General features: G+C 67.3%; 48 protein-coding genes (1 of these 48 cut by a window edge). 30 read left to right on the plus strand and 18 right to left on the minus strand.

All coding sequences use genetic code 11. The annotated features are described in order from the left end of the window. Positions 1–312 precede the first annotated feature (312 nt). Together ACFWF1_RS33005 and ACFWF1_RS33010 are read right to left on the minus strand one after the other, a co-directional pair. Positions 313–1,434, minus strand: coding sequence for an epoxide hydrolase family protein (locus ACFWF1_RS33005; RefSeq protein WP_379290637.1), 1,122 nt, complete (start codon positions 1,432–1,434; stop codon positions 313–315). A 283-nt stretch (positions 1,435–1,717) separates the two neighbouring features. Beyond that, complete coding sequence (locus tag ACFWF1_RS33010) at positions 1,718–2,383, minus strand: class I SAM-dependent methyltransferase (RefSeq protein ID WP_379290635.1); 666 nt, start codon at positions 2,381–2,383, stop codon at positions 1,718–1,720. A gap of 60 nt (positions 2,384–2,443) precedes the next feature. Here ACFWF1_RS33010 and ACFWF1_RS33015 point away from each other — a divergent pair, with 60 nt between their 5' ends. The 8 genes from ACFWF1_RS33015 to ACFWF1_RS33050 all read left to right on the plus strand — a co-directional run bounded on the left by ACFWF1_RS33015 (position 2,444) and on the right by ACFWF1_RS33050 (position 12,920). Beyond that, positions 2,444–3,232, plus strand: coding sequence for a glutamate racemase (locus tag ACFWF1_RS33015; RefSeq protein WP_379290633.1), 789 nt, complete (start codon positions 2,444–2,446; stop codon positions 3,230–3,232). A 63-nt stretch (positions 3,233–3,295) separates the two neighbouring features. After that, on the plus strand, positions 3,296–4,243 hold the full coding sequence (locus ACFWF1_RS33020; RefSeq protein WP_379290631.1) for a winged helix-turn-helix transcriptional regulator: 948 nt from the start codon (positions 3,296–3,298) through the stop codon (positions 4,241–4,243). An 80-nt stretch (positions 4,244–4,323) separates the two neighbouring features. Beyond that, positions 4,324–5,784, plus strand: a complete 1,461-nt coding sequence (locus ACFWF1_RS33025; RefSeq protein ID WP_379290629.1) for a carotenoid oxygenase family protein — start codon at positions 4,324–4,326, stop codon at positions 5,782–5,784. Next, entirely contained in the window at positions 5,781–6,770 is a 990-nt protein-coding gene (locus ACFWF1_RS33030) for an LLM class F420-dependent oxidoreductase (protein WP_379290627.1), read from the plus strand. Before ACFWF1_RS33025 ends, ACFWF1_RS33030 begins: the two co-directional genes overlap by 4 nt. Next, positions 6,763–7,959 (plus strand): thiolase family protein, encoded by a 1,197-nt coding sequence (locus ACFWF1_RS33035; RefSeq protein WP_379290625.1) that lies wholly within the window; start codon positions 6,763–6,765, stop codon positions 7,957–7,959. The genes ACFWF1_RS33030 and ACFWF1_RS33035 overlap by 8 nt, the downstream gene beginning before the upstream one ends. Positions 7,960–7,968: 9 nt before the next feature. Beyond that, entirely contained in the window at positions 7,969–9,708 is a 1,740-nt protein-coding gene (locus ACFWF1_RS33040; protein ID WP_379290623.1) for a class I adenylate-forming enzyme family protein, read from the plus strand. 32 nt (positions 9,709–9,740) lie between these two features. Then, a complete protein-coding gene (locus ACFWF1_RS33045) occupies positions 9,741–10,979 on the plus strand; it encodes an acetyl-CoA acetyltransferase (protein WP_379290621.1) in 1,239 nt (412 codons plus the stop codon). A gap of 297 nt (positions 10,980–11,276) precedes the next feature. After that, positions 11,277–12,920, plus strand: coding sequence for a hypothetical protein (locus tag ACFWF1_RS33050; RefSeq protein ID WP_379290619.1), 1,644 nt, complete (start codon positions 11,277–11,279; stop codon positions 12,918–12,920). Between the two features lie 70 nt (positions 12,921–12,990). Here the strand turns inward: ACFWF1_RS33050 and ACFWF1_RS33055 are convergent, their stop codons facing one another. Then, complete coding sequence (locus ACFWF1_RS33055) at positions 12,991–13,905, minus strand: MerR family transcriptional regulator (protein WP_379290617.1); 915 nt, start codon at positions 13,903–13,905, stop codon at positions 12,991–12,993. 67 nt (positions 13,906–13,972) lie between these two features. On the opposite strand from ACFWF1_RS33055, the gene ACFWF1_RS33060 reads away from it, so the two are divergent. Then, positions 13,973–14,638 (plus strand): maleylpyruvate isomerase family mycothiol-dependent enzyme, encoded by a 666-nt coding sequence (locus ACFWF1_RS33060; RefSeq protein ID WP_379290615.1) that lies wholly within the window; start codon positions 13,973–13,975, stop codon positions 14,636–14,638. A 51-nt stretch (positions 14,639–14,689) separates the two neighbouring features. Here ACFWF1_RS33060 and ACFWF1_RS33065 read toward each other — a convergent pair whose 3' ends face one another. The 3 genes from ACFWF1_RS33065 to ACFWF1_RS33075 all read right to left on the minus strand — a co-directional run bounded on the left by ACFWF1_RS33065 (position 14,690) and on the right by ACFWF1_RS33075 (position 17,030). Beyond that, a complete protein-coding gene (locus ACFWF1_RS33065; RefSeq protein WP_379290613.1) occupies positions 14,690–15,583 on the minus strand; it encodes a class I SAM-dependent methyltransferase in 894 nt (297 codons plus the stop codon). Positions 15,584–15,757: 174 nt separating this feature from the next. Further along, positions 15,758–16,228 (minus strand): GAF domain-containing protein, encoded by a 471-nt coding sequence (locus tag ACFWF1_RS33070; protein ID WP_379290611.1) that lies wholly within the window; start codon positions 16,226–16,228, stop codon positions 15,758–15,760. Positions 16,229–16,322: 94 nt separating this feature from the next. Then, positions 16,323–17,030, minus strand: coding sequence for a GntR family transcriptional regulator (locus ACFWF1_RS33075; protein WP_379290609.1), 708 nt, complete (start codon positions 17,028–17,030; stop codon positions 16,323–16,325). Positions 17,031–17,188: 158 nt separating this feature from the next. Here ACFWF1_RS33075 and ACFWF1_RS33080 point away from each other — a divergent pair, with 158 nt between their 5' ends. From ACFWF1_RS33080 to ACFWF1_RS33095, 4 genes are all read left to right on the plus strand, one after another. Continuing rightward, on the plus strand, positions 17,189–18,466 hold the full coding sequence (locus tag ACFWF1_RS33080) for an MFS transporter (protein ID WP_379290608.1): 1,278 nt from the start codon (positions 17,189–17,191) through the stop codon (positions 18,464–18,466). Between the two features lie 10 nt (positions 18,467–18,476). Next, positions 18,477–19,127, plus strand: coding sequence for an allophanate hydrolase subunit 1 (locus ACFWF1_RS33085; RefSeq protein WP_379290606.1), 651 nt, complete (start codon positions 18,477–18,479; stop codon positions 19,125–19,127). After that, entirely contained in the window at positions 19,124–20,011 is an 888-nt protein-coding gene (locus tag ACFWF1_RS33090) for a biotin-dependent carboxyltransferase family protein (RefSeq protein ID WP_379290605.1), read from the plus strand. Before ACFWF1_RS33085 ends, ACFWF1_RS33090 begins: the two co-directional genes overlap by 4 nt. A 290-nt stretch (positions 20,012–20,301) precedes the next feature. Beyond that, entirely contained in the window at positions 20,302–21,567 is a 1,266-nt protein-coding gene (locus tag ACFWF1_RS33095) for a lipase family protein (protein WP_379290603.1), read from the plus strand. Here ACFWF1_RS33095 and ACFWF1_RS33100 read toward each other — a convergent pair. The 4 genes from ACFWF1_RS33100 to ACFWF1_RS33115 form a co-directional block, all read right to left on the minus strand. Beyond that, entirely contained in the window at positions 21,514–27,780 is a 6,267-nt protein-coding gene (locus tag ACFWF1_RS33100) for an amino acid adenylation domain-containing protein (RefSeq protein ID WP_379290601.1), read from the minus strand. The two genes, ACFWF1_RS33095 and ACFWF1_RS33100, sit on opposite strands and share 54 nt — an antisense overlap. Before the next feature lie 131 nt (positions 27,781–27,911). Then, on the minus strand, positions 27,912–28,784 hold the full coding sequence (locus tag ACFWF1_RS33105) for a PaaX family transcriptional regulator C-terminal domain-containing protein (RefSeq protein ID WP_379290599.1): 873 nt from the start codon (positions 28,782–28,784) through the stop codon (positions 27,912–27,914). Beyond that, positions 28,765–30,000 (minus strand): kynureninase, encoded by a 1,236-nt coding sequence (locus ACFWF1_RS33110; RefSeq protein ID WP_379290598.1) that lies wholly within the window; start codon positions 29,998–30,000, stop codon positions 28,765–28,767. Before ACFWF1_RS33110 ends, ACFWF1_RS33105 begins: the two co-directional genes overlap by 20 nt. A gap of 4 nt (positions 30,001–30,004) precedes the next feature. Further along, entirely contained in the window at positions 30,005–30,859 is an 855-nt protein-coding gene (locus tag ACFWF1_RS33115; protein WP_379290596.1) for a tryptophan 2,3-dioxygenase, read from the minus strand. Positions 30,860–31,055: 196 nt separating this feature from the next. Between ACFWF1_RS33115 and ACFWF1_RS33120 the strand changes: the two genes are divergently transcribed. Continuing rightward, the gene (locus ACFWF1_RS33120) at positions 31,056–31,370 is read left to right on the plus strand and encodes a hypothetical protein (RefSeq protein ID WP_379290594.1); all 315 of its coding nucleotides are present in this window, start codon (positions 31,056–31,058) and stop codon (positions 31,368–31,370) included. A 4-nt stretch (positions 31,371–31,374) separates the two neighbouring features. Here ACFWF1_RS33120 and ACFWF1_RS33125 read toward each other — a convergent pair whose 3' ends face one another. Continuing rightward, the gene (locus ACFWF1_RS33125; RefSeq protein WP_379290592.1) at positions 31,375–31,800 is read right to left on the minus strand and encodes a nitroreductase family deazaflavin-dependent oxidoreductase; all 426 of its coding nucleotides are present in this window, start codon (positions 31,798–31,800) and stop codon (positions 31,375–31,377) included. Between the two features lie 125 nt (positions 31,801–31,925). On the opposite strand from ACFWF1_RS33125, the gene ACFWF1_RS33130 reads away from it, so the two are divergent. The 14 genes from ACFWF1_RS33130 (at position 31,926) to ACFWF1_RS33195 (ending at position 47,361) form a co-directional block, all read left to right on the plus strand. Next, positions 31,926–33,548 (plus strand): acyl-CoA synthetase, encoded by a 1,623-nt coding sequence (locus ACFWF1_RS33130; protein WP_379290590.1) that lies wholly within the window; start codon positions 31,926–31,928, stop codon positions 33,546–33,548. 142 nt (positions 33,549–33,690) lie between these two features. Next, a complete protein-coding gene (locus ACFWF1_RS33135; RefSeq protein ID WP_379290588.1) occupies positions 33,691–34,803 on the plus strand; it encodes a TerD family protein in 1,113 nt (370 codons plus the stop codon). Positions 34,804–34,947: 144 nt separating this feature from the next. Next, positions 34,948–36,225 carry a transcriptional regulator gene (locus ACFWF1_RS33140; RefSeq protein ID WP_379290586.1) on the plus strand — a complete coding sequence of 426 codons (1,278 nt, stop codon included), beginning with the start codon at positions 34,948–34,950 and terminating at the stop codon, positions 36,223–36,225. Between the two features lie 81 nt (positions 36,226–36,306). After that, positions 36,307–37,830: an aldehyde dehydrogenase gene (gene adh, locus ACFWF1_RS33145; RefSeq protein WP_379290585.1), complete on the plus strand. Its 1,524-nt coding sequence runs from the start codon at positions 36,307–36,309 to the stop codon at positions 37,828–37,830. Positions 37,831–37,867: 37 nt separating this feature from the next. After that, positions 37,868–38,407 (plus strand): DUF779 domain-containing protein, encoded by a 540-nt coding sequence (locus tag ACFWF1_RS33150; protein WP_379290584.1) that lies wholly within the window; start codon positions 37,868–37,870, stop codon positions 38,405–38,407. Between the two features lie 257 nt (positions 38,408–38,664). After that, positions 38,665–39,900 carry an alkane 1-monooxygenase gene (locus ACFWF1_RS33155; protein ID WP_379290583.1) on the plus strand — a complete coding sequence of 412 codons (1,236 nt, stop codon included), beginning with the start codon at positions 38,665–38,667 and terminating at the stop codon, positions 39,898–39,900. Between the two features lie 183 nt (positions 39,901–40,083). After that, positions 40,084–41,220, plus strand: a complete 1,137-nt coding sequence (locus ACFWF1_RS33160; RefSeq protein ID WP_379290581.1) for a diguanylate cyclase domain-containing protein — start codon at positions 40,084–40,086, stop codon at positions 41,218–41,220. A 77-nt stretch (positions 41,221–41,297) separates the two neighbouring features. Beyond that, positions 41,298–41,927, plus strand: coding sequence for a TetR/AcrR family transcriptional regulator (locus ACFWF1_RS33165; RefSeq protein WP_379290579.1), 630 nt, complete (start codon positions 41,298–41,300; stop codon positions 41,925–41,927). Between the two features lie 17 nt (positions 41,928–41,944). After that, the gene (locus ACFWF1_RS33170) at positions 41,945–42,610 is read left to right on the plus strand and encodes a VC0807 family protein (protein ID WP_379290577.1); all 666 of its coding nucleotides are present in this window, start codon (positions 41,945–41,947) and stop codon (positions 42,608–42,610) included. A gap of 175 nt (positions 42,611–42,785) precedes the next feature. Then, positions 42,786–44,414 (plus strand): hypothetical protein, encoded by a 1,629-nt coding sequence (locus ACFWF1_RS33175; RefSeq protein ID WP_379290575.1) that lies wholly within the window; start codon positions 42,786–42,788, stop codon positions 44,412–44,414. Further along, the gene (locus ACFWF1_RS33180; protein WP_379290573.1) at positions 44,411–44,836 is read left to right on the plus strand and encodes a FixH family protein; all 426 of its coding nucleotides are present in this window, start codon (positions 44,411–44,413) and stop codon (positions 44,834–44,836) included. Before ACFWF1_RS33175 ends, ACFWF1_RS33180 begins: the two co-directional genes overlap by 4 nt. A 53-nt stretch (positions 44,837–44,889) precedes the next feature. Next, positions 44,890–46,032 carry a hypothetical protein gene (locus tag ACFWF1_RS33185; protein WP_379290571.1) on the plus strand — a complete coding sequence of 381 codons (1,143 nt, stop codon included), beginning with the start codon at positions 44,890–44,892 and terminating at the stop codon, positions 46,030–46,032. Continuing rightward, positions 46,029–46,574, plus strand: coding sequence for a hypothetical protein (locus tag ACFWF1_RS33190; RefSeq protein ID WP_379290569.1), 546 nt, complete (start codon positions 46,029–46,031; stop codon positions 46,572–46,574). The genes ACFWF1_RS33185 and ACFWF1_RS33190 overlap by 4 nt, the downstream gene beginning before the upstream one ends. A 28-nt stretch (positions 46,575–46,602) precedes the next feature. After that, entirely contained in the window at positions 46,603–47,361 is a 759-nt protein-coding gene (locus ACFWF1_RS33195; protein ID WP_379290567.1) for a type 1 glutamine amidotransferase domain-containing protein, read from the plus strand. Positions 47,362–47,392: 31 nt separating this feature from the next. Here ACFWF1_RS33195 and ACFWF1_RS33200 read toward each other — a convergent pair whose 3' ends face one another. The 5 genes from ACFWF1_RS33200 to ACFWF1_RS33220 form a co-directional block, all read right to left on the minus strand. Then, on the minus strand, positions 47,393–48,127 hold the full coding sequence (locus tag ACFWF1_RS33200) for a class I SAM-dependent methyltransferase (protein WP_379290565.1): 735 nt from the start codon (positions 48,125–48,127) through the stop codon (positions 47,393–47,395). A gap of 258 nt (positions 48,128–48,385) precedes the next feature. Continuing rightward, on the minus strand, positions 48,386–49,030 hold the full coding sequence (locus ACFWF1_RS33205) for a class I SAM-dependent methyltransferase (protein ID WP_379290564.1): 645 nt from the start codon (positions 49,028–49,030) through the stop codon (positions 48,386–48,388). A gap of 198 nt (positions 49,031–49,228) precedes the next feature. After that, positions 49,229–50,320 carry a hypothetical protein gene (locus ACFWF1_RS33210; protein ID WP_379290562.1) on the minus strand — a complete coding sequence of 364 codons (1,092 nt, stop codon included), beginning with the start codon at positions 50,318–50,320 and terminating at the stop codon, positions 49,229–49,231. Next, positions 50,310–51,557: a sensor histidine kinase gene (locus tag ACFWF1_RS33215; RefSeq protein ID WP_379290560.1), complete on the minus strand. Its 1,248-nt coding sequence runs from the start codon at positions 51,555–51,557 to the stop codon at positions 50,310–50,312. Before ACFWF1_RS33215 ends, ACFWF1_RS33210 begins: the two co-directional genes overlap by 11 nt. Further along, complete coding sequence (locus tag ACFWF1_RS33220; protein ID WP_379290558.1) at positions 51,554–52,942, minus strand: cytochrome P450; 1,389 nt, start codon at positions 52,940–52,942, stop codon at positions 51,554–51,556. Before ACFWF1_RS33220 ends, ACFWF1_RS33215 begins: the two co-directional genes overlap by 4 nt. Positions 52,943–53,253: 311 nt before the next feature. Here ACFWF1_RS33220 and ACFWF1_RS33225 point away from each other — a divergent pair, with 311 nt between their 5' ends. Then, complete coding sequence (locus tag ACFWF1_RS33225) at positions 53,254–54,696, plus strand: glycosyltransferase 87 family protein (protein ID WP_379290556.1); 1,443 nt, start codon at positions 53,254–53,256, stop codon at positions 54,694–54,696. A gap of 97 nt (positions 54,697–54,793) precedes the next feature. Beyond that, positions 54,794–55,936 (plus strand): alpha/beta hydrolase family protein, encoded by a 1,143-nt coding sequence (locus tag ACFWF1_RS33230; RefSeq protein ID WP_379290554.1) that lies wholly within the window; start codon positions 54,794–54,796, stop codon positions 55,934–55,936. 12 nt (positions 55,937–55,948) lie between these two features. On the opposite strand, the gene ACFWF1_RS33235 is transcribed toward ACFWF1_RS33230, so the two are convergent. Together ACFWF1_RS33235 and ACFWF1_RS33240 are read right to left on the minus strand one after the other, a co-directional pair. Continuing rightward, a complete protein-coding gene (locus tag ACFWF1_RS33235) occupies positions 55,949–56,899 on the minus strand; it encodes an alpha/beta hydrolase fold domain-containing protein (RefSeq protein WP_379290552.1) in 951 nt (316 codons plus the stop codon). A gap of 95 nt (positions 56,900–56,994) precedes the next feature. Then, on the minus strand, positions 56,995–57,671 hold the 3' portion of the coding sequence (locus ACFWF1_RS33240; protein ID WP_379290550.1) for a LysR family transcriptional regulator. Its footprint extends 226 nt past the window's final position; only the last 677 of its 903 coding nucleotides appear in the window; its start codon lies off the right edge, out of view — the gene reads right to left on this strand; its stop codon occupies positions 56,995–56,997.

A 57,671-nucleotide genomic window follows, 5' to 3' on the forward strand; every position in this document is an offset into this window, starting at 1 on the left:
TCAGTCGGCGATTTCGTGCGCGGCGGTGTGGGACGTGCGCGCGGGCAGGAGATGGGGGCCGGGCGGAGTCAACCGTGGGCTGGCATCGCGCGCTGCGCACAGTTCCGCCGGCCGCGCACGATTCAGTCGGCGATTTCGTGCGCGGCGGTGTGGGACGTGCGCGCGGGCAGGAGATGGGGGCCGGGCGGAGTCAGCCGTGAGCTAGCATCGCGCGCTCCGCGTGGTTTCGTCGACCGCGCCGATCCAGTGAGCGATTTCGAGGGACGGACGGGACCGTCCCCAGGGCGCGGGGTTCCCAGGGGGCACGGGCGGTCAGCGGAACAGGCGGAAGAACCCGCGCACCTGCTCGACCAGCGACTTCGGCTGCTCGAGTGCGGCGAAGTGGCCGCCATGCGGCATTTCCTCGAACCAGCGCAGGTCGGTGAACCGCAGCTCGGCCTCCCGCCGCGATGGGCGGGTGATGTCGCGCGGGTAGACCGACAGCCCTGATGGTGCGGACACCTTGTCCCGGAAGTTGGCGAAGCTCTCCCAGTACAGGCGCGCCGAGGAGGTGGCCGATGCGGTGAGCCAGTAGACCGAGATCTCGTCGAGGATCTGCTGCCGCGACACCGCGTCCTCGGGGTGGCCGTCGTTGTCGGTCCACGCCCAGAACTTCTCGGCGATCCAGGCGGCCTGACCCGCCGGGGAATCGGTGAGGCCGTAACCGAGGGTTTGTGGCCGGGTCGCCTGCAGCGCCGAGTACCCCCGGCCGGTGCGCTGGAACTCCTTCTCGGCCTGGAGGTTTGCCAGCTCGGCCGGCGTCGGGTCGTCGAATCTGCCCGCCGCCACGGATCCCAGGTTCAGGTGCACACCGGCGACCCGCTCGGGCGCCACCTCACCCAGCGCGCCGGACACCGCCGAACCCCAGTCCCCGCCCTGCGCGCCGTACCGTTCGTAACCCAGCGAGACCATCAACGTGTCCCAGGCGCGCGCGGTGCGAGTGACGCCCCACCCGGTCGTCGACGGCTTGTCACTCCAGCCGTACCCGGGCAACGACGGCGCGACCACGTCGAACGCGTCCGCCGGGTCCCCGCCGTGCGCGCGCGGATCGGTCAGCGGGCCCAAGATTTCCAGGAACTCGAGCACCGAACCCGGCCAGCCGTGCGTGAGCACCAGCGGGAACGCGTCCGGCTCGGGCGAGCGGACGTGCAGGAAGTGGATGCCCAGCCCATCGATCGTGTCGCGGTACTGCGGGAACACGTTGAGCCGCTCGGCAAATCCGAAGTCGTAGTCCTCGGCCCAACTGCGGCAAAGCTCCTGCGCATACGCTAACGGCAACCCCTGTGACCAGTCGTCCACCGGCTCGCGCTCGGGCCACCGTGTCCGTCGCAACCGTTCCCGCAGATCCGCGATCTCGGCTTCGGTGATGCTGACCTCGAATGGCTCGGCGGCCATAGCTGACTCTCTTCCTCGATAAGGCGTTTATCGGATCGGATGTGGGTCACGGTGACCCGCTCGGAGGTGTGGACCGTCACCGCTGGCGACCACGCGTGTGGTCAGGTTCGCCGTCTGGGCGCCGGGTCAGGCTGAGGACGAGTCCGGCCAGGGAGAACGCCGCGAGCACAGCGAGGGCCACTGGCACCGAGGCTATGCAGGCCCGCGACAGCAGCCGGACTGATCCCGCCAAGCGCCGGCACCCGCCAGACCGATTCCGGGGTTTCGTCCGAGCGAAACCTGTTCAGCCGCGCTGGAACACCGCCCGCCACCGCGTGAAGCCCGGCCGTCCCGCGGGGGACACCTGCTCGACGCGGATCGGCTGGAGGTCGTCGAGCGCGAACGCGTCGATTTCGGATCGGGTGAGTGGCCAGGGTGGTCCATCCACCTCGGCACCTTCCTCGCGAATACCCGCGATGACCACCAGCTCGCCACCGGGTGCGACCATCCGCGCGACGTTCGCAGTCGCCTTGGCACGCAACGAGATCGGCAGTGACTGCACGGTGATCGACTCGACGACCACATCGAACGCACCCGTCCAGTCGGCGGGTGGCTCGAGCAGATCGGCTACGACGTAGTTCACCGGGGAGTCCGGGAAACGTTCGCGGGCGGTCCGTATCGCGGTTTCGGAGACGTCGAACGCGGTCGTCGCGAAGCCCAACTTGCCGAGGTGTTCGGCGTCGCGCCCCAACCCGCAGCCGACCACGATCGCCCGCATGCCACCGTTGGCCCGCTCATGCCGCTCGAGCCAGTCGACCAGCAGCTCGTTCGGTTCGCCCGCGTCCCACGGCACCACTGCCGTGCCGTCGGCGGCCGCCACGTACAGCCGCTCGAACCAGCCTGTTGGATCACCTTGCTTCAGCGAGTCGGTTGCCAGCCGGGTCGCATCCGCATCACGAGAATCGGTCACCCGCCGAGTCTGTCAGGCGCCCTCGGCGACCGCACGACGGCCACCGGGCATGATCACCGGGTGACCTCTTTGCGGCAGCCGATCGCGGTCTTCGACGCGGGCCTCGGCAGTTATTCGGCGGTGGAACTGTTGCATCAGCGCCTGCCCGACCGTGACATCGTCTATCTCGCCGACCGGGCCAGCTTTCCGTACGGCGCGAAGGATCGGACCGAATTGTTGACGGTGGTCGACCGCGCGGTGCGGTTCATCGCCGAATTCGAGCCGAGCGCAATCCTGCTGGCGTCCAACGCTCCCTCGGTGACCATCCTCGACGATCTACACAGCCTGGTCCCGATATTTGGAGTGCGGCCACCGATACGGGAAGCGCTGGCGGTCGCCGGCGAGGTGGCGGTGCTCGGCGTGCGCTCGCTGGTGGAAAGTGTTGAGCTGAAAGAGTTTCTGCGAGCAGAAGCGGGCTCGGCGAGCACCCGGGTACACGCCGTGAATGCCTCACCACTGGTGGAACTGGTGGAGAGCGGCGACTTCCTGTTCCGCCGTGAGCACAGTGCGACGGTGATCAGCGAGTTCCTGAAGACCCTGCTCGCAGCACATCCCGGCATCGACGCGGTGACACTGTCCAGCACCCATTTGCCTTGGCTGCGTGACTATTTCGAGCGCGCCCGCCCGGAACTGCGACTGTTCGACCCCATCGAAGGCGTGGTCGACCGGATTCGCCCGCTGTCCGTACCGGGTAGCGGTACCGTCCTCGGCCTGGTCACCGAGAACGACCGCTACCCGGCGAGCGAGTTCCGGGAGATGCTCGCCCGCCTCGAGATCGACCTCGAACTGGAGTCCGTCGTGATTCCTTGAGCACTCACGAGGCCGAATCGACTACAGTTAATGAAGTGCAACAAGGCGAGGAGGTGTGCACAGATGGCAGCTGAGCCGATCGACCCAGGGCAACCAGCCCGGCATCCCGTCGCAGCCACCTTCGACCTGCTCGGCGACCGCCTGACGCTGACCATCCTGCGCCACGCCTTCGTCAACCACACCCGCCGCTTCAACCAGTGGATCGAACGCACCGGCGCCCCACCCGCCGTACTCACCGCCCGACTCACCGCCTTGGTCGACGCAGGCGTCTTCGTCCGCACCCCGCAGGCGGCGTCCCCGGACCGCTTCGACTACCTGCTCACCGACCTGGGCCTGGCCACCTGGGAGATCCTCGTCTCCGTCTGGAGCTGGCAGCGCGAGTGGACCGCCGAGGGCGCCTTGCATCCCGACCTGGTGCACGGCGCTTGCGGACACCGCGGCCCGCCGGTACTGATGTGCCGAGGCTGCGGCCGCACGGTGACCCCACGCGACACCGATGTCGACCTAGGCGATGATGCGTTGGGGCGCTTCACTTCCAGCGGCCGCCGTCGCGCCCGCGCTCCTGTCTCGGCCCGAACCGACATGCAATTCGACGAGGTCATGGCGGCGATCGGCGACCGCTGGAGCGCCACGGTAACCGGCCTCGCACTGGCAGGCATCCGCCGATTCAGCGCGTTCCGTACCGCCATGAACATGTCGCCCACGACCTTGACCGAGCGACTGTCCAGCCTGTGCGACGCCGAGATCCTGCGCCGATCCGGCGAAGGCGCCGGCCGCGAATACCGCCTGACCCCGCGTGGCCGCGCCCTGTTCGCGATCTACGCGTTCCTGCTCGCCTGGTCCGCACTCGCGCACCCCGGCGCACCCGAACCAGGCCTGCGTATCCGCCATCGCGACTGCGGCGCGGACCTGGTGCCCGCGCTGCGCTGCCGCGGCTGCGACGCCCGGCTCGACCGCACGGCCGTCCGCTTCGAACCGGTCGCGCAGGCCGTCCTGGACCGTCTCGCCTGAGCCGCCCGACCAGCACCTCTTGACACCCTTCATTGAGACGCGTATCACTTCAATAACTGTAGTGAAGGGGCAGGCAACTCATGACGCTCAACGAAGAACTCATCGCACCGGCCGCGCAAGCGCTGACCAACCCGTATCTGGAAGGCATGTACGCGCCCACCGCCGACGAGATCACCGCGACCGACCTCGCCGTCCTGCACGGCGAACTCCCCGCCGACCTCGACGGCGTCTACGTCCGCAACGGCCCCAACCCGCAGTTCGCCCCGATCGGCCGCTACCACTGGTTCGACGGCGACGGCATGTTGCACGCGGTGCATTTCGAGAACGGCAAGGCCACCTACCGCAACCGCTACATCCGCACCACCGAGTTCGAGGCCGAGCGCGCCGCCGGAACCGCGTTGTGGCGCGGCGTGATCGAGCCGTGGGACGACAACCCGCCGGGCGACCGCCGGGAACGCAACTCCGCCAACACCGACGTCGTCTTCCATCACGGCAACCTGCTGTCGCTGTGGTATCGCGCGGGCAAACCCTATGCGCTGGACCCGATCAGCCTGGAGACCCGCGGCGTCGACACCTTCGGCGGCACGCTGCCCGGCGAGATCTCCGCGCACGCCAAGGTCGACGAGCGCACCGAGGAATTCATCTTCTTCGACTACGGCATCCACGCGCCGTACCTGCGCTACGGCATCGCCGACCCGTCCGGCACGGTCACCCACTACACCGGCCTCGAGCTGCCCGGCCCGCGGTTGCCGCACGACATGGCGATCACCGAGAACTACTCGATCCTGATGGATCTGCCGCTGTACAACGACCCGAGGGCCGCCGCGGCGGGCCGGTTCAAGCTGTTCTTCGATCGCACGCTGCCGAGCCGTTTCGCGGTGCTGCCCCGGCGCGGCGACGGCACCCAGGTGCGCTGGTTCGAGGCCGCGCCCGGCTACATCTATCACACGGTCAACTCGTGGGAGGACGGCGACGAGATCGTCATGGTGGTCTGCCGCGTGTCCAAGCCGAGCCCGGTCTCCGACCGCGCTAACCCGCTCGCCCAACTGCTGGCCTACCTGCGCCCCGAGGCGAAACTGCACCGGTACCGCTTCAACCTGCGCACCGGCGCGACCATCGAGGAACCGATGGACGACGTCAACACCGAATTCCCGGCGATCGATCAAGGCCGCACCGGCCGGCGCGGCCGCTGGTCCTATCAGATGCGGCTATCGGTAGACAGCACAATGCTTTTCGACGCGGTGATCAAGTACGACCTGCGCACCGGCGCCAAGCAGACCCAGCCGTTCGGCGACGGCTGCTTCGGCAGCGAACTCACCGTGGTCCCGCGCCCGGACGCGCGCGACGAGGACGACGCCTGGCTGACGATGTTCGCGTTCAACAGCCACACCCAGCTGTCCGAGGTCTGGATCTACGACGCCGCCGACCTGGCCGCCGGTCCGGTCTGCCGCCTCGGCCTGCCGACCCGCGTGCCGCTCGGTTTCCACGCCACCTGGGTCAGCGGCGAGCGGATGCGCGCGGCCGCGTCGCCGGCCGAGTGAGCGCCGCCGACCGCCGACTGAGCGTGAGCCTGCCGTATTGGCAGGACCGCGATCCGTTGGACGCCCTCGCCGTCGCCGAAGCGGCCGAAAAGCTCGGCTATCACCGGCTGTGGCTCGGCGAGATGGCGACCTTCGACGCCTTCGCGCTGGCCACCGCGATCGGGCTGGCGCCCGGCCGGATTCCGCTGTGCCTCGGACCGTTTGCCGTCGATGTGCGCAGCCCGGCCACCATCGCGATGGGTGTAGCGAGCGTCGCGGCGCTCACCGGTCGGACGGTCGACGTCGCCATCGGCAGCTCGAGCACGGTCGTGGTGAGCGGCTGGCATGGGCGCGAAAGACGCCACACCGCAACGCATCTAGAGGAATCCGCGCGCATCTTGCGCGGGCTGCTCGCAGGCGACAAGGTCGATTTCGCGGGGGAGGTGGAGCGAACCAAAGGTTATCGGCTTCGTCTCGCGCCACCGCGCTCATCGATCACCGTGGCCGCCTTCGGTGCCCGCGCCTTGGCCGCCGCCGCCCGCGCCGCTGACCGTGTAGTGCTCAATCTGGTAACTCCAGAACAGGTTTCGCGATGCGCCGAGTTGGTGCGCGAGGCCGCGGCCGCAGCAGGCGTACCGAGTCCCGCGATCTCGGTATGGGTCACTGCCGCCGCAAGTCCGACAGCCGACATCCTCGCCACGGTCCGCCGCGGCGTCGTGGGTTACCTGCGTGCACCGGGCTACGACGCCATGTTCGAGGAGGCAGGCTTCGGCGAGATCGTGCGTCTCGCGCACAGCGGCGCACATCCGCGCGACATCCTGGCGGGCGTGCCTGACGAATTGCCAGCGGCCGTAGGCATGTTCGGCGACGACACCACCCTGCGCCACCGACTCGACGCGTATCGCAGCGCGGGCGCCGACGAAATCGTCGTCGTGCCCGCCACTTCGGCCGAGGACCCATCGGGCCACCACACGCTCGAGACCCTCGCGAGGATCGACCATGCCTGACGCGCTACCCGACGCCTACCTCTACGACGCGATCCGGCTACCCCGCGCACGAGTCCGCAAGGCAGGCGGCACGCTCGCCGAGATGCCACCCTACGAGCTGTTCGGACAGTTGCTCACCGCACTCGAAAGCCGCTCGCTCAGTCCGGATTCCGTCGACGACATGGTGGTCGGTATCAACACGACGGTGGGGGAGCAGGGTGGGAATCTCGCCCGCGCGGCGGCGCTGTGGGCGGGTTGGCCGGACCGGGTGCCGGGCGGCGTGGTGTCCCGACTGTGTTGCTCCGGGCTCGACGCGGTCGAGAGCGCCGCGGCCCGGGTCGCCGCGGGCTATGCCGACGTGATCGTCGCCGGCGGCGTCGAATCGATGTCGCGGGTGCCGATGCTGTCGGATCGACCCGCCATCGCCACGGACACCGACCTCGGCGAACGCACCGGGTTCGTGACGATCGGCGTCTCCGCCGACCTCACCGCCGCCAGCTACGGCCTCACCCGCGCCGAACTCGACGCCTACGCCGTCCAGTCACACCAGAGGGCCACCGCCGCACCGAGTTCCGGCTCCGTGGTGCCGGTCCGCAAGGGCGGCACCGTACTGCTCGACGCGGACGAGGGCGCCCGCGCCGACGCCGACATCGATGCCTTCGCCGCACTACCTGCCCTGTTCGGCGACGACCCCGCATGGGAGCGGGTGGCCCGCCGCCTACCCGGATCACCGCGCCCGGCGGACGGCCTGCACACGATCGCCACCGCACCACAACTCGCCGACGGCGCCTCCGCCCTGGTCGTCGGAAACCGCCGCGCGACACAAGCACTCGGCCGCCCGCCGATAGCCAGGATCGTCGGCACCGCACAGACCGCCGTGCGCTCGCCACTGCTGACCGCCCCGGCCGCCGCCGCACGGCTCGCGCTCAGCCGAGCGGGCCTGACCGCTGCCGACCTGCACGTAGTGGAAGCCAACGAATCCTTCGCTGTCACACCGCTTCTGCTCACCAGAGAACTCGGCCTCGACCCAGCGCTGGTCAATCCCACCGGCGGCGCACTCGCGGTCGGACACCCACTCGGTGCGACCGGCGGCAACCTCATCGTCCAAGCGCTCGACGCACTCACGCGCACGGGCGGCGAACACGCGCTGGTCACCATTCCCGCGGCCCTCGGGCTGGGCGCCGCGGTCGTGCTGCGGCGTCTGAATTGAAGGAACACCATGGCCGAGTCTCTGATCACCGCCGCCACCGATCCCGGCGCGTCGGTACCCACCTGCCACCCCGAGGAGACGGTACGTGAATACCTCGATCGTGGTTGGTGGCAACCGGATACGCTGCCGGAACTGTTTCAGCGCCGCATCGACATGGCGCCGGACGCGCCCGCCGTCACCGATCCGGCCAACCTCACCGCGTTGACCGGAGCACAGCCGCGAACGTTGTCCTGGCGCGAACTCGACGAGCACACCATCGATCTCGCGGCCGTGCTGTACCGCAACGGAATCCGGCAGGGCGATACCGTCGCGGTCCTGCTGCCCAACTCGATCGCGTTGACCGCCACCTACTTCGCGCTGTGGCGACTCGGCGCGGTCGCGACCCCCATGCCCGCCTCCTACCGCCGCCATGAACTGTCCGGCATCGTCGCCGCGGCCGCCGCGACGGCCATCATCACCGCGGGCGAGCTGTCAAGACGCGAACTCGCCCGCGAGGCACTGGAAGTGGCGGGCGACGCACGCACCGTCTTCGCGTTCGGCCCCGCCGTGCCGGACAACGCGATCACACTGGACCAGCCGGTGGATACCGCCGACCGGGAGCGGCTGCGCTTTTACGTTCGTGGACTGACGGTTTCGGTGAACGACCGGGTCACCATCTGCTGGACCAGCGGAACCGAGGCCGCGCCCAAGGGCATCCCACGCTGCCACGGCGACTGGCTCGCCATGGCCTGGGGCGTACAGGACGGACTGCACCTCACCCCGGAGTCGGTGCTGCTCAACCCCTTTCCGATGGTCAACATGGCGGGCTTCGCCGCATCGTTCCTGCCGTGGCTGATCACCGGCGGTCACCTGGTGCAGCACCAACCCCTGGATCTGCCGGTGTTCCTCGGCCAGATCGCGCGACACCGGGTGACGCACACCAGCATGCCGCCCGCGCTGCTGACGATGCTGCTGCACAACGAAGCCTTGCGCGCGTCGGCCGACCTGTCCTCGCTGCAACGGGTTGGTTCCGGCGGAGCGCCGTTGCCACCCAGCGTCGTTCGCGGCTGGCAGGAGGAGCTCGGCATCGAGGTGCTGAACTTCTTCGGCTCCAACGAAGGCGTGTCCCTGCTCGGTGCGCCCATCGACTTCCCCGATCCGATCATGCGAGCGCAATACCTGCCGCACTACGGCGCGCCCGGTGTCCGCTGGGCCACCCGGCTCGCCGAGAGCACGCGGGTCAAACTCGTCGACGTCAGCACGGGCGCGACGGTCACCGAAGTCGGTGGCATCGGCGAACTCCGGCTCGCGGGCCCGGCCGTGTTCGGCGGTTATCTGCCCGGCACCGCAACGACCGAACCGTTCGACGACGACGGGTTTCTGTGCAGCGGAGACGTATTCGAGCTGTGCGGGGTGGACGGCCGGTATCTGCGTTTCGTCGACCGGATCAAGGAGATCATCATCCGCGGCGGCATGAACATCGCTCCGGCCGAGATCGAGGGGTTGCTCGCCGACGCGCCCGGTGTCGCCGATGTGGCCGTGGTCGGTTACCCGGACCCCGTGCTCGGCGAAAAGTGCTGTGCCTTCGTCGTTTCCGCGCGCGGCGCGACGGTCACCTTGGACGGCCTGGTCGAGCATCTGCGGGCCCGCGAGGTGGCGTCGTTCAAGTTGCCGGAACGCCTGGAGCTCGTCGAAACGCTGCCCCGCAACCCGGTCGGCAAGCTGTTGCGCCGCGAGCTGCGGTCGACGCTCATAGCTGACCCGGCCTGATCGCCGCCTATCCACGACTTACAGGAGTCTCCATGTCCACCAGCGCCATTCACCTACTCGGCGGCAGCCAATCCGATTTCGCGGTCAACTGGCACCGTGCCGGAAAGGGATTCGACGCGCTCATCGGGGAGGTGGTCGGTGCGGCGCTCACGGCGACCACTATCGCGCCAACCGAGATCGACGTGATCCACGTCGGAAATGCGTTCGGCCAGTTGTTCACCGGCCAGGGCCAGCTCGGCGGCATGCCCGCCACCGTCATCCCGGAGCTGTGGGGCATCCCGGCCAGTAGGCACGAAGCCGCCTGTGCCTCCGGCAGTATGGCGCTGCTCGCCGCGATGGCCGACCTGGAATCGGGTCGCTACGACTGTGCGCTGGTGATCGGCGCGGAGCTGGAAAAGACTGTCCCCGGTGACGAAGCCGCCGAATATCTCGGTGCCGCCGCCTGGGTCGGCCACGAGGCGCGGGACACGAAGTTCGTGTGGCCCACCATGTTCGCTGAACTCGCCGACGAATACGACCGGCGCTACGGCCTCGACGACGCCCACCTGCGCGCGATCAGCGAACTCAACATCACCAATGCCCGCACCAACCCGCTTGCGCAGACCCGGAATTGGACCTTCACCCCGGACAGCTTCGGCACCGACGACACCGCGAACCCGCCGGTAGCGGGTCGCCTGCGCCGCCAGGATTGCAGTCAGATGACCGACGGCGCTGTAGCCGTGATCCTGGTGTCGGATCGATTCTTGGCGCGGCGCACCGACTTACGGCCCGGCAACCGCGCGGTGGTCAGCGGCTGGGGTCATCGCACCGCGGGTCTGTCCTTGGCGCAGAAGCTGAGCGTCTCGGCCGACGAGCCGTACGTGTTTCCCCATGTGCGCCAGACGATGCTCGACGCGCTGCGCCGGGCCGGTTTGCCCGATATCGACGCGCTCGACGGCATCGAGGTGCACGACTGTTTCGCCATGTCCGAGTACATGGCGATAGACCATCTGGGCATCACCGGTCCCGGCGAGAGCTGGAAAGCCGTGGAGGGCGGCGATATAGCGCGTGACGGCCGATTGCCGGTCAACCCCGGCGGCGGATTGATCGGTGGTGGTCATCCTGTTGGTGCGACTGGTGTACGAATGGTACTCGATGCCTACAAACAGGTCACCGGGAATGCAGGAGCGTACCAAGTGCCGGATGCGCACCGGTTCGCCACCCTCAACATCGGCGGGAGCGCCACGACCGCAGCGAGTTTCATCGTGCAGAGTCAGACGAAACGGTCATAGTGAAGCCGTGTCGTTCCTGATCGCGCCGTATTCGCCCACGGTGCAAGGACACTCGGCGTGCGGTGACCGACGCCGCACAGCGTCCCGCGAGCATCCGCGGCGATCGATCGTCCGCAACTTTGCGGTTGCGAATCGTCGTGCCTGTTCTATGATCATCCAGGAAACGCGGTCGCGGCACGCCGCATTCGCCCGGCAAATCGACGGTTTTCGCTGGCAACGGTGCGTCGACGGCAAATGCGATGTAGCCTTCCCACGCGTGATCACTTGTCTGCCATCGAATCTCCTCTTGGAGCCGAAATGACCATCCAGCATCCCATTGAGGACGAGGTCACACAGCTGGCGCGGCGGGTCGAGAAGGCCCGTGGCCGGCTGGCATACCAATTCGATCCCGCGTTGACCGAAGCGCTCTCCGAGGATGAGCTGCTGGCCGAACGCGAGCTCGCCGAGAAGATTCGCGGGCAAGACCGTGGTCAACGCTGGAAAGAGGCTCAAGCCGCCGCGGGAGCGGCCGACCGCGCCAGGCAGACCACCGAAGCGATCGAGAAGGCCGACATGCGAGATCTCCTGGTGGCCCGCAAGGCAATTGCCGCACAGCGCCGCGAGTCGAGCCCGCATGCCAAACTGGCCTCCCTATATCGGCACCGCGCCTGGTCACTGCGCGCGCTGGCCGGTGTCGTCGCAGCGGGCATGCTGTGGTCCGCGGTCAACGTGCAGCACAACATCGCTCCCGGCGGCCCGGGTGACCCGCTGTACTGGTTCAGCTACCTGCTGGAAGGCATGATCAGCGTCTGCCTGATCATCATCATGATCGGCACCAACAAGGTGGCCGAGTGGGGTGTCGTCGACAACCGCAAGCAGGTCGTCGCCGCCGAGGTCGCGCTGCTCGGGCTGACCGTCACCCTCAACACGTACCCGTACCTGCGCGCGGAGCACTGGTACGACGCCGCGGTGCACGCCGTCGCGCCGGTGATGATCGGCGTCTCGCTGCTCATCCACGACGCCGCCAGCGCCCGCTACGGCCTCGCCATCCACCGCGCCACCGACCAGGTCCGGGATCTGCCCGACCCGGCCGAGCAGATCCGGCGCACCCTGCCCACGCTCGCCAGCTACCGGATGCGACGCTCGGCGGACATGCGGGCGGCCAACTCGTTCGCCGAGCTGACCGTCGAGGCGGAACCGGATCCGCTCGCGGAATTGAACGCGGCACCGGCCAGCATCGTGGATCCCGAGATCGAGGACGCACCGACCGTCGTGCTCGCCGACGAGGACGACAAGGCCCCCGAGCCGCCCGCGCCGACCCGGTCCGCCTTCCGCTCGGCTGCCCCGGCGCCGTCGGCGAAGGTGGTGGCCGCAGCGACGCTCGGCAGCGACCTCGCCGACATCACTGCGGAGAACCCGCAGGTGACGAAGTCCGAAAACGGCACCGCTCCCGGTACTTCCAAGCCGGTCCGGGCGGACGAGCCGGTCGTGCCGAGCAAGCCGGTGAACGGCGAGAAGCACAACGGGATCGCCGGCAAGCCGATCACCCCGGTGAACGGCGCCAGCGCGCCGACCAAGCCGGTCACCCCGGCGGCCCCGAAGCCGACCACGCCGACCAAGATCGCCGCGCAGCAGCCTGCCCCGGCCAAGCCGAGCAAGCCTGCCGCGCCCGCCCCGGACAAGGCCGCCGTGGCGTCGGCGGACCGCCCGTCCGCAACTGCCGCAGCGACCGCCACCACCGCCGCCATCAAGCGGCAGCCCGCCGCGGCCGACGAAAAGGCCGCCACCCCAGCCGATCCCAAGGCGGCCAAGGAGGCTCCGGCCACCCCGGAGATCCACGACACCGGCCAATTCCGCATCGCCGAGATCCTCGAACAGGAACTCGCCGAACTGCAGGCCGCCCGCCGCCGCGCCCGGACGAGCAGGAAGACGTCCACTCCGGCAGCAGGCCGCGACCGCTAGCTGAACCGTAAAACTCCATAAAGTCTTCGGCCGCTTCGTGTTTGCCCGGATCATCGGGCCGGGAGCGGCTTCAGACTGTCTGGCGCAGCGCGTCCAGCAGCCAGTAGTGCACGGCCCCGACGGTTGTCTCCGTACCGGTGATGTCGGCCGTGAGCCGCCAGAAGCGCTGCAGCTGGGGATCGGTGTCTGTGGTGCCGGTGGTCAGCAGCTCGCGTCGGAATCGAGGGGTGTCCCGTTTGTGCCTGGCCGCCGCGTGGGCGTGCACGTACTGGTCCAGTTCCGGTCCGGGATGCGGGATTTCGTGGGCGGCGACGAGTGGGGCCGCGCCCTCGAACGCGTCGGCGACCGAGGTCACGAACTGTAGCCGGTCACTGATCCGGTCCCCATCCGATCGCCAAATCTGATGTGTCATAGCCGTTTTGACGTGCGGGTCGGTGGTGAGGGTGGTGAGCTCGGCATAGGCGACCACCTGAGCGGGCTCTGGTTCGCGCGGCAGCGGCGGCACATTCATATCGATGAACGAATCGAATTCCTTCCGCGGCAGCGGCACCAGGATGGGCCGCCAGAACGCGACGATGCTCTCGATCACCACGCCCCGGTCGTGCACCGCGGCAAGTAATTCCAGCCGCCCGGCTCGTTCCTCGGGCGGTGCGTCCTCGATGGCTATCAGGGCCGCGCGCCGCCACCGCAGCGCCGCCAGCTCGGCATCGAGCGCGGTGCGTTCGGCCGCGGCGGCCTCGCTGATCGTCTCGCTACCGTCCAGCACTCGCTCGATCGAGGGCAGCGGCAAACCCATGGCACGCAAGCGGCGCACCAGCAGCAGCCGGTCGGCCGCGGCGGTGTCGAACACCCGATGACCGCGGCCGGTCCGGTGACACTCCAGAATCCCGCTGTCGCAGTAGAACCGGATCGTCCGGACGGGCACGCCGGTCCGGCGCGCCAGCTCGCCGATGCTCACCACACCGCGCAGTGTGTCCTCGGTCACAGTAGCTTGCACCTCCACTCGGGTGGAGTTCTTACGGTAGTGGAACGTCGAGTGAGAGGGTCGAGCTATGAACCACATCGAATCCATGACGGCCGAGCAGATCTGGCACGCGGTGGCCGCCGAGCGCCAGCGGATGGCCGACCTGCTCGCCGACCGCCCGGAGTCCGACTGGGACCACGACTCTCTGTGCGCCGACTGGCGAGTCCGTGATGTCGTCGCGCATGTGGTGCTGTGCACGCGCGCGAACCTCGGCTGGATCCTGGTCAACCTGCTGCGCGCCCGCGGCAGCGTGCACGGGGCGTTGCGGGACACCGCGATTCGGTACGCCGACAGCGTCAGCACCCGGCAGTTGCACGCGGAGTTGCGCGCCAGCGTGCCGTCGCGGTTCTTCCCGATCGGCACGATCCCCACCGATCGTTTGCTGGACGTGCTCGTGCACGTCCAAGACATCGCGATACCCCTCGGCCTCACCCGCGAGATGCCTTCCGTGCCAGCACGATCCGCGCTGGACCGGGTGTGGGCGACCGGCGACCGGTTCGGCATCGACGACCGGTTGTCGGGCTATCGCCTCGTCGCGACCGACATCGACTGGTCGGCCGGCGACGGCCTGCTCGTCGAGGGCAGCGCGGGCGCGTTGCTCTTGCTCGCGACGGGCCGTACCGCGGCGTCGTCGCTGCTGACCGGTCCCGGCGCGATCACCCTCGCCGCCACCCTGATCGCGAACCAGGCCTGAACAATGGGGCCGCCATCGATCGGCGGCGGCCCCACAAAAGCAGGTAGGTAATCAGGCGGGCTTGGCGGCGCTCAAATACCTCATGCGGTTGAACATTTGGGCCATCGGCTCGAGCGCTGCGGTAAGCGGCCGGTCGTAACGCTCGGCCAATTCCTCGGGTCGCGCGCCGGTCGTGGTCCAGCCTTGATTCGTCAGCCACTCGGCCGGGTCCGAGCGATCGTCGGTGTAGACCAGGTCCATGAAATCTATCTTTCCGAAGGGTGTATCGCGCAGTTGCTCCGCCTGGAGGTCGGCGAATTGCTGGAAGTCCAGGTCGGCGTCGAAGACGTCGCAGGCCAGGCTGCTGCCGGGCGCGGAAAGCTGATCTATCCGGGCGAACAGCGCGTCCTGTGCGGCTCCCGGTAGATACCCGAGCAGGCCCTCGGCCGACCACACCGTGGGCACGGCCGGATCGAAGCCCTCCTCGATGAGCGCGGCGGGCCAGTTCTCCCGCAGGTCGACGGCCACCTCCCGACGGTCGGCCTTGGGTGCGGCGCCCGCGTCGGCGAGGACCTGCCGCTTGAACTCCAGCACCTTGGGCTGGTCGATCTCGTAGACGACCATGTCCGGCGGCCAGTCCAGGCGATAGGCGCGGGCGTCCAGCCCGGCGGCCACGATCACCGCCTGCCGCACTCCGGCCTCGGCCGCGGCGAGGAACAGGTTGTCGAAGAACTTGCTGCGCAGGCCCATGAATCCGGTGCCGAGCGGACTGTCCGCCCACAGTCCCTGATCGTTGATCAGCTGGTTGGAGTACGGATCGCCGGACGCCGCGACGAACAACGCGGCGAATTCGTCGTGGACCAGGGCGTCGGGCTGTTTCGACTCGACCGCCCGGACGGCCGCGACGAACAGCGCGGTCATCCCGACGCTGCTGACGATGTCCCAGGTATCACCTTCAGTACGCATGCTGCTCTCCTCGAAGTCTTTGAATGACCTGTGCGACAAGCAGTCCCGGTAGAGAAGCACGCGAACCGCTTGCCGACGTGGCAATTACGTTGCTGTCGGAAGGGGTAGAGCGGTAACCGAAATTGATCCTACGACTTGGCGGCGAACCGTGCAGAACGCCCGGTCAGGGCGCGATCAGGGGCGCGGCTCGGCGGCAAGGGCCTGTTCGGCCGCCGCACGCAGTTCCGCAAGACGCGCCCGCTCCTCGGCGGTGTAGTCGCGCGCCTGGTCGTCGAGCACGCAGACGGTGCCGTAGACGCTGCCGTCCGGATTGTGCACGGCCAGCCCGAGGTAGTTGACCAGCCCGAACTCCACCTCGTCCTCGTTGCCCGCGAAGGCCGGATCCGCGCGCGAGTCGCGCACGAACAGCTCGGTGTCGTTGTCGACCACCCGCTCGCAGTACAGCTCCTGCGCGTCCGCGAAGGCCGCGCCCTTCTTGCCCTCGGCGCCTACCGTGTAGTGCACCTCGGCGGCACCGGCCGTCGCCTCGACCGCCATATGCGTGGGCGTCGACCGCATGACCAGGACCGACCGCACCCCGAGCTCGGCCGCCGTCTGTTCGAGCAGCGATTCGATCGGCCGGAACTGCGCACTGCTATCGGACATGGGACCTCTCCTGGCAAGACGGGACAAGTCGTCTCACTCTCCTCGGTGGCGGGCCGGGTCGCCACGGTTGCGCTCACCCTGCGACAAACCTGGGTCAGGCGACGATCTGGGTGTATGCGGCACGGATATGGGATTCGGCGTCGGCGAGATAGTCCGCGAGCATCTTCTCCGCCGCGGCGGACTGCTCGCCGATCATCGCCTCGTAGATCTCGTGATTACGCGCCAGATAGGGCTCGTGAAAGGTCAGCGGGTCGGCCATCACGTGGAAGACCAGCCGCAGCTCGTTCCACACGCTCGCCATCATCTGATCCAGCCGCCTGCTGCGATTGAGTGCGGCGATCGCCTTGTGGAAGTCGATGTCCGCCGTGCCGACGCCGGTCCAATCCTGTTCCGCGGCACAGGCATCCGCGCGTGCCAGGGCGGCGGCGAGCTCGGTCGGTTCCTGACCGGCGCGGTCGAATCCGTGCACCGCGGCACCCTCGACCACTCGGCGGCACTGGTAGAGCTCCGCGACATCGTCGGAGGTGGGGATGCGCACGAACGCGCCGCGGTTGAGCTCATGGGTAACCAGGCGTTCCTCGATCAAGGAACGGAACGCCTCCCGCAGGGTGTTACGCGAAACCCCTAGCGCCGCACAGATATCCGGCTCCGACAGCCGGGTGCCCGGCCGCAGCGACCCGTCCAGGATGCTCGCGCGCACGATGTCGGCCGTCTGCGAACTGCGACTGGATCGGGCAAGCAGACCCTTGTGTTCGGAAAGTGCCGTGTAGACGGGATCGGGCCGATCTACCGGTGTCGTCATTCCAAACCTCCGTGGACCAGTGGCTTTGCCGTTCGAGCATAGCTCAGGGATCGAACTGCCAGCCGACGATCCGACTTTAGGATTGCAGAATCGTTCAACGATCCGTACGCTACTGTGACGTACGTCGCTCTCCTGAGCTCGAGCATTGCGAGGCAGCCATGAGCCTTTCCACAGACCTCCCGGTGGATCCGGCCGAGAAATCACCACCCTTCGACTGGTTCCGCACCCTGAGTGCCAAAGGCAAGAAGGCCTTCCTCGGCGCGTTCGGCGGATACGGCTTGGATGCCTACGATTTCCAGGTTCTACCGCTGGCGCTCGGCGCCATTTCGTCCTACTTCGTGATCAGCTCGGGCAAGGCCGGTCTGCTCACCACGGTGACGCTGCTGGTGTCGGCGCTCGGCGGCGCGCTGGCGGGCGTGCTCGCCGACAAGATCGGGCGGGTGCGCACCCTTCAGCTCACCGTCGCCACCTACACGCTGTTCACGGTGCTGTGCGGCTTCGCGCCCAACTTCGAGACGCTGCTGGTGTTCCGGGCCTTCCAGGGACTCGGCTTCGGCGGTGAATGGGCGGCGGGCGCGATCCTGGTCGCCGAATACGCGCAAACCAAGTACCGAGGGCGGACGGTCGCCTATGTGCAGAGCGCCTGGGCGGTCGGCTGGGGCCTGGCGGTTTTGGTCTACACCTTGGTCTTCCAGTTCGTCAGTGAGGATCTGGCCTGGCGGGTGCTGTTCTGGACCGGTGCGCTGCCCGCGTTGCTGATCATCTGGGTGCGCCGCAATCTGACCGACTCCGAAACCGTCACGCAGCGGCGCGAATCGGCGGGTAAGCGGGCCGGATCGTTCGCGTCGATCTTCCGGCGCGACCTGGTTCGGACAACACTGTTCGCCTCTCTGCTGGCCACCGGTGTGCAGGGCGGTTACTACACGCTCGCCACCTGGCTGCCGACCTATCTGAAGAAGAGCCGGCACCTGAATGTCGTTGGTACCGGCGGTTATCTGTTCATGTTGATCGGCGGCGCGTTCCTCGGGTACGTCACCGGCGGCATCCTCGCCGATCGGATCGGACGCAAACGCACCATCCAGCTGTTCGCCGTGCTGTCGGTCGCCTTCATGGTCGCCTACATCCAGGTGCCGGAGGGGGCGAACACCATGGTGCTGATCCTCGGCTTCCCGCTCGGTTTCTGTACCGCCGCAATCTTCTCCAGCTTCGGATCGTTCCTCTCCGAGCTGTATCCGACCGCGTCTCGCGGCACCGGACAGGGCTTCACCTACAACTTCGGCCGCGGCGTCGGCGCGATATTCCCCACGGTGGTCGGCTTTTTGGCCTCCACCACGCTGGGGCTGGCCGGGGCCATGATGTTCGGCGCGTTCGGTTATGTCCTCGCGGTGATCGCATTGTTCGGCCTGCCGGAGACCCGCGGCCGCGAATTAGCCTGAAGGAGTGTCGATGTCCGCGATCAGCACACCGCTGCGGATACTGCCCGCGGGGGACCGGTCGGTGCTCGTCGCGCCCGACGAGCACGCCGACCTGGTCGCGTTCATCGACCTGCTGCGGCGCGCATTGCCCGCGGGCGTGCACGATGTGCTGCCCGCCGCGCAGACGGTCCTGGTCACCATGACCGATACGGCGGACGCCCGTGCGGTCGAAGATCATCTGCGGCAACTGTTTCGGAATGCGCAGGGCATCGGTTCGGCCGAGCCGGAGCCGGATGCGGTGCGCACCATCCCGGTCCGCTATGACGGGCCTGATCTGGAAAGTGTTGCGGCGCAGTTGGGTATCTCGGTCCGCGCCGTGATCGACGCACACACCGGGGCGGTGTGGCGGTGCTCGTTCCTCGGATTCGCGCCGGGCTTCGGCTATCTGGAGTCCGCCGAATCCGGGCTGGCCGTACCGCGCCGAACGGAATCGCGGACCTCGGTGCCCGCCGGCTCGGTAGCCTTGGCCGACGGGTACAGCGCCGTCTATCCTCGGCGTTCGCCCGGCGGCTGGCAGCTCATCGGCACCACCGACGTCCCGATGTGGGACCTGGACCGCGCCGAACCGTCCCTGCTGCGCCCGGGCACCAGGGTCCGGTTCACCGAGGAGGCGAGGGGATGAGTTCGACGCATCGTGCAATATTGCGGGTGCTCGACCCGGGTCCGTTGAGCACCATCCAAGACCTCGGCAGGCCCGGCTGGTTCTCGGTCGGCGTCGGCGTCTCCGGCGCGGCCGATCGCGGTTCGCTGAAGCTGGCGAATCGACTGGTCGGCAATCCCGAGAACGCCGCGGGCATCGAAACCTTGCTCGGCGGACTGGAACTCGTGGCCGAGGCGCCGGTGCTGCTCGCGGTGACCGGTGCGGACGCACCCATCACCGTGGACGGCGTCGCCGAGGCCACCGCGTCGGTCCTCGCCTTGCGCACCGGCCAGCGGCTGAAGCTCGGCCGGGCCGCCGCCGGGCTGCGCGCGTACGTCGGAGTGCGCGGCGGCATCGCCGTCGACGAGGTGCTCGGCTCCCGCAGCAGGGACACCCTCGCCGGGCTCGGCCCGGAGCCGCTGACCGTGGGCACGGAGCTCGGCGTGGGACCGGCGGACGGGTACCCGTGGCCGAATGTCGCTGTGGCGCCGGTACCTTCGATGCACTCGGGTGTCGTCACCGTGCGGGTGCTGCTCGGGCCGCGGGAGGACTGGTTCACCGATCCGCGCTCGCTGTTCACCGGCACCTGGGCGATGACCGACCGGGCCGATCGGGTCGGCGTGCGGCTGGCCCGTGTCGGCGACGAGCCGCCGCTGAGCCGGATCAACGACAAGGAGCTGCCGACCGAGGGCATGCCGCTCGGCGCGATCCAGGTGCAACCGAGCGGCGAACCAGTGGTGTTCCTTGCCGATCACCCGATCACCGGCGGTTACCCGGTGATCGGGACCGTCGTCACCGCCGACGTCGACCTGCTCGCGCAGTTGCGGCCGGGCCAGCACCTGCGGTTTCGCCCGGCACAGTGCTGATCACCCCGGCCGTGGCCGGTTCGGGCAGCAACCTCGGCTTCGGTGACCCGACCAGGCTTATGCAGTTTGCACAGTGGTAACTGGTAAACCTTGGCAGGTTGCGTAGTGACACATCTGCGAACTGTCGTGTGGACTGAGACCTCTTTCGGTCCGTCGGGCGCTCGATGGTGTCCCGGTTGGCGGTCGCTGTGCTCGGCGGCCTCTGGCTTCGATGTCAGCTTCGCTCGAGAGGTACCCCGCTCGTGATCCGTGTTTGTCCTGCCATATTCGCAGTAGGTTGCACGCTCGCTGTGTCACTCGCGGTCGCCGCCCCGGCCACCGCTGGGCCGGATTCGCCGAATGCCGGCCCAGGCGCCTGGCCGGTGCGGCCCGACGAGAACCAGCTGCCGCCGCTGCCCCGCGAAACCGACATCTACTCGGTCATTCCGGTCCCGATGCCCAAGGACGACCGGTGGTTCGACGATCCGGCCGATCTCGACCGCTACGCCAACGGCGACGTGATCCGCAAGCGGGTGGTGACCAGCTATCTGCTCGGCGTGCCGTGGCCGCCGGTGCATACCGAACAGGTCCTGTACCGCAGTACCGACAGCCGAGACCGGCCGATCGTCACGGCGACCACGGTGATGATTCCGGGTATTCCGTGGTTGGGTCCGAGTGCGCGCCCGGTCATCTCGTATCAGGAGGCGATCGACGGCCTGGATCCGGCGTGCAGCCCCTCGCACACCGTGCGCGCCGGCACGATGAAGGAAACGCAGCTGCTGCTGCAGTTTCTCGGCGAGGGGATGGCGGTGTCGGTCCCCGACTTCAACGGCAAGACCGACACGACATTGGCACCGAGCGAGGGCCGGATGGTGCTCGACGGCGTCCGCGCTACTCGGCGCGCGGACTTGGGCTTGGCCGATTCGCCCGTCGGGCTGTGGGGATACTCCGGCGGCGGCAGCGCCACCGGCTGGGCGGCCGAACTGCACCGCGGCTATGCCCCCGAACTACCGATCAAGGGCAGCGCCCAGGGCGGCGTGCCCGGCGACAAACACGCGATGACGATGTTCGCCATGGACGCGGGCCCCGGTATCGCCGGACAGGCCGATTTCGTCGGCTGGATCTGGCTGATCGGATTATCCAGGGAATACCCGGATTTGATCCCGCTCGACAAGTTCCTCACCCCGGACGGCATGACCATGGTCGGCGACATCGAACACCGCTGCCTCTACACCGCGGCCGCCACCGGTGCGTGGCGACCATTGAAGAACTATCTCAAAGACAAGAAGGCATTCCTGGATCCCGGCATCCAAACCGCCTTGCACCGCGACAGTCTCGGCTACGGCGACACCCCCGACATCCCTGTCGCGATGTGGCACTCCATGACCGACCCGATCATCCCGATCGCGGCGATCGAGCCGGTTGTCCAACGCTACTGCGCCGCGGGCGCGAACCTGCGCTTCTTCAGAGTCCCTGCGTCAGAGCATATTTCGGCTGAACTGGTCGGCTATGAACCGTCGGTGCTATGGCTGACCGCCGTCCTCGCCGGTGCCGACCCCGGCCCGACCACCTGCTGAGCTCGTCTCGCTGGGGCGTAGTACCGCGCCGGGAGTAGGTCCGGACGGTAAGAAGCCGGAAGTGATGAACTCTCTGATGTAGGCGTCGAGGGCGGCCTCGGTGATCGGTGGGCAGTCGATGCCGGTGTCGGCCAATACTGTTCGGGTGTGGGTGTCGCTCCAGTCGAGGTCGGCGAGGCCGAGGTAGTTGGTGCTCAGCAGGGCGGCACGGACGAGGGAGTCGTCGCCGATGGTGTTGCGGCGGTGCGATTCCTCGGCGAGGGCGGCGCGGACGGTATCCAGCGGGGCGATGGTTACCGGAAGTCCGTGGTAGCGCAGGCGGGTGAAGATGTCGGCAACCGGTACCGGGGTCTTGTTGATCAGGTGGTACACGGATTCCGACTGCGGCCGGGTAGCGAGTTCGACGATGGCGCGGGCCACGTAGGTCACCGGGATGAGGGAGATGGTCGCGTCGCCGACGTCCGGCGCCAGACCGAGGATCGCGGCGGCGCGGATCATGTTCCAGAACGAGTCGTCGGCGCTGTTCCGGCCGACTTTCGGGTCGCCGCAGATGGTTCCGGGGCGATAGATGCCGATCGGGATGCCGCGTTCGCCCGCCTGCCGGACCAGTTCCTCGGCGGCCCACTTGGACGCGACGTAGCCGTTGCCGGGCAGCAGGTCGGCTTCGAGCCGGACGTTCTCTTCGATGACGCCCGGTGCCACCGTGGTGGGGACGGTGGTGCCGAGGGTGGAGACGAAGTGCACCGGCTTGAGCCGCCGGGTGGTCGCGAGCCGGAGTACCTCTCGGGTGCCTTCGACGTTGGCGGTGCGCAGTCGTGCGTACGGGTCGATGTGATTGACGCGGGCACCGTTGTGCAGGATGACGTCGACGCTGTCGGCGAGCTGGTCGTAATCGGTGTCGGACAGACCGAGTCGTGGTGCGGCGAGATCCCCTGGGACAGCGACGATCCGCGCCGCGGCAGCGTCGTTCCACAGCTGATAGCGGTGCAGGGCCTGGCGGATCCGGTCGGCGCCTTGCTCGGCGGTGTCGGCCCGGACCAGACATCTGACCTGTGCGTCGGTGCGCTCCAACAGTTCTCGCAGCAGGTGGGCGCCGAGGAAGCCGGTCGCACCGGTCAGCAGCACCTCCCGCCGTGGCCCGCAGTACACGGGCAGGCAACCGCTGCCATCGATATCGCGGTCGAGTGCGGCGTCCTCCGCCGGGGACACCGCCGGGGCCTGCTCCGCCGTGCCGGTGAGATGTGCGGCGAGGCCGCGCACCGTGGGCGTGCCGAGCAGCGCCGACATCGGCACGTCGAGGCCGAGTCGTGCCGAAAGTCGTTGATGCAGAGTGAAAGCCATCAGCGAGGAACCGCCGAGCTCGAAGAAGTCGTCGGTCACGCCGATGGGGGATACGTCGAGGACTTCGGCGAATACGTCGGCGATGGCTATCTCGAGCACTGTCGACGGGGCGATGCCGCTGCGCGAAGCGAACACCGGCTGGGGGAGGGCCGCCCGGTCCAGCTTGCCGCTGGTATTGACCGGCAACGCGTCGAGGAACAGCACGGCGGACGGCACCATGTAGGCGGGCAGCATGCGAGATATCGACTGTCGCAATGTATTCGGGTCGACCGCGGCGTCGGAAGCCGCGACGACGTAACCGACGAGACGGTCACCGGCCTCGGACGGTTTCACCGCGACCGCCGCCTGCGCGACCGCGGGATCGGCGAGCAGCGCGGTTTCGATATCGCCGAGCTCGATGCGGTGCCCGCGCACCTTCACCTGGAAGTCGCTGCGCCCGAGGTACTCCAGTGTCCCGCGTGCGTTCCAGCGGACCAGATCGCCGGTCCGATACATTCGCGCACCGCGCTCGGCCGGATTCGCGACGAAGCGTCCGGCGGTAAGCCCGAGTGCGCCGTGATAGCCGCGCGCGAGTTGGATTCCGGCCAAATACAGTTCACCCACCGCGCCGACCGGCACCGGCCGCAGCCGGGCGTCGAGGACGAAGGCCCGCGAATTCCATTCCGGCACACCGATCGGCACTGTGGGCGCCGGATCGGCCGGGTCGAAGCGGTGCTCGGTGATGCTGACCGCGGCCTCCGTCGGGCCGTACAGGTTGTGCACCTCGGCGGAGCTGATTGCCGCGAACGCGCGCGCGGTCTCCGGCGCGAGCGCCTCGCCGATGACGAAAACGGCGCGCAGCGAAGACACTTCGGCGGCGGTGGCATGACCGGCGAACGTCGTCAGCATGGTGGGCACGAAATCGGTGAGCGTGACCCGATGCCGCGCGATCAGCCCGCACAGCGCCACCGGATCGCGATGCTCGTCCGGTCCCGCGAGCACCATCCGCGCACCCGCGCGCAGCGGCAGGAAGTATCCCCACAGCGACACATCGAAGGTCGCCGGTGTCTTCTGCAGATAGGTGTCGGCGGCATCGACGCCGTACCGGTGTCGCATCCAGTCGAGCTGATTGACGATCGCTTCGTGGCTGACCACAACACCTTTCGGGCGGCCGGTCGAGCCCGAGGTGTAGATGACGTAAGCAGGGTGGTCGCCACGCAGCAGCATGCTGCGCTCGTCCTCGCGCACGGGTGCGGGGTCCAGCTGCGTCAGATCGAGGGTGTCGACAGCATGCGCGGCGGTAACCGTGAACGCGTCGCCGGTAGTGGTCAACACGCACTGCGGTGCTGCGGAATCCAGTACGTAGCCGATTCGTTCGGCCGGATGGTCCGGATCGATGGGAACCCACGCGCCGCCCGACTCGGCAACCGCACACAGCGCGACGACCTGATCGACGGACCGGCGCATGGCTACCGCGACAACGGTCTCCGGTCCGACGCCCTGACCGATCAGCCACCGCGCCAACCGGTTACACCTGTCCCGCAACTGCGCGTAGGTCAGCGTCTCTGCTCCGAAGACCAAGGCGATGGCATCCGGTGTTGCCGCGGCGTTGCGTTGCAGTGCCGCGCCGAGGGTTTCGGACGCGACCGCGTGGTCAGCACCGGCAGACCAGGACTCGATCCGCCGCCGCTCCTGCGGGTGCACCATATCGATGTCCCCGACCGCGCCGACCGGATCGGTGGCGACCTGATGCAGCACCCGGATATAGGCGTCGAGGAAACGCAGCACCGTCGGCTCATCGAAAAGGTCGGTGGCGTAGCTGAATCGGATGATGATCCGGCCCGGCGTGCCGTCGGCGCTGTGCTCGTCCACCACCGCGATATGCAGATCCGTCTTCGCGGTTCGCGTATCGATGTCCAACCCGGAGAACGTTAGTCCGGGCAGTTCGAGGGTGGCCTTGCCGAAGTTCTGGAACGCGAAACCGACCTGATACAGCGGATGCCGCCCCGGCGACCGCACCGGGTTGACCGCGTCGACGACATGCTCGAACGGCACCTCGGAATGGGCGAAGTTCACCAGATCCCGGTCCCGCGTCCGATCGAGCAGCGCGGTGAAACTCTCGCCGAGGTCGATCCGCGTCCGCGACACCGTCGTATTGACGAACATACCGACGAGGTCGTCGAGGGCGGCCTCGGCGCGATTGGTCATCGGCACCCCGATGGCGACGTCGGTACTCCCGGACAACCGGGAAAGCAGGACTGCCAGCGCCGTTCGCATCACCATGAACAGCGTCGCCTTGTGCTCGCGCGCGACGGCGAGCAATTCGCGGTGCAGCGTGGCGGGTACCGGCCGCTGAGTCGCCGCGCCGCGCAACGACGCGGTGCTCGGTCGCGGTCGATCGGTCGGCAGGTCGAGTTCGTCCGGGAGCCCGGCCAGTTCCGTGGTCCAGTAGGAAAGCTGCTGGGACAGTATCGAATCCGGGTCGTCGCGGGAGCCGAGCAGTTCCTGCTGCCAGAGGGCGTAGTCGGCGTACTGGATGTCCAGCGGTCGCCACGCCGGGGCGGTGCCCGCAGCGCGTGCGGTGTAGGCGACGGCGATATCGCGGGCCAGCGGCGCCAGCGAGGATCCGTCGGCGCAGATATGGTGCACCGCGCACACCAGCACGTATTCGCCGGGCGTGCGCAGCAGCCGAACCCGCAGCGGCACTTCGGCCGACACGTCGAACCCGCGCCACAGGATGGCGCGGATGCGTTCGGCCACCGCGTCGGGGGCGGCCTCCGTCATCTCCTCGACGGCGAAATCGGCAACAACACTTGTTGTTTCGAGCGCTTGCTGACGCGGGCCGGTGGCGTCGGCAGGATACATAGTGCGCAGAATCTCGTGACGCGCGACGGTGTCGGCGAAGGCCGCACGCAGCACCTCGATATCGAGATCACCGGACATGTTCAAGGCGAAGCCGATATTGTCCACCGACGACTCCGGGTCGAACTGATTGCGCAGCCAGAACCGGAGTTGCGAGGGCGACAACGGTACCCGCTCCGGCCGGGACCGGGCCAGCAGCGCCGGTCGGCCCTTGTCGAACCGCTGCGCCTGAATTGCCTTCGCCAACGCGGCGACAGTCGGATGATCGAACAGCAGCCGCGTCGGGATCTGCGCCTGCCACGTCTCGCTGAGCCGCGCGGCCACCTGAGTGGCGAGCAGTGAATTGCCGCCCGAGGCAAAGAAATCGGAATCCGCGCCCAGCTGTCGCTGACCCAGCACCCGAGCGAACACCTCGGCGATCAACTGCTCGCCGGGGCCGGACAGCGACCGGCAGGCGAGTTGATCGACCGCGCGGATACGCAATGCCGCTCGATCGGCTTTTCCGGTGGGAGTCAGTGGAATCCGGTCGATCACGGTGATCGTCGTGGGCAACATGTACTGAGGCAGCTGACGGGCCAACGCGTTCGCCAACTCGGCGACGTCGAGCGTGCCGCCAGGCTCGGGCTGGACGTAGGCCGCGAGCGCCGTCTCACCGGCCGGGGTCTTACGGTCGACGGCGACCGCCGAGCGCACCTTCGGTTGCTGCGCCAGCACCGATTCGATCTCACCGAGCTCGATCCGGAAACCGCGGACCTTGACTTGATCGTCGGTGCGGCCCAGGTATTCGAGGTCACCATCGGAGCCGCGGCGGACGATGTCACCCGTGCGATACATCCGGGTGCCGGGCGCACCGTGCGGGTCGGCCAGAAAACGCTGCGCCGTCAGACCGGATCGCGCGTGGTAGCCGCGAGCCAGGCCGGGACCGGAGACGTACAGCTCACCTGCGGTGCCGAGGCCGACCGGACGCAGCCGCTTGTCGAGCACCCGGCAGTTCATCCCCGCCAGCGCCGATCCGATGGTCACCGGAAGATCCGGTGACAGCGGTGAACTGATCGCCACCATGATGGTGGTCTCGGTCGGTCCGTAACCGTTGAAGAATCGGCGACCGGGCGCCGCCCAGCGGCGAACCAGCGGCGCGGGACAGGTTTCGCCTCCGACGACCACCACCCGCAGCAGGTCGAGCCCGGTCGGTTCGAGCGAGGCCAGCGCCGACGGCGTCATGAATGCGTGGCTGATCTCGTGTCGCGCAATGACACTCGCCAGCTCGGCCCCGCCGTAGACCGTCGGCGGCGCGATCACCATGGTGGCGGCCGAGCCGATGGCCAGCAGCAGCTCGAGCACCGAGGCATCGAAGCTCGGTGACGCGAAATGCAGCGTGCGCGCGGCCGGAGTGAGCGTGTACCGGGCGATCTGCTCGGCACAGAACGCGGCGAGCCCGGCGTGGGTGACCGCGACACCCTTCGGGCGACCGGTCGAACCGGAGGTGTAGATCAGGTACGCCACATTCGAAATACGCAGCAGCGCGGGACGGTCGAGATAGGAGATGGGGTTGGCCGACGCTGCCGAAGTCAGCGCGACGAACTCGGGATCATCGATCGCCAGCCAGCGCACATCGGCAGGCAGCACGGGCGCGTATTCGCTGGTGGTCAACCCGATTTCGGCGGCACAGTCGGCGACCTGGAACTGGATGCGCTTGCGCGGCAAGCCCGGATCGATCGGCACGAACGCGGCACCCGTCTTCACGACGGCCCACACCGCGAGCACCGAGTCGATCGACCGCGGCAGCGCCACCACCACCATGGTCTCCGGACCGACCCCCATCGACAGCAGGGTTCGCGCCAATTGCGCGGACCGCGCATCGAGTTGGCGGTAGGTGATCGAGCGGTCGCCGCATACCGCCGCGACGCCGTCGGGATTGCGCTCCACCGCCGCGGCGAGCAGCGCGGCGAGCGTGGGTGAGTGCGTCGCCGAGGTCCGGCGGGAACGCGCGCGACGAGCAGACGAGGGGGTCCGCTGAATACCACTGGTCAAGCTCTGGTCCCGCCATGTGAAGTGATAAAGGTGAGAAGTCAACCGCTCGCGCCCGTGCTCAGCCCAGTCGCTCGGCGCGGAGCCACACTTTACGGCATTGGCTGCCAAGAGATTTCGAATTCAGAGGATCATCATCCGACGTTTATCGATGCGTCCCCGACGCTCGACCGCACCCACCGGCGGCTCGGTTCCAGGCAACGCCGTTGCGCGTCGGCGAACAGCCGCACACTGTCCAGTCCGGGCCAGTCGGCGGGCAGCATCTCCTCGGGGAGACCGGGATCGAGATAGGGAATGATGCGCCACTCGTCGAGCAGCGGCACGAAACGCTCGAAGGCCTGTCTACCGGTGAGGCTTTCCAGGACGAGAATGTCGCGATGGTGTTCGAGGAACGCCCGGTGCCGATCGGCGAGGGCGGGCAGATCCCACCATTGCGCCGCCGCCGCGCGCAGCGTATCGGGCACCGTGAGTTCGGTTGCGCGAAAAGATGTCACGTACTCGTCGAGCTCCAGCGCCGAGACGATCGCGGACGCCTCCGCCGCCAGATACTCCGGGCAGATCCACAGGCCCGCGGAAACGGTGCCGCAGCCGATCGAGGACAGTCGACGGCGCAGCTGATGTCGTGCGGCGCGCTGGGATTCGGGGATGCCGAACGAGATCAGATGCCAGGCCTCGTCATCGCCCATCTGCCGGAAGCCGAAGATGCGCGGGTCACCGCGCGAGTACATCGCCTCCGCGGCGTCGGTGATGCGGTATCCGCTGCGCCCGCCGCGGGATTCGGCCCCGAGCACCCCTTTGCCCTTCAGCCGGGTGACCGCCGTCCTGGTGCTCTGCTCCGGCACCCCGAGCCCGGCCAGCAGTGCGCTGAAGTCGGCGATGGCGATCCAGCCACCCAGGTCGCGGACATAGGCCCCGAGCACGGTCCGGGCGAGCGAGGTCGCGCTGCCCGGCCGCGAGTCGATGTCGTCGAGGACAGCCCCCGCGAGGTCAGCGCGGGGTGAGTTCATCGCGGATCGCCGCCACCCCGGCGAGCACCTCGGCGTAGGTGGTACTGAGTGGGCTCAGGCCGATCCGAATGCCCTGCGGCGGACGGAAATCGGGGATGACGCCGCGTTGCCAGAGTCGCGCGGTGATCTCCTTGAACTGGGGGTGGTCGATCGTCACATGGCCACCACGGCGGGCCGGGTCGGTGGGCGACGATACCGCAACGCCGAGCGGAAGCAACCAGGTTCGCACCAGTTCGAGCGCGAATTCGGTGAGCGCGACCGACTTCGCGCGCACGGCCGCCATGCCGGCCTCCTCGATCAGCGCGAGGGTGTCCTGGATCGGGAGCATGCCGATGATCGCGGGCGTTCCGCTGATGACCCGCCGGATCCCCTGCGCCGGAAGATATCCCTGTGCCATCTCGAACGGGCTCTCCCGCCCCATCCAGCCCCAGATCGGCTGGGTGAACTCGGCGATGTGCTCGGCGCGCACATAGCCGAACGCGGGCGCGCCGGGACCGCCGTTGAGATACTTGTAGGTGCAGCCGACCGCGAAATCGACTGCCCAGGAGTCGAGTTCGATCTCCACCGCGCCCGCCGAATGGCACAGGTCGAGCAGCAGCAGTGCACCGGCGTCGTGGGTGACGGCGGCGATGGCGGGCGCGTCGAGCAGATACCCGGACCGATAGGCGACGTGGCTGAGCACCACCAGCGCGGTGCGTTCGGAGACGGCCTCGGCCACGTCCTGCGCGGTGACACCGCCGGTGAACTCCGGTTCGATCCACCGCAGCGTCAGCCCGAGCTCGGTGGCGATCGCTTCCAGCAGGTAGCGGTCGGTGGGGAAGTTGTCCCGGTCCAGCACGATCTCGGTGCGCCCCGGCCGCAGCGCGAGGGCGCCGCGGGCGATCTTGTACAGCAGTACGGTGGTCGAGTCGCCGATCGTGGTCTGGCCGGCCGCGGCGCCGAGGATCGACGCGCCGATCCGCTCGCCGATCGTCAACGGCAGGTCGAACCACTGTTCGTCCCAGCCGCGGATGAGCCGGCCGCCCCACGCGTCGGTGACGAAGGCGGCGAGCCGCTCGGCGGTCGCCCGGGTGGGGCGGCCGAGCGAGTTGCCGTCGAGGTAGGCGACGATCTCGGGGTCGTCGCTGCCGAGGAAGCGGCCCGGGTAGTCGCGCAGCGGGTCGGATTCGTCGAGAGCCTTTGCGCGCGTGGCGAAGTCGAGCGGTGCGGTGGTCATGTCGTCAGCGTCCGATCTCCGTGCGTACCGCGAACAGTTCGGGGAAGAAGGTGAGGTCGAGCGCGCGCTGCAGGAAGCCGACCCCGCTGGACCCGCCGGTGCCGCGCTTCGTGCCGATGGTGCGCAGCACGGTGCGCAGGTGCCGGAACCGCCACAGCTGGAAGTTCTCCTCCAGGTCGACCAGCTCTTCGAACGTCTCGTAGATCGACCAATGCTCTTGCGGTGCTTCGTAAATGGACTTCACCAGGGGGAGTAGGTCCGGATCGAGGACGTAGGCCTGGGTCACGTCCCGATCCAGCGTCGAGCGCGGCACGTCGAGTCCGATCCGGGCGGCGTGCTGCCAGAACGCGTCATAGAGACTCGGCTCGTGCAGCAGCGTGTGTAACTCTTTGTGCGCGACGGGATCCGCTTCGAAGACCCGCAGCATCGAGGCATTCTTGTTGCCGAGGATGAATTCCACGGCACGGTACTGATAGGACTGGAAACCCGAAGAGTTCCCGAGAACCTCGCGGAACTGGGCGTACTCGGTGGGCGTCAGGGTCGCGAGCACCGACCACTGCTCGGTGAGCGTCTTCTGGATATGTTTCACGCGCGCAATGCATTTGAGCGCGACGCCGATGTCGTCGGCCTCGAATGCCGCCCGCGCCGCCCGGGTTTCGTGCAGCACCAGTTTGAGCCAGAGCTCGGTGGTCTGGTGCTGGATGATGAACAGCAACTCGTCGTGATGCTGCGGCCTGCTCACCGGATGCTGCGCGCTGAGCAGCGTGTCCAGGTCGAGATAGCCGCCATAGCTCAGACGCGAGCTGAAGTCGGTGACGATGTCGTGTTCGAGTGCGCGGGTGTTGTGCTCGACGGTCATGCCATATCCCTAACGCTAGGGTGCTGCCTTCACTCCACCGTATGACACTATCGTGACGAACGCCAGGCAGGTGTCATAGTTGGGCAACTGTCGCATCGGGGCTCGACCGCGTCTGCTGACCGGGATTCGCCTGCCCATGGTCGACCGTGTCGGTGTATCTCCTTGATTCGAGAAAGCGCGACGTCATGGAGGGGACATGCTCGACCGTCAGGAATTGCCGGACCCGGATCGCCCGCCATCGGACGTGCCACCGGCCGTCCGAGGCGACCGCACCTTCGATGCGTTGACGGTCGCCGTCGTCACTGCCATGAGCGCGGGATTGAAGGATGAGGCTGCGGCGCGCAGACTTTCGGTGTCGCTGCGCACCTACCGTAGATACGTCGCGGAGGTGATGACACGCCTCGGCGTCGCGACGCGTTTCCAGCTCGGCGTGCGGGCGGCCGAGCTGGGCATACTCGCCGGCGCGACATCATCGACTCGGGTCGGCGAGGCCGTACTGACCAGGGCGTGACGGCTCAGCGGGTGGTGAGGGCGAAAATGGGAATGGTTCGGTCGGTCTTGCCGCGGTAGTCCGCGTAGCCGGCGTACATGGCGTCCAGCTCGGCCCAGGCGGCGTCGCGTTCGGTGGCGGGGAGCTCGGTGGCGGTGACCGCGATGGTCCGCTTGCCGATCTCGACTTCCGCGTCGGGGTTCGCGCGCAGGTTCAGTACCCACGCGGGGTGCGTCGCGGCACCGCGATGCGACCCTGCGATCAGGTAGCGGTCACCGTCCTGGCGATACAGCAATGGTGAGGTGCGTCGTTGGCCGGACTTGCGGCCGACGGTGTTGAGCAACAGGATCGGCGCCTGCCCCATCTTGCCGCCGAGTTTTCCGCCGCTGACCCGATAGAGGGATGCGTTGAGGCCCACAAAGATTCGCTGGAGCTGGTTCTGAATCGACATGGCACCAGCTTATGTCGATCTTCGGAAGGCGGCGTTCGGGCCAATCGTGACAGGAAGCTGCCAACCTTGGCCTGTCCGGGCAAGTGCCATTGCCCCTAACTAGAACCAGTTCTAGTTTTACTGTCATGGCTTTCAACGTCGCAGACCTTCTCGAGCACGCGGTGGACGCGGTGCCCGACCGCATCGCCGTCATCTGCGGGGACCGCCAGGTCACCTATCGCGAGTTGGACGAACGCGCGAATCAGCTCGCGCATCACCTCGCCTCGCGCGGCATCGGAAAAGGTGATCACGTCGGGGTGTACTCGCGTAACTCCATCCAGGCGCTGGAGGCGATGTTCGCGGCCTACAAACTGCGGGCGGCGGTGGTCTGCGTGAACTACCGCTACGTCGCCGACGAGGTCCGCTACATCGCGGACAACGCGGACCTGAAGGCGCTGATCCACGAACGCGCCTACTCCGACGTCGTCGCCGAGGTGCTGCCGCACACTCCGTTGCTCACCGAGGTCATCGTCGTCGAGGACGGCTCCGATCGGGACTTCCGCCGCTACGGCGGCACCGAGTACGAGGCGGCGCTGGCGAACGAAGCGCCGGTGCGCGACTTCCCCGAGCGCAGCTCCGACGACCTCTACCTGCTGTACACCGGCGGCACCACCGGCTTCCCGAAGGGCGTGATGTGGCGGCACGAGGACGTGTGGCGCACCCTCGGCGGCGGCATCAACCACGTCACCGGCGAGTACGTCGCCGACGAGTGGGAACTGGCCGACGGTGCGAAGTCCGGACCCGCCGGCATCGTCATGGCGCCGCTGCCGCCGCTGATCCACGGCGCGGCCCAGTGGGCGTCGTTCATCGCGCTGAACTCCGGCGGCACAGTGGTTTTCGTGCCGCAGTTCGACGCGCACGAGGTATGGCGGGCCGTCGAGCGACACAAGGTCAATGTGCTCGCCGTGGCCGGCGACGCGATGGCGCGGCCGTTGTTCGACGCCTACCGCGAGCGTCCGTACGACGTGTCCGCGCTGTGGGCGTTGAGCAGCAACGCGGCCCTGTTCTCGCATTCGCTCAAGCAGCAGTACCTCGAGCTGTTCCCGAACCTGTTCATCACCGACGTGATCGGCTCCTCGGAGAGCGGCGGCACCGGACTCGGGGTGGTCACCAAGGACTCCGATCACACGCAGGGGCCGCGGGTGAAGTTCAACGCCCAGGCCGCGCTGATCGATGAGGACGGCGCGCTGCTCGAGCCGACGCCGGGCGCGGTCGGCCGGATCGCGCGCCGGGGTCACGTGCCGATCGGCTACTACAAGGACCCGGCGAAGACCGAGACGATCTTCATCGAGATCGACGGCACCCGATACGTCGTGCCCGGCGACTACGCCCGCTATGAGGAGGACGGCACCGTCACCCTGCTCGGACGTGGCTCGGAATGCATCAATACCGGCGGCGAGAAGGTCTATCCGGAGGAGGTCGAGGGTGCGCTGAAGTCGGCACCCGAGGTGTTCGACGCGCTGGTGGTCGGTGTCGCGGACGAGCGGTTCGGTGCGTCGGTGGCGGCAGTTGTCGCGCCGCGCAAGGGGATTCGGCTCGATCTGGCGGAACTGGACGCGCACGTGCGCACCAAGATCGCGGGCTACAAGGTGCCGCGGCGCTATTGGATCGTCGACGAGGTGATGCGGCAACCGAGCGGTAAAGCCAACTATCCGGCGGCCAAGAAGCACGTCGCTGAGCATCCCGAGGAGGTGCGGTCACCGCGCTGACCCCTGAAACTGTGGCTTTCGGCGTAGGGGCGGCGTCTCCGGTAATTAATTCATCGCCGCCCAGCTGAATACGTTATTCAACCGCAGTAATAGACGCGTGCCGTTCCAAGTATTCGGCGATTGTTTTTGTAGTGTGTGATGAATGACCGTGCAACTGGCTCGGGGGCAGGTAATTGTGCTCGAAGCCGAGCACATCGTTGTTTCGGTCCGGCACAGCGCGGCCGTCGATCTGTCCGCACTGTTGCTCACCGCGGACGGCATGGTGCGGGCGGACGCGGATCTGGTCTTCTACAACCAGCCGCTCGGTGAGGGTGTCCGACTGCTGCCCGGCGAGGAAGGTCGGCCGAGCGCATTGGCGCTGGATCTGCGCGCGATGTCTGCCGAGATCCAACACATCCGGATCGTCGTCGCGCTCGATGACCAGCAGGACGGCCTGGGCAATTACGCCGCCCCTGACCTGTGCATCGATGACGCCGACGGAAACCGATTGTGCGACTACATGGTTACCGACCTCGGCCCCGAGTCGACGGTCGTCGCCGTGGACTTGGATCGGTCGGGCCTCGACTGGCTGCTCCGCCCCCTCGGGCACGGCTACCACAGCGGGTTCGCAACCCTGGTAACCGCACACGGCGTCGCGGTGGGGCACACCCCGAAACCGCTGGTGCGTCAGCCCGCCCCGCATAATGCGAGCCTGCTCGGTGCGCCCACGGAAATGGCGCTGCGTAAACCGGGCGGTGCCGAATTGTCGCATGTGAAAATGGCATTGGGCTGGGACCCGGTCCGTGCGCCGGGTCGATTCGGACTGCGCGAGGTCGATATCGACCTCGACGCATCGGCACTGGTTTTTTCCGGCGACCAACTCATGGACGCCGCTTTCTACGGTCAATTGTCCTCCCGAGATGGCTCGGTCCGTCATCAAGGCGACAATCTCACCGGTTCGGGCAACGGTGACAACGAGATGATCGACGTCGACCTCACCCTGCTGTCACCTGAGGCATCGACCGTCGTCTTCGTCGTGACCTCCTACGCGGGACACACCTTCGAACGAGTCCGAAACGCGTTCTGGCGTCTGGTCGACGGCAAGACGAACGTCGAACTGACCGGCGGCAACCTGCGGGTCGGCGGCAGGCACACCGGCATGGTTGTGGCGAAAGTGCAACGCGAGGCCGACATCTGGAAGTTCCACACCGTCGGTGCCCCGATCCAGGCAGGGCATCCGGTCGAGGCGGCCGGACAGGTCGCTCCATACCTCTGATCTCAGTCGTCATCCGCCGGTTCGGCGCGCTGAAGCGACGGCGTTCGGTCGAACGGGCCGATAGTCCCCGCGCGGTCGGTAACGTCGAGGTCGGCCCCGGTCGGCGCATTGATCGGGGCGGATTTGCCGAGGAGGATGGAAGGCGTGGCCGGCGGTGCGGATATTCGGGTGAATCCGTGGGTCGCGCTGCGCCCGGACGAGGATGCCGAGCAGGTGGGCACGGATGTGTCGGCCGCGCACGAATCGTTTGTCGAGCGGGGTGAGGCGCCGGCGTCGGTGCGGCGGGTGGTCGAGGCGTCCTGGGTGCGCAGTCGCGGGAACGGTATCGATCCGGATCGGCAGATCGGGCGGACGTCGCTGACCGGAATCGAATTGGAGCGGTATCGGCGCGCGCATCCGATGGCGTCGGTGCGCCCGGTCGTGCAGACGCTGCTCGTCGAAGATGCCAGGGACACCGGGCTGTTGATCGCGATGAGCGATGCGCACGGCCGATTGCTGTGGGTGGAGGGCGATTCGGCGGCCAAGGACCGGGCGGCGGGCATGAACTTCGTCGACGGCGCGGACTGGAGTGAAGCCGCCGTCGGCACCAACGCCCCCGGAACGGCACTGGCACTTGATCATTGCGTGCAGATCTTCGGGGCCGAGCATTACAGCAGGCTGGTCCACCCGTGGAGCTGCGCGGCCGGGCCGGTGCACGATCCGGCGACCGGCCGGATACTCGGCGCGATCGATATCACCGGCGGCCCGCGCGTCGCCGCGCCGGAAGTACTGTCGCTGATCAGGGCGACGGTTGCCGTCGCGGAGTCCGAACTTCGGGCGCATCCGGTGTCGACCCGTACGGCACCGCGGGTGGAGCTGCTGGGCGCACAACCCGCGCTCCTGTTCGGCAACGAGCGAATCGCCTTGTCGCGCAGGCACTCGGAGATCTTGCTGCTGCTGATGGAACATCCCGAGGGACTCGCGACCGAGCACATCGCGGTACTGCTGGATGAACGAGACCTCGACGCCGTCACCGTGCGCGCCGAAATCTCGCGCCTGCGCAGGATTCTCGGCGGCACTGCTTTGGGCTCGCGGCCCTATCGGCTACTGACGGAACTCGATTCGGATGTCGGGGAGTTGCGCCGCAGTCTGCGCCGCGGCGACATCGGCGCGGCGGTGGCGCGCTACCGCGGCCAATTGCTGCCTGCCTCACGGGCACCCGGCGTCGGCCGGGTCCGGGAATCGCTGCGGGCACGGATGCGCGCGGCCGTCCTCACCTCCCGGGACCCGGCGATCCTCGGCTGGTGGATCTCGTCGGTCGACGGACGCGAGGACCGCGGCGCGTGGTCGGCCTATCTGGCCTCGCTCGACCGGGATTCGTCGCTGTATGCCCAAGTGGCGGCGCAGATCGGCATGTTGGATCGGGAGTTCGGCGGTCTGTGATCCGTTCCCAACGTTGATGCAACGTTGGCGTCATAGTGTCGTGGGTCACAGTGAGTGCCGCCGTGAACGCTAGGAGATTCGATGACCGTATACGCACGTCCTGGTTCGCCGGAGTCCCCGACGAGCTTCCAGTCACGCTACGACAACTGGATCGGCGGCCAGTGGGTTGCGCCGGTCAAGGGCCAGTACTTCGAGAACCCGACCCCGGTCACCGGTGAAACATTCTGCGAGATCGCGCGTTCCACCGCGGAGGACATCGAGCTCGCGCTCGACGCCGCGCACGCCGCCGCACCGGCCTGGGGCAAGACCTCGCCCGCCGAACGCGCGGTGATCCTGAACAAGATCGCCGACCGGATCGAGGAGAACCTCGAGGCGATCGCCGTCGCCGAGGTATGGGACAACGGCAAGCCGATCCGCGAGGCCCTGGCCGCCGACATTCCGCTCGCCGTCGACCACTTCCGCTACTTCGCCGGAGCCATTCGCGCGCAAGAGGGTTCGCTGTCGGAGATCGACAGCGACACCGTGGCCTACCACTTCCACGAGCCGCTCGGCGTTGTCGGGCAGATCATTCCGTGGAACTTCCCGATCCTGATGGCCACCTGGAAGCTGGCGCCCGCGCTGGCCGCGGGCAACGCGGTGATCCTGAAGCCCGCCGAGCAGACACCCGCCTCGATCCTGTTCCTGTGGAGCATCATCGGCGACCTGCTGCCGCCCGGCGTGGTCAACATCGTCAACGGTTTCGGCGTCGAGGCGGGCAAGCCGCTGGCGTCGAGCAACCGGATCGCGAAGATCGCGTTCACCGGCGAGACCACCACCGGCCGGCTGATCATGCAGTACGCGTCGCAGAACCTGATCCCGGTGACCCTCGAACTGGGCGGCAAGAGCCCGAACATCTTCTTCTCCGATGTGATGAGCGCCGACGACGACTTCCTGGACAAGGCCCTGGAAGGCTTCACCATGTTCGCGCTCAACCAGGGCGAGGTGTGCACCTGCCCGTCGCGTTCGCTGATCCAGGCCGACATCTTCGACCGGTTCCTCGACCTGGCCGCATTGCGGACCAAGGCGGTGCGCCAAGGCGATCCGCTCGACTCGGAGACGATGATCGGCGCGCAGGCGTCCAACGATCAGCTGGAAAAGGTGTTGTCCTACATCGAGATCGGTAAGGGTGAGGGCGCACAGCTGGTGACCGGCGGCGAGCGCGCGATGCTCGGCGGCGACCTGAACGGCGGCTACTACGTGCAGCCGACCATCTTCACCGGCCGCAACGCGATGCGGATCTTCCAGGAGGAGATCTTCGGCCCGGTGGTCTCGGTGACCTCGTTCACCGATTACGACGACGCCATTTCGATCGCCAACGACACCCTGTACGGCCTCGGCGCGGGCGTGTGGTCCCGGGACGGCGGCACGGCGTATCGCGCGGGCCGCGACATCCAGGCCGGGCGGGTGTGGACCAACACCTACCACCAGTACCCGGCGCACGCGGCGTTCGGCGGATACAAGCAGTCCGGCATCGGCAGGGAAAATCACAAGATGATGCTCGACCACTACCAGCAGACCAAGAACCTGCTGGTGAGCTACGCGCCGAAAGCCATGGGATTCTTCTGATGCCGAGCACTATGGCGAAGCGGGAACGGGCGGCACGGTGAGTGTCGCCCCGCCCCGGTTGGTCGCGACCGTGGGGGCGGCGGCGCTGTTGCGCCGCCTCCGCGACGTGCACGGTGCGCTGATGATGCACCAGTCCGGCGGGTGCTGCGACGGGTCGTCGCCGATGTGTTATCCGTTGGGGGAGTTCATCGTCGGCGATCGTGACATCCTGCTCGGTATCCTCGATCTGCGCCTCGCGGTGGGAGAGGTGCCTGCGAGTCTGCCGTCCGCCGACCTCGACGCCGTGCCGGTGTGGATCTCCGGATCGCAGTTCCAGGTTTGGAAACACACGCAACTCGTCATCGACGTGGTGCCCGGTCGCGGCGGCGGATTCAGCCTCGAAGCGCCCGAGGGCTGGCGATTCCTCAGCAGGGCAAGAGCATTCACCACCGTGGAGAACGAATCACTCGAATCCGCGCCCCCCGTGGTGGGGACCGAGTACGCCGAGGGTGTCCGTCCGCCGGTCCCGGATTCCGCGCAGGTGGTGGCGGAGGCGGTGGACGCCTGCCCAGTGCCCGCGCCACCCACCGCGCGCTGAGGCTGGCGGGGAGTCCGCCGCGACACAGGCCGTAGCAAACCCCCAGGCGTCACACGAAGGGGCTTCCCGGCTGAGGCATCCTCGGTGCGCCGTTGATGGTCGATTTAAGCCACGGTGACTACCGACCAGTAAATTCCCTTGATCGCTTTTAGTAGCGCTTAACTGAAAGGTTTTGAACGGCAGCATTCGCGGTCTCGTCCTATGCTTCGGCCATCCGAAATAGCTTCGAGTCGCATCCAAGGGCAGACATGCGAATAATGGGCAAACGTTTGGTGTCACCAGATCCCAAGCGTCACCTATGGATTTTAGGTTTCATCGCACCGGCGACCGCGCTGCTGCCCTCCCAACTGGTGTTGCGCACGGGCTCTCCGGTCTTCTGGTGGAGCGGTCCGATCATCGTGTTCGTCGTTATCCCGGTGTTGGATTGGATGGTGGGGGAGGACGGCAATAATCTGCGCGACGAGGAATATGAGGTGCTGTCGCACGACCGGTACTACCGGTGGTGCACGTTCCTGTTCCTGCCGGTCCAGCTGATCGGCCTGGTCGTCGCATGTGCCATGTGGTCCGGTCACGAGTTGAGTGTGGTGGACAAATTAGGCCTGGCGGTGACGGTGGGCTTTGTGAGCTTCATCGGTATCAACGCCGCCCACGAATTGGGGCATCGGGTCGAGAAACTGGAGCGGTGGCTGTCGAAAATCGCCCTGGCACAGTCGGGTTACGGCCACTTCACCGTCGAACACAATCGCGGACATCACGTCTGGGTGGCCACACCCGGCGATCATTCGAGTGCGCGGTACGGTGAGTCGCTCTGGGAATTCCTGCCACGCTATCTGGTCAGCGCTTTCCGGGCCGCGATCGAGCTGGAAGGGGTGCGGTTACGCCGGAAAGGCCACGGGTGGTGGAGTATTCACAACCAAATCCTGCAGGGATGGTCGATTACCGTGGTGCTGTTCGGTGGACTGCTCACCGTATTCGGCTGGCACATTTTGCCGTACCTATTACTGCAAGCAGTGCTCGGTATGGGGTTGCTCAAGACGATCGGCTACATCGAGCATTATGGACTGCTGCGTGAGCGCAAGCCCAACGGTTCATGGGCGCGCTTCTCGCCCAAGGACAGTTGGGACTGCGACTGGCTGGTCACCAACCTCTTCATCTTCAATGTGCAGCGGCACAGCGATCACCACATCAATACCGGACGTCGGTATCAGACGCTGCGCAATTCCGAAGAGGCGCCACGGCTTCCGGCCGGATACATCGCCATGGTCCTGTGCGCGGCGGTTCCGCCGCTCTGGCGGCGCGTGATGGATCCGCGGGTGCTCGCGCACTACGACGGCGATATCACCAAGGCCAATATCCAGCCCAGTAAACGAGCCAAGATCCTGGCGGCCCATGGACGAAGTGAACTGAACCAGGCCTGTGGGGTCGGCGGGCGACAGCTCGAGCGTCCGGCTGGGACGGTCGAGCCGGCCGTAGACGGCCTCGTGCCGGGATAAGACGTGAGGGTCTACAGAAACCCTTAGCGGCCAACTGTGACGGGTAACAGCGCCGCAGGGGCCTGTTGCCTAGAAGTAACTAGTGCATCCAACAGGCTGTGACGCTTATGCTCATCAGCATCTATGACGACAGGTGACCGTTTGCCGACATAAGGCGGTAACTCGATGGCCGTTATCCAACCCATGGTTCGAACGTGGTGGAACGACCGGGTCGATTATCGCTGGCTGCTTCAGACGCTCGAATCCCATTCGGCGCTGCGCCCGCTGAAGTTCATGGTCGGCTGCGGGGGCTTCGGGATGGCCGTGATCACGGTGCTGGCCGTGGTGTCACAGGTGGGACAGACCGGGCTGGTGGGACAGTTGCAGGCCGCCGCCGCGACCGTGCTCGCCGGGGTGTGGGCGTTGCGTTGGTGGACGTTGCCGTGGCCGGGGGAGCTGGAGTCGCTCGCCTGGGTCGCGGCGATCGATGTCGCTATCGCCGCCAACAATGTGCTGGTCCGGGACCGGCTCTTCGGTCTCCAGGGCGTCGTGCTGCTGGTGACGACCGGGGGATATGTGACGATCTTCCACGGTCCGCGGGTTTTGGCCGTGCACATCGGCTGGTCACTGCTGGCGAATGTGGTGCTGGCGAGCATGATGGTGATCGGCTTGCCGCATGCCGGACGTGGGACCGGAGATCTCGCCCTCGGCGCCGGGGTGGTGGTGTGCAATTTCGTGGTGATCGGGGTGGTGCTCCCCATCGTCCAGTTCTGTCACTGGCTACTGCGGCTGGATGCGCTGTCGGATCCGCTTACCACGCTGCTGAATCGGCGCGGCCTCGACTCGTACCTCTCGCGATTCGTCGGATCCTGCGGCCGCGGCGACGTGTACGTCGTGACGCTCGATCTGGATCGGTTCAAATCCGTCAACGACACCTTCGGTCACCCTTTCGGCGACGAGGTGCTGGTGCGGACGGCCGAATGCCTGCGGTCCACAGCTCTGCCCGGCGCTGTCGTCGCGCGTACGGGCGGTGAGGAATTCGCGATCGTGGGCTTCCTGGGTGATGAGGTCGTCGGTGCCGTGGCCGAGCGGGCCCGGCGCGCGGTCGAGACGATGTCCGATCTGCCGATCGCGATCACCGTGAGCGTCGGGGCCGCGGTGGGTGAATCCGTGGGGGCCGGCGCGGGGGGCACTGTGCCGAGTCAGTTGTTTCGCCGCGCGGATTCGGCCATGTATCAAGCAAAACAGTTGGGCGGCAACACCGTCGTGATCGCCGAGCCGGACAACGTGCTCCCTGAGCCTGTCGGCCCGGCACAGGTTCGGTCTTCGATACGGACATAACCGGCACGCACGTACTGGATGTTGCTCACCTGAATCAATCCTTGCTCACCTGAGCAAGACGAGCTACAGTTTTGCTCATGCAAGCAAACAGTGGCTCGGATAAGCAATCGGGCCGTACCTTCACCGAGGCGGCTCGGCGCGCGCAGATCGTGGCGGCCGCGATCGACGTCATCGCCGAGCACGGCTTGCCCAACGCCTCGTTCGCGAAAATCGCGCAGCAGGCCGGGCTGAGCAGCACCGGCATGATCTCGTACCACTTTCGCGGCAAGAACGACCTGATTCGCGAGGTAGCCGACGAAATCGTGCGGGTGAACACCGAATTCGTGGTGTCCAAGCTCGACCGCGAGGCCGGTTACCTGGCCCCGTTGCGCGCGTACTTCGCCGCCAACCTCGCCTTGCCCGACGAGTACCCCACCCATCAGCGGGCGCTCGCCAGCATCGTCGCCAATGCCAGGCCGGACGACCCACACACGCTGGGCCTGATCGAGAAGGTCGATGAGATCGCCCGCGGCCAAGAGGCGTGGCTCCGAGAAGGGCAGCGGGCCGGGGAATTCCGGTCCTTCGATCCCGCGATCATGGCGCTGGCCATTCGGTCCGCCCGGGACGCCGCCGTCGCCCGCGCCGCGGACGATCCCGACTTCGACGCCGCCGCCTGCGCCCGTGAACTGGCCGATCTCTTCGAATTCGCCACCCGTAAGCAATCGTGATCAACACCGGAGCCGAGATGAACGCACCACAGGTCCTCACCGCCGAACGCACGCCGGAGCAGAAACGCGCCGCCGTCCGCCGACACCTCCTACGTCAGCTGATCGTCGATTTGGTGGTCCCACTCGGCGGCTACTACGCCCTGCGCGCGGCCGGGGTGAACCCATGGCTGGCGCTGATCGCGCCCTCGCTGCTCATCGCGGGAATCGTTGCCTACCATGCGATTCGCGAGCGCCGCGTCGAGGCGTTCGCGCTGTTCACCCTCTCGATGATCGTGGTCGGCACGCTGATGACCCTGGTGACCGGCGATCCCCGCACGCTGCTGGTCCGCGACAGCTGGATCTTCGGGGTGCTCGGCCTGTGGATGCTCGGCAGCCTGCTCACGCAACGTCCATTCATGCGCACCGCGTCCCGCGCCCTCGTCACGGCGAAGATCGGCGAGGAAGGCTACCGGCAGTGGGATGCCCGCTGGGACAACGACTCCCGATTCCGCAGCAGCCTGCGGGTATTGACCGCGGTGTGGGGCACCGCCTTCACCCTCGACGCCCTGGTGCGCGTACTGCTCGCCTACACCCTGCCGATCGATGCGATACCGCTGGTGAGCACCCTGCAATGGCTGGTCGTCCTCGGCGCGGTCATCGTCTTCCACAACATCTACGTCACCAAACGCGGTCTGAAGGCCTGAGTTTCAGGCCAGCGAGAAGTGCTCTACCGCCTGGCTGCTCGAGCTGCTCCGGCAAACCGCTGAGGGCCGCGGGCAGGCAGGCATTCTCCGGGACTTCCCCCACTGTGGCATCACTCCAGCGGGGGAGGGGAGGTCCACTCAGGAGGTGATGAACTCATGGGATCACTTCCCTACCATGGCGGTCGTGTCTATCGCCCGCGCTGCTCGCTGTCGCGTCCTGCTCGTCGCGGGGCTGTGGCTGCTGCTTGCTTCGGTGGGGATGGCGCCCGCGTCGGCGGACTCCGCTGCCGCGGGTGCCGATGTCTCGGTCGCGCAGACGCTCGGTGATCGGGAATTGACGATCGTGCTGCGGCGGGTGACCAGTGTGCCCGGGCCGTTGCGCGTGGATGTGGTCACGCACGCCGGTACTGCCGCCGGGCAACTCGCGCTCGCGGTGACACCGACGGGAGCCGGTTCGGACCTGCCTGCGCCGGGCGTGCCGACCGCCGAGGCCGTTGTCGAACTCGGCGGCACGCCCGGGATGTACTCGGCCACTCTCGATATGGATCGGCCCGGTCCTTGGGAACTGTCGATCGGCGACGGAGTGCGGGTCGCGCGGATTCCGTTCGTGGTGCCCGAGCAGGTCACCTCGCCGCCGGAGCGGCTGGTCTACCTGGGTTTCCTGGTGGCCGGTGTGCTGCTGCCGGTTTCGGTGTTGATCGCGATGCGGGCCCGGCACAGTGCGTGGGCGTTGATTCCGGCCGGTGGGATGGTGGCGGGGGTTGCCGTGTCGGTGACCGCGGCACTGCTCTCGGCGTCGTTGCCGCTGCCGCCGCAACCGGGTGGTCAATTGGATCCGACGGTGGACAACGTCACCGATCCGTATTCGTTGAACCAGCCGTTGATTTCGGACTACTCCCGGCCTCCTGTGCTGCTCACCGTCGAAGGGTCGGTAACCGCCGGGCGGCCAGGCGATTTCGATCTCGTGCTGATCGATGCGGCTACCGGGGCGGCCGTGGACGATCTGCTCGTGCACGACAGTGCGCTGGTACATCTGCTGGTGGTCGGACCGAGTGGTGGGCTGTCGCACCTGCATCCGATCCGGACCGGGCCCGGCCGGTATCAGGTTCACCTGACCGCCCCCGAGCCCGGTCGTTACGCGCTGTCGGCCGAGTTGGCTCGCCGCGGCGGTGGTGTCCAAATGGTGCGTGCCGCAGCCGGGTTCACCGCCGTGCCGGACGATGCGAGTGCCGCGCCGCAGATATCCGGCGCCCCCTTGCGTCTCGGCGGTGGCGACAAGTCCGCTTCGCTGGTTCTCGGCGGCAACTCCATCACCGTCAAGACAACCGATGCGGTGGTAGGAAAACCGACGACCGTCACCGCCGAAGTCGGTGACACCTCCGATCTGCAACCGTGGCTCGGCATGGTCGGCCACCTGATCATGGCGGGTCCGGTGCCGGAGGGCACTGTGGATATTGCTGCGGCCGTGCAGAACTCGGCTGTTTGGGGTCATGCGCATTCGATGGGGCCGACGTCGATGCCGGATATGCCGGGGATGAGTGGTGCGCACGACATGCCGGGAATGACTGGTGCACACGACATGCCGGGGATGGGCGCGGCCGGCTCGGGACGCGGGGTCATGCTCATGCCGCCCGTGAACGGTGCGAGTCCACCCGACGAAACCGTGGCTGCGTTCGGACCTGACGTTCCGTTCACCTTCACGTTCCCTGTCGCGGGCCGGTACCGGCTCTGGATCCAGGTCGAACGCAACTACACGCTGCTCACTGTCCCGGTGGTGCTCGACGTCGCGGGAGCGCAGCGATGAGCGCGTTCACCGGTCGAGGTTCGCTTCGTGTTGTCGCCGCGGTGGGTGCGATCGTCGTAATCGCTGTCATCGGATGGCTGGTGTGGCCTAGTCCGCCTGCGCCGGTCGTGCTGAAAACCGGTACGCCCCAACACCTTGTCACCGTCACCATCGACAGTCTCCGGCTGGGCGAGACCGCCGTGGACGTGACCGTCACCGACCGCGCGGGCGCTCCGATAGACCATGCGGCAGTACAGGTTCAAGCGATCCAGCCGCTGATGGGCCATGCCGGAGCGCCGATCTCGGCCGCTGCCAACGGGTCCGGTCGCTTCCACGCGCCCGCGGTCTCGCTGATGATGATTGGCCCCTGGGAGCTGCACCTGTCCATCGACGCGCATAACGGCATCGACCAGATCACCCTGCCGCTGTGGGTCGGCGGCTGAGCCTGATCGCACGCCCGAACCGCAGGAGCACTACAGAGGAGGGACCGCTCGTCATGAATATCTCAGCACCGCCCGACACGATCGACAGCGCGCCGAACACCGCCGCAGGCGCGTCCGACAACAGCACCGCCGCCCGGGTCGGGGCCTGGGGCGTGCTGTTCGGCACCGCCGTCACCTTGATCGGCCTCAGCTGGGATATCCAGTGGCACAACGACGTCGGCCCCGACACCTTCTTCACGCTGCCGCATCTGTTCCTGTATTCCGGCAGCGCGCTGTCCGGCTTCGCCAGCCTCGCCATGGTGCTCATCGCCACCTTCGCCCAGCGCGCCGGACGGCCCGTGCCCGCGATGGGCGGCACCCCCATCCGAGTGTTCGGCAGCAACCTCACCGCGCCGCTCGGCTACATGGTCGCCGGGGCGGGTGCCGCATTGTTCCTGCTCTACGGCCTGCTCGATATGCAATGGCATTCGATCTACGGCTTCGACGCGGTGCTGAACACCCCGTCGCACGTGGCGCTGTTCCTGTCGATCACGCTCACCATGATCGGCAGCATCATGGTCTTCGCCTCCCACCGCGACCATCGCTGGGGCCAGGCCGGAATCGTGCTGGCCGTCCCGATCCTGATCACCTTCGCGCCGATCCTCGCCGAGGCGTTGAACAACCTGGAACTGCCGATCAATTCGATGATTCTGGGCACCGTGTTCTTCGGGCCGATGCTGCTGGTGCTCGGTGCCGCCGTGCTGGCCCGCCCCGGTGCCGCCATCGCCATCGCGCTCGCCCTCGGCATCATCCAGGCGATCCTCTGGTGGTTCTCGCCGTGGGCCGCGGAAACCTACGCCTCGGCCATCGGGCTGCCGCTGCGGGACGGGCTCGGGTCGCGCCCACCGTCGTTGCCCGCCATGATGCCGATGTTCCTGCTGCTCGCCGCCGTCGCGGTGGAGGGTCTGTTCTGGCTGGCCCGCACCCGCGGCTACGACGCGAACAAGATCGTGCTCGCGGCCGGTCTGGTCACCGGTCTCGTTGTCGGCGTGACCTTTCCGCTGCAGTTGCTGTTCATTCACGCCTTCTCGCACCTCGCCTTCAGCGACGTCGCGCTGTCCACCCTGGTCGCGATACCGCTCGGCCTGCTCGCCGGCTTCCTCGGCGGCCGCTTCACCCGCATGCTGCCCATGCCCGCAACGGAGACCGCCCGATGACCATCCTGCGCAAACTCGCCCTCACCGTGCTGGCCACCATCACCTTGTCGCTGGTCGCGATCGCCCCCGCCTCGGCCTACGCCCCCGTCGACATCGTGCACACCGAACGGGTCCAGGTCGGCCCCTACGCCATGACCGTCGGCTTCTCCACCTGGCCCATCCGCGCCATGAAGTCGCTGGACTTCACCTTCATGCCCGAAGGTGGCATCGCCGACAAAACCGGAACCTTTCGCATCGCAGGTCCCGCGTACAGCACCTGGAAACGTAACGCGCCACTCGTCCGGCACCCCCGCAAACGCGACTCATGGGGACTCGACATCCTGGCCATCAACGATCCCGGCGAGTACAGCTTCCTCTTCACCCTCGACGGTCCCCTCGGGCACGGTGAAGGCACCCTCGACGGCATCCACGTCCTCGACCAACCCGGCCCGCCACTGCCCTTGAGCTGGACGATCGCCTCGCTGCCGCTCCTCGGCCTGATCGTCTTCCTCGCCGTCGCCTGGCGTCGAACCCGCCCCGCCCGCCAACCATTGCCGCTCTGACTGGCAACCTTCCGGTTACTCTTCGTACATGATCCTGTTCCTCCTGCCAGACCACGACTACGACCCCACCGAATCGGCGGTGCCGTGGGCCGCACTGCGGGACGCCGGGATCCCCGTCCGCTTCGCCACCCCGGAGGGTCGAGTCGCCCTCGCCGACGACCGCCTGGTCGAACAGGGCTTCTCCCTGCTGTCCCCACTCCTGATGACCCGCTCCGACGCGCTACGCGACTACGACCGGATGCGCGAAGATCCCGACTTCCAGTCGCCCCTGGCGTATTCCGACGTCGTCGACGCGGAGGTCGCGGGCGTCTTCGTGCCGGGCGGCCACGCTCCCGGCATGAAGTCGATGCTCGAATCGGCCACCGCCCAAAACATTTTCGGTCACGCCATACTGGCGGGAAAGCCGGTCGCCGCCGTCTGCCACGGAGTTCTGCTCGCGGCCAGGGCAACCGATCCCGAGACCGGTCGATCGGTGCTGTACGACCGCCGAACCACAGCCGTCACAGCCATTTTGGAACTCTCGGCCTGGAACCTGACTCGCCTACGCCTGGGCACCTACTACCGAACCTATCCCCAAACCGTGCAAGCGGAAGTAACTGCCGCCCTGCGTGATCCCCGCCAATTCGCCCGCGGCCCCCTGATCCCGCGCCGCGACACCGCATCCCGCCGCAACCGCGGCTTCACCGTCCATGACCGCAACTACATCTCGGCCCGATGGCCCGGCGACTGTCACCGCCTGGCCGCCGAGTACCGAGACTTGGTGCTGGACAACCGAAGCGCTCACTGAGCGGTCAACTCTGACCGCCGGTCAGGTATGCCTACTGCAGGACGAAGAACAGGAAGCCCGGGCTCGTGGTGAGGGCTCGGTATTCCTCGGGGAACAGCTCGCGGGCTGCTGGCACGGGCGATGGCTCACTGATGGTGGAGATGCGGAAGCCGGCCGCGGTGAAGGCGTCGGTCATCGCGTGTAATGGGCGGACCCAGAAGCTGATCGGGACGGTCTGGTCGCCCAAGGTCCAGTGGACGTCCCATTTGTAGGTCGACAAGTAGTCGGGGCTCTGCCCGGCCAGGCGTTGCATGCCGTAGGCCACGAAAGGGTGGTCGACCGAGACGAGTAGTCGACCGCCGGGTGTCAGGACGCGGCGCAGTTCGCCGAGCGTCGGCCCCCAGTCCCGCAGGTAGTGCAGCACCAGGGACGCGACGACGTCGTCGAACTCGCCATCGGCGAAGGGAAGTGGTTCCGCGAGATCGGCGCACCGCAGCTCCGCCTCGGTACCGAGGCGCCGTCGCGCCAGCTCCAGCATCGCGGCACTGGCGTCGATGCCGGTCACGGTGGCGCCGCGCTCGCGCAGCGCCGCGAACAGCGGACCGGAGCCGCAACCGGCGTCGAGGATCCGTCGGCCGGCCACGGCTCCGGCGAGCCCGAGCATCGCGGGCCGCTCGTAGTAAGCGTTGTAGAGGTTGTTCTCGTTCTCGGCCGTATACACCTCGGCGAAGCTGTCATAGTCGTTCGCTCGCAAGGGAAGTGCACGACTCTCTGGGACCGGATTCATGTACCCCATGCTGGCATGCCGAGCCCGCCCGCACCCGGTGATGTGTGGGTCTCAGGAGGCGGTGAAAGCGGGGAGACGCAGCGCGGTGTACGCCGAGCGGCCGACCAACGCGGTAGGTGGATTTGGCTGACGACGTCGTAGAAGAGGTCGTCGGCGGTGCGCATCGCGCTGACCACGCGCCGGATCTCCCAGCCGTCGTCGGCGAAGACAGAGGCGATCAGGTCGCGTTGCGCGGCCGGGTCGCGCGGGGGTTCGGCGCTAACTCGCACTATCGCTGGTGCGGCGGAAACCCAGAACGGGATAATGCGGGTCGGTGCCGCCCGGTTTGCCTTGGCCATGGCCGATGAAAGATGTCGCTGCGGCTAAATAGAGGTGGTGCCGGGCGCCGATCGCGGTGAGCTGAGCGCAGGTGTCAGGATGTGGCTGGTCTTCGCGAATCGTGTTGGACGCCAGCCGGACTGCGGCAATCTTGTCCGCGGTGGTGAGGAAGAGCCCACCGGGCCGGAGCACCCTGGCCACCTCGGCCAGCACCGGCTCGGCATCATCGAGCAAGTGCAACAACCACACTGCGGTCACCGTGTCGACCGAGCCGCTCGGCAGCGGAAGCGCAGTGGCATCGGCCCGCGCCACCCTCCCCGGAAGCCGCCGCCCGGCCTGCCGCAACATGCCGACCGACAGATCGATGCCGACCACCCGATGCCCGAGCGCATCGAGCTCAGCAGCCACAATCCCGGTACCGACCGCGAGATCGAGAACCACACTGCGCGAAGGGATCAACCCATTCAACGCAACGGCCGCCGCCTCAGCCCGCGGCCCCCCGCCCCGCGTCCGGTCATAATGAGTCGCTTCATCGTCATAATCGAGCACCCCACCATCATGCGTTGTCGTAGAAGCCCCGTTCATTCGCCTAGACCCAGCGCAGATCCGCAGCGCCACCGGCGCCCCCGCGCGCGAGTTGTGCAGCCGCGCACGAATCTGCCAGCAATTCTGTGCGCGGCTGCACGATTCGTGCGCGGCGCCCACCGCGGGATTACTGGACTGGCTGACCTCCGCCTACTCGCTCGGTGCCGGGCATTTCGGGAGTGTGAACCTGGGCGGTGGTTAGTCGGCGTGGCGGACGCAGGAGGCGATGGGTTCGCTGGGTTGGTCGTCGGGGCGGCCGGTGGCTACTCGGTCGAGGGTGACGGTTACTGTTCCGGCGCGGTCGATTTCGACGCGTTTGTTGCCGTTCTGTCCGTCTACCAGGACGGTGGCGAGGTGGCGGCGGCCAGGGGGGAGTATGCGGACGGTGATGTGGCCGTCGTGGACGTTGTCTAGTTCGCGGGTGGCCACGTGGCGGACTCGGGTGCAGAGCAGGGGAGCGGTGGTTTCGAGGCCGCCGTCGTCGAGGAGCATTACTTCGACGCCGCGTTGGCGGGCGGCGCGGGCGGCGGCGAGTAGTTCGGGGGTGGAGAGTTGGGGGGCGCGGAGTTCGTCGCGGAGTTCGGCTTCGAGTAGCCGGCATTCCTCGCGCTCGTCGGCTTGGAAGGGGACGGCGGCGGCGATGCGTTCGAGCATGGGGCGGGCGCGGCGGTCGAGTCGGTTGAGCTGGCGTTTGCGTTCGGCGTTCTGGGCGTCGATTCGGGCCTGTTTCACGGCGCGGGCGGTGGACTCGATTTCGAGGTGGTGCAGCGACCGCAGGGTGGGGCGCATGATGGCGGCGAAGACGGCGGCGATGGCGACGTTGACCATCGGCACGACGGCCTGCACGTACGCGGTCGGTTCGCCACCGGCGGCGAGCACGACGGCGAGCCAGGTGGCCGCGGTTCCCGTCCAGGCCAGCACGTTCCGGCCGCGCAACACGAGCATCGCCAGCGCACTACCGGCGGTGTAGGCGGTCCACACGCTGGTGTGCGCGTGCAGCTCTGCGGTGACTTGTTCGTGGGCGATCAAGGTGGCGATGGGACCGGCGGCGGCCACGAAGGCTGCGGCCTGCTGGCGGATCGGGGTCCCCCTGTCGAGCACGACGACAACGGTGGCGACGGCGATGAGCACGGCCGCGGCCACCAGCGCCACCGACAGCGGCAGTTCGGCCCGGCGCACCGAGCGGATCACCACGGCGGCGTCGGTGGCGAGCACCACGGCGATGATCGTCACCATGGTGGCGCGGTGTTCGCTGAGCAGCCGGCTCAGGTCGCCGTCGTCAGGTGTCATCGGGTGCGTTCCATTCCAACGTGATTCGGGTGCCCGCACCGGGACGGGAGTCGATGGTGGCGCGGCCGCCCGCCTCGCGCATCCGCTGCACGATGCTCACCGTGACGCCGAGCCGGTTCGCCGCGATCAGCGCCGGATCGAAACCTGCCCCGTCGTCGGCGATGACGACGGTGATGCCGCACGCGCGCGCCATGATCGACAACTGCCGCGCGACCGAACGCCCCGGCACATCGGCGTGCCGCACGCTGTTCCGAACGGCTTCCCCCGCGGCTTCGGCGAGCGCGGTCACCGCGGCGGCATCGATGCGCAGATCGGCCGAGCTGTAATCGTGGCGAACCCGCACGCGCAGTTCCGCCTCGGTGGCGTCGACCACTTCGCGCGCGATCGTCTCGATCGCCTCGAGGTCGGTGCGTATGTCGTTGACGCGCCCGATGGCCGCGAACTGGCCGAGCGCTTGATTCGCTTGCCGCGCAAGCATGGTGGGGCAGCCGCCGCGCGAGGTGTCGAGCAGGGTGGCGAGCACCTTGTCGTGGATCACGCCGGCGAAGCGCGCCCGTTCGCTGGCCCGCGCCTCGTCCGCCGCCGCGCGTGAGGCCAGGTGGTGTGCGCGCGCCCGTTCCTTGTCGAGCAGGCGGGCCGCGCGCCGCGCCGTTTCGGTGATGTAGACGAAGGTCACCGTGATGCCGAGGATGCGCATCGAGGTGAGTGCGAATTCGGTCCAGCCGAGGTCGCCGGTGGCCTCGCCGGTGGACGATGCGGCAAGCACGCTGACGCCGACGACGTAGATCGCGGTGGCCGGCGTCCGCCAGGCCAGCGTTGCCGCGACCCCGCCGAGCGGGACCAGCCGATAGATCCATTCCACATCGTCGGTGACCTGCCCCGGCAGCACCGCGAACCCGGACAGCCCGACGGCCATCGCGAAAACCGTTGCGTGCGTTGCCGCGATGACCCGTACGGTGGGCAGCGCGACCTGCAGCGCGGTCGCGGCCAGCAGCAGCGCGGTGCCGAAGACGCCGAACATGGCCAGCGCGGTCCACCAGCCGGGGAAGTGCCGCGACTGCTCGGCGATCTCGGCCGCGTCGCCCGCGCCGAAGATCCACACGCCGACACCGAGCGCGAACAGCAGAATGCGGTCGATCTGCTCGGTGGCGGCTCGGCTGATCGAAGTCTGCTGGCTACATCGACCCGACAACGCGGCCACGGTGCGGCCGAACAGTGACGGCGACATCGAGGTCATCGCGGTTCGCCGACCTCGATCCTGGACCGGCTCGACGCTCGCCTCGGTGCGTACACGGCCTTGGCCTCGCGCTTCGGGCGCAGGTTGATCGTCAACTTCATCGCGGCGTCCCGGTCGATCCGCAGCGTGCCGCCGGCCAGCAGCAACGCGGTGAAGATCTGCCCCTCCAACAGCGCGAGGGCGGAACCGATGCAGACATGCTCGCCCGCGCCGAAAGGCAAGTAGGACAGCCGCTCCCACGACCGGTCCGCCTCCTGCGCGAATCGATCGGGGTCGAATTTCTCCGGATCAGGGAACTGCCGAGCCGACCGGTGCATCACGTACGGGGCGACGAACACGATCGTGCCCTCGGCGATGGCGTAATCGCCGATCCGCGTCGCGCACGCGGCCTCGCGCAGGAACGCGGGCGACGGCGGATACAGCCGCATCGACTCCTTGAACACCTGCAGGCAGTAGGGGAGTTGTCCCAGATCCTCGGCCGTCGGCGTCGCGTCGCCGAGCACTCGATCGACCTCGGCGGCGGCACGTTCGGCGATGCCGGGATGGCGCGACAGCGCGTACGCCGTCCAGAACATCGCGTCGGCGCTGGTCTCGTGCGCCGCGGCCCACAGGTTGATCACCTCGTCGACCAGCCGGTCCTGGCTCATCGGCGCACCGTCGCGGTCGCGCTGGGCGAGCATGGCGGACACGATGTCGTCGTGCCGTTCGGGATTCCGGCGCCGCACGTCGATCGCGCGGGCGGCCCAGTCGCGCACCAGCGCGAGATCCTGGATGAAGTCGCGGTTGCGTTTCGTCGGAATGTTCAACGGCGCCACGATCGGTCGCGACATCGCCCGCATCTCCCAGTCGAAGATCCGGGTCGCCGCCTCGACCACCTCCCGGTGCGCGTCGAGCGGTTCGTCGATCAGCAGCCCGGCGACGACGTCGTGCATCATCTCCTGCACCCCGGCGAGCAGGTCCACCTCGCCCGCCGCCTGCCATTTCCGCAGGTGCGCATGCATCCGGGTGGCCATCACGGCCACGTATTTCGGCACCCGCCGCGCGGTGAACAGCGGTGCGACCATTGCACGTTGCGTGCGATGCACCTCGCCCTCGGAGATGATCAATCCCTCGCGCAGCGCGGGCCACAGCGTCCCCGTCACCGCCCGCGCGCGCCGGAATTCCGCGGCCCGCGACACCAGCACCTCGTTGATCTGCGCGGGCCCGGTCACCAGCACCGCCGGAAACATCCCGATCCGAAACCCGGCCACCGGCCCGTGCTCGTCGGCCAGCCGTCCCATCACGGCCAGCGGATCACGGAACCAGCGCAGCGTTGTACCCAACCCGAGCACGCCACTACGTCCGTGGTCCAGTTGCTCGATTTCCCCCGCCCGATCATCGTTCACTGACGATTCCTCCCATGGTTCGTCATCGAAGTCAGAACGATTCGTCAGCCCCGCCGCCCGGTGATCAGGACGTCTGACGAGCAGTCTGTCTGTGCCGGATCGTATTGGGGCGACGGCCCGGAGTCATGCCCGCAGAACTGGGGTTAGGCATGGTTTTCGCAGGTCGATGCCGTTCGTGAGATGCGTTCGACAGCACCGTGTTCGGGCCGCGCGACACCCGCGAGTTAAGTGATAGGATGATTGATCTTAGTTTAGCTAAACAGTTGCTGGTCTGCGTGTGTTGCCTCACCTGATGAAGGAAAAACAACTCCATGGCTGTCATGCTGCAAACAGGAGAACAGCGCGGCACCGGTGCGATCGGAAAGCCGCGCGCCTCGCGTGAATTCGCGGTACTCGGTGCCGCGATCGTGTTCGCCTGCGTCTCCGTCGGCGCCTGGCTGGCATTCATCCGGCCGAACTGGGACATGTACTGGCACCAGGTCGACCTGCAGGTTTATATGTGGGGCGGCTCCATGGCCGCGCTACACCCCGAGCTGCTGTACGACGGGCGCGGCCCGCTGGGGCTGCCCTTCCTCTATCCGGTCTTCGCCGCGTGGATCTGTGCGGAATTGGCCCAGTTCCCGATCAACTATGTCGGGACCGGCGTTGTCGTGATGACGGTGGTGTCGCTCGGAATTAGCGTGTGGAGTGCCGGGGTGTTGCAGCGTCGGCGGCGCGGGCTTGCCCTGGTCGCGCTGACCATCGCCGTCAGTGCCGCCGGACTCTGGCTCGAGCCGGTCCAGCAGACCTTGCAGTTCGGGCAGCTCAGCGTGCTGCTGATGGCGATGGTGCTCGCCGATCTCGCCCTCCCCAAGAATCGTTGGTACCGCGGCATTCTCATCGGCCTCGCGACCGGCCTGAAGCTGACACCCGCGGTTTTCGTCGTCTATCTGCTTATCACCCGGCAATTCAAAGCCGCCGCCACCGCGTGCGCCGCGTTCGCCGCGACGGTCGCGATCGGCTTCTGGTATCGGCCGACGCAGGCGCTGGAATTCTGGACGACCACCATGACGTCGCAGAACCGGATCGGCTTCGCCTATGTGCAGAATCAATCGATCAACGGGCTGTTCGGTCGCCTGCAATGGTCGAGCTGGGAGGACAGCAGTTCCTCGCTGGTGTGCGCCGGACTGCTCGGTCTCGCCGGAATAGCGGCCGCGCGAATCGCTTACCTGCGTGGCGACGAACTGCTCGGCGCGCTGCTCGCGGCCACCGTGATGCTGCTCGCCTCGCCGATCTCCTGGACGCACTACTGGGTGTGGATTGTTCCGGCGCTGATGTGGGTGTTCCGCGCGCTCCGCGATCGTCCGCTCGGCGTCCGGATCGCGGTGCCCGCGGCGATCTACCTGTTCGTGTTCGCGTGGCCGATGCGGATCGATCGGGTCGGCTGGTGGGATCCCGATCTGCCCCTGCTGCCGCAAGGACTGGTCTGGGATGTGCCGCAGACCAACGGCCGCGAATACCGTTGGAACCTCTGGCAATTCCTCCTCGGCGACTCGTACACCCTGCTCGCCGTCGGTGCGCTGGTCGCCGCGAGCGGCTGGCTGCTCTTGCGCAGGCATGGGAACCCGCGTGCTGAATCGGGCATCGAGCCGGATTCCGTGCAAGTGGTCAGCTCGATCACCTCGAAGGAGCTCGCGGCATCCCGAGCCGCACATACGCGCGGCGCCGGGACGGTCGAAGTTGCTGCGGAACAGCAGGATTCGGTTCCTTTGTAGCGCGTTCAAGATTGCCGGTAGTAGCTCGCCGGTACGGAATCGAGCTCCCACTCCGGTGTGATGACGGTTGAGGAACCGCTGAATACCGTCTCGCGATATGCGCTCACGTCGACTGCTCGCCGTCTCGCTCGGTCTTTTCGCCGTCGTCACGACGGCCTGCTCAGGTACCGCCGAATCGGACACTTCCGTGACTTCTTCCGCGTTGACGATTCCGTTCCGCGACTTCGTCTCGAAGGCGGAGCTGACCTTCCCCTCCGGTGACAGACCGGCACCGCTCGTCGTGCTCGTCGGTGGGTCGGGCCCGGAGGATCTCAATGCCGACGACGCGAGCGACGGGGCGACCTCACGCGGCCACCTCTTCGCGGACGTCTCCCGTTCGCTGGCGAATCAAGGGTTCGCCACGCTGCGCTACAACAAGCACTACGTGAACGGGCTCGGCGACATCGATCCACGTTTCGCCACCGAGCTCACCATGCCGCAGCTGGTCGATGATGTGCACAGCGCCGTTACCGCGGTGGCGAACGACCCGAGGATCGATCCGCGACGGGTGTATCTCTTTGGCTGGAGCGAAGGTACGGCCGTTGTCGCCGCCGCCGCGAAGGGACTGCCGAATCTGCGCGGAATCATCCTGCAGGGTGCGGTCGGCATCCCGTGGCGCGAGGGACTGATCGCGCAGTGGGAACGGGTTGTGCGGCCCTATCTACGGAACTTCGCGGTCGACGGATCGGTGGGTGCCGCGGAACTTAGCCGGGCCTGGCACGGCGACGGCGGAGTGGTGGCGCACGAACTGATCAGTGTGCTCGGTGATGACGTCAGCTCGGAGCACACCGCCATCAACCGGGCCTTCGACCCGGACGGCAATGGCAGGATCGATCTCGACAACGAACTACCCACTGCGGCAGTGCGGTTCGTCGATGATCAGTTGGCAGGCGGAGTCTTCCGTCTCTACGGCGCACCCACGACGCTGCCCGATGTCGCCGCGCAGGCCCCTGCACTCCGCGACCTTCCCATCCTCATCCTGCACGGCGAGAACGACAGCAACGTCTCAGTAGCCGCCGCCGTCCGAATCGATCAAGCGCTGGCAGCCAGCGGAAGCCGCGATCACACGCTGCGCACGTATCCACGGTCCGGTCATTCCCTCAGTGCGGCAATGGATCTGCAGCACGACCCGATCGGCCCGATACGGCCCGAACCGCTCGCCGACCTCGGGAACTGGCTGCGCGACCACGAATCACGTTGACCGCGTTCGGATTCAGGCGTGGTGGCCGAGGGCGAGGTCGAGGAAGTCGAAGAATTGCTGCCGGATTATCCGAGTATCGACGGCACCGGCGAATTCGTGGTCGGTCAGCTGGTAGCTGAAGAACTGGGTGCGTACTCCGGCATTCTTCAGTGCGGTGTTCAACTGAACGCTCTGCTCGAACGGCACCAGGTGATCGAGAACGCCGTGCTGCAACAGGAATGGCGGGTCGTCGCTACTGACGTAGGTGATGGGGCTGGCCGCGCGTGCCCGATCCGGGCATTTCGACGGAGCACAACCCAGATACTGCTGTTCGGGTGAGCCTTCGTCGTGCGGGAGGCCGCCAGGAAGGCTCTGACTGTCCATTGTCGTGAAATCGGCCGGACCAAACCAATCCGCTACCGCCTGCACTCGGCTGGAATAGCTGGGATTGCCGCCGTTGCCTTCGAGTTCGGGGCGATCACCGGTGGTGCCCACTATGTTGGCCATATAGCCGCCCGCCGAATCTCCCCATGCGGCGAAACGGGTGGCATCGAAGCCGTAGGTATCTGCCTGCGCGCGGAGCCAGCGCACCGCGGCTTTGACATCGAAAACCGGAGCTGGCCATTGGCTTTGCGGACTCAGGCGATAGTCCACACTGGCCATGGCGTAGCCACGCTGATTGAGCGCGTGGGCGATATCGGCCACCGATCCCCAAGGCAGCGGGATGCCGGAATTGGTCCGATTGCCGGAAATGAATCCGCCGCCGTGGAAATAGATCACCAGCGGCGCGGGACCGGGGTGCGCACTCGGTAGATACAGATCGAGTAACTGAGGAGTTCCCGCCGCCTCGGTATAGGGAATGGCCGGTAGATATCCACTGGGTGGCGCTGCGTGCACCGTCGCGGCGGTGACGCCGAGCGAGGTGGACGCGGCCAGCAGCAGAATTGCCGCGAATCGGGGGATAGACCTGCGGTGGATCATCATGTCGAACTCTTCTGTCGAAGGCAGGCTGAATTCGCGGACGGTACCAAGAATCGGCTGGTACCAACCATCCCCAGACGGGATGGTTCCCCTTTGGTTCACGGCAAGTCTTGTAATGCGGCGCGAATCACATCCAGGAACCACGCCTGCGCGGCGCTACGCCCCGGCGGCCTGCGCGTATACGCGGCGATCTCGGCGGGCTCGATGGGCCACGGCAGGGCGAAGGTCCGGACCCGATGCGTCCCGGCCATGGCGCGAGCGATCCGGTTCGGCACGATGGCGACGAGTTCGGTGTCCTGCACGACGTACGGCAGCGTGGCGAAGCGAGTGACGCGGACCGCGATGTGCCCTTCGAGTCCGTGTGCGCGCAGGGCGTGCCGTGGCGCGGGGTGACCGGTGGTGCCCTCGACGACGATATGGCGTTCACCTCGGAGTTCGGCGTCGGTCGGGGCGGTGCCGCGCAGCCGAGGATGGTCGGCCGAGACCATCCCGGCGTAACCCTCGGTGAACAGCGGTATCCGGTTGAGCCGCACCGAATCCAGCACCGGGCTGGCCACGATCGCGTCGACCCGGCCACGGGTGAGTTGCTCTTCGGCGGTGTCGATGTCGAACGCGTGCACCTGCAACGTCGCGGCGGGCGCACGGGCCGCGAGCTCGGTGTGCACCAGCGGCAGCGAGTTCACCTCACCGAGGTCGGTGAGCCCGATCGAGAAGCTGATGGGCCCGGACGGGTCGAATTGTGTTGCGGCGCCGATGGTCACATCGAGCTGCTCGA

This window comes from Nocardia sp. NPDC060255, assembly GCF_042727395.1.
GTDB lineage: Bacteria > Actinomycetota > Actinomycetes > Mycobacteriales > Mycobacteriaceae > Nocardia.

Bases quoted from the DNA above. Each gene is read 5' to 3' on its own strand.
- ACFWF1_RS33005 (WP_379290637.1), bottom strand. From the start codon at position 1,434: ATGGCCGCCGAGCCATTCGAGGTCAGCATCACCGAAGCCGAGATCGCG.
- ACFWF1_RS33020 (WP_379290631.1), top strand. From the start codon at position 3,296: ATGGCAGCTGAGCCGATCGACCCAGGGCAACCAGCCCGGCATCCCGTC.
- ACFWF1_RS33025 (WP_379290629.1), top strand. From the start codon at position 4,324: ATGACGCTCAACGAAGAACTCATCGCACCGGCCGCGCAAGCGCTGACC.
- ACFWF1_RS33035 (WP_379290625.1), top strand. From the start codon at position 6,763: ATGCCTGACGCGCTACCCGACGCCTACCTCTACGACGCGATCCGGCTA.
- ACFWF1_RS33040 (WP_379290623.1), top strand. From the start codon at position 7,969: ATGGCCGAGTCTCTGATCACCGCCGCCACCGATCCCGGCGCGTCGGTA.
- ACFWF1_RS33045 (WP_379290621.1), top strand. From the start codon at position 9,741: ATGTCCACCAGCGCCATTCACCTACTCGGCGGCAGCCAATCCGATTTC.
- ACFWF1_RS33050 (WP_379290619.1), top strand. From the start codon at position 11,277: ATGACCATCCAGCATCCCATTGAGGACGAGGTCACACAGCTGGCGCGG.
- ACFWF1_RS33060 (WP_379290615.1), top strand. From the start codon at position 13,973: ATGAACCACATCGAATCCATGACGGCCGAGCAGATCTGGCACGCGGTG.
- ACFWF1_RS33065 (WP_379290613.1), bottom strand. From the start codon at position 15,583: ATGCGTACTGAAGGTGATACCTGGGACATCGTCAGCAGCGTCGGGATG.
- ACFWF1_RS33070 (WP_379290611.1), bottom strand. From the start codon at position 16,228: ATGTCCGATAGCAGTGCGCAGTTCCGGCCGATCGAATCGCTGCTCGAA.
- ACFWF1_RS33075 (WP_379290609.1), bottom strand. From the start codon at position 17,030: ATGACGACACCGGTAGATCGGCCCGATCCCGTCTACACGGCACTTTCC.
- ACFWF1_RS33080 (WP_379290608.1), top strand. From the start codon at position 17,189: ATGAGCCTTTCCACAGACCTCCCGGTGGATCCGGCCGAGAAATCACCA.
- ACFWF1_RS33085 (WP_379290606.1), top strand. From the start codon at position 18,477: ATGTCCGCGATCAGCACACCGCTGCGGATACTGCCCGCGGGGGACCGG.
- ACFWF1_RS33090 (WP_379290605.1), top strand. From the start codon at position 19,124: ATGAGTTCGACGCATCGTGCAATATTGCGGGTGCTCGACCCGGGTCCG.
- ACFWF1_RS33105 (WP_379290599.1), bottom strand. From the start codon at position 28,784: ATGAACTCACCCCGCGCTGACCTCGCGGGGGCTGTCCTCGACGACATC.
- ACFWF1_RS33110 (WP_379290598.1), bottom strand. From the start codon at position 30,000: ATGACCACCGCACCGCTCGACTTCGCCACGCGCGCAAAGGCTCTCGAC.
- ACFWF1_RS33115 (WP_379290596.1), bottom strand. From the start codon at position 30,859: ATGACCGTCGAGCACAACACCCGCGCACTCGAACACGACATCGTCACC.
- ACFWF1_RS33120 (WP_379290594.1), top strand. From the start codon at position 31,056: ATGCTCGACCGTCAGGAATTGCCGGACCCGGATCGCCCGCCATCGGAC.
- ACFWF1_RS33125 (WP_379290592.1), bottom strand. From the start codon at position 31,800: ATGTCGATTCAGAACCAGCTCCAGCGAATCTTTGTGGGCCTCAACGCA.
- ACFWF1_RS33130 (WP_379290590.1), top strand. From the start codon at position 31,926: ATGGCTTTCAACGTCGCAGACCTTCTCGAGCACGCGGTGGACGCGGTG.
- ACFWF1_RS33135 (WP_379290588.1), top strand. From the start codon at position 33,691: ATGACCGTGCAACTGGCTCGGGGGCAGGTAATTGTGCTCGAAGCCGAG.
- adh (WP_379290585.1), top strand. From the start codon at position 36,307: ATGACCGTATACGCACGTCCTGGTTCGCCGGAGTCCCCGACGAGCTTC.
- ACFWF1_RS33155 (WP_379290583.1), top strand. From the start codon at position 38,665: ATGGGCAAACGTTTGGTGTCACCAGATCCCAAGCGTCACCTATGGATT.
- ACFWF1_RS33160 (WP_379290581.1), top strand. From the start codon at position 40,084: ATGGTTCGAACGTGGTGGAACGACCGGGTCGATTATCGCTGGCTGCTT.
- ACFWF1_RS33165 (WP_379290579.1), top strand. From the start codon at position 41,298: ATGCAAGCAAACAGTGGCTCGGATAAGCAATCGGGCCGTACCTTCACC.
- ACFWF1_RS33170 (WP_379290577.1), top strand. From the start codon at position 41,945: ATGAACGCACCACAGGTCCTCACCGCCGAACGCACGCCGGAGCAGAAA.
- ACFWF1_RS33175 (WP_379290575.1), top strand. From the start codon at position 42,786: ATGGCGGTCGTGTCTATCGCCCGCGCTGCTCGCTGTCGCGTCCTGCTC.
- ACFWF1_RS33180 (WP_379290573.1), top strand. From the start codon at position 44,411: ATGAGCGCGTTCACCGGTCGAGGTTCGCTTCGTGTTGTCGCCGCGGTG.
- ACFWF1_RS33185 (WP_379290571.1), top strand. From the start codon at position 44,890: ATGAATATCTCAGCACCGCCCGACACGATCGACAGCGCGCCGAACACC.
- ACFWF1_RS33190 (WP_379290569.1), top strand. From the start codon at position 46,029: ATGACCATCCTGCGCAAACTCGCCCTCACCGTGCTGGCCACCATCACC.
- ACFWF1_RS33195 (WP_379290567.1), top strand. From the start codon at position 46,603: ATGATCCTGTTCCTCCTGCCAGACCACGACTACGACCCCACCGAATCG.
- ACFWF1_RS33200 (WP_379290565.1), bottom strand. From the start codon at position 48,127: ATGAATCCGGTCCCAGAGAGTCGTGCACTTCCCTTGCGAGCGAACGAC.
- ACFWF1_RS33205 (WP_379290564.1), bottom strand. From the start codon at position 49,030: ATGAACGGGGCTTCTACGACAACGCATGATGGTGGGGTGCTCGATTAT.
- ACFWF1_RS33210 (WP_379290562.1), bottom strand. From the start codon at position 50,320: ATGACACCTGACGACGGCGACCTGAGCCGGCTGCTCAGCGAACACCGC.
- ACFWF1_RS33215 (WP_379290560.1), bottom strand. From the start codon at position 51,557: ATGACCTCGATGTCGCCGTCACTGTTCGGCCGCACCGTGGCCGCGTTG.
- ACFWF1_RS33225 (WP_379290556.1), top strand. From the start codon at position 53,254: ATGGCTGTCATGCTGCAAACAGGAGAACAGCGCGGCACCGGTGCGATC.
- ACFWF1_RS33230 (WP_379290554.1), top strand. From the start codon at position 54,794: ATGCGCTCACGTCGACTGCTCGCCGTCTCGCTCGGTCTTTTCGCCGTC.
- ACFWF1_RS33235 (WP_379290552.1), bottom strand. From the start codon at position 56,899: ATGATGATCCACCGCAGGTCTATCCCCCGATTCGCGGCAATTCTGCTG.